Origin of the sequence: Pseudomonas sp. MF6755 (assembly GCF_016405635.1) — a bacterium.
GTDB lineage: Bacteria > Pseudomonadota > Gammaproteobacteria > Pseudomonadales > Pseudomonadaceae > Aquipseudomonas > Aquipseudomonas haemolytica.
The window spans coordinates 1-40780 of the sequence record NZ_JAEKDA010000031.1 but is presented as its reverse complement, the minus strand read 5'-3'; the positions used below and the strand labels follow the sequence as shown (position 1 = coordinate 40780).

Genomic DNA, 40780 nt, shown 5'->3' with positions numbered 1-40780 from the left:
ACTACAACCAAGACCGCATAAGCCTCAGACTGAATGGCTTGAGTCCGATACAATTTCGGACCCAGGCACTAAATCAATAGCGTCTCCTGTCCAACTTTTGGGGGGCAGTTCATGTAAGAGCGGAACCAATAGTAGCCGTTACCTAAGCAACGGATATTTACGCGGTACACCACCCACCCACCCAATTTATTTCCCTCCCCATAGACTTTTTCCCCCTCTCCAAAGGTCAACATCCTTCAAGCACCTTTGACCCAGGAGATCCCCCCAATGACCACCCCCAAGGCACTGTTAATCCTCCACGGCAAGCAAGCCCTCAACGAGGACGTGCGCGCCGCCGTGCTGGCCAGGCGCAAGGTAGGTTGGGAACTGGCCGTGCGGGTGACCTGGGAGGGCGGCGATGCCCAGCGCCTGGTCAACGAGGCACTGGAGGGTGGGTATACCCATATCATCGCCGGCGGCGGCGACGGCACCCTGCGCGATGTGGCCGAGGCTATGGCGTTGGCCAAGACCGATGCCAGCCTGGTGCTGATGCCCTTGGGCACCGCCAATGACTTCGCCAAGGCCGCTGGCGTGCCGTTGGAGCCGGCCGGTGCCCTGGCCTTGCTGGACGTTCAGCCCAGGGCGATCGACCTCGGCCAGGTCGGCGGGCAAATTTTCCTGAACATGGCCACCGGTGGTTTCGGCAGCCAGGTCACGGCCAACACCTCCGAAGACTTGAAGAAAGTTCTCGGCGGTGCCGCTTACCTGTTCACCGGTTTATCGCGCTTCAGTGAATTGAAGGCTGCCTATGGGGAGCTGGAAGGCCCGGATTTCCATTGGAAAGGCGAGTTGCTCGCGCTGGGTATCGGCAACGGTCGCCAGGCCGGCGGTGGGCATGTCTTGTGTCCCGGCGCCTTGGCCGATGACGGGCTGCTGGATGTGAGCATCCTGCCCGCGCCCCAGGAAGTGGTCGGCACCCTGCGTGAATTGATGAATAACGGTTGGGGCCTGGACACCATGTTCGTGCGTGCACGCCTGCCGTGGGTCAATATCAAGGTGGCCCAAGGGTTGTACATCAACCTCGATGGTGAGCCACTGGAAGGCGATGACCTGCATTTCGAAGCGTTGCCCAAGGCCCTGCGCGTGCACTTGCCGCTGGGCTCGCCGTTAGTCGTCCAGGCTGATGATCTGCTCACGCACGGCGAATAACACCAGGCCCGCCACGTCGAAGATCTGCAAGCGCTTCATGATCTGCGAGCGATGGGCTTCCACGGTCTTGATGCTCAGGCCCAGGCCGTGGGCGATTTCACGGGTGGACTTGCCGCGTACGATCAGGCGCAGGATTTCCAATTGCCGCGCCGTGAGGTTGTGACTGTGGGCGGCAGGTGCGCTGGAGCCCTGGTGGTGGATCAGCGCCTGATTGATCACGGTGTGGGCGATGGCGGGGCTCAGGTAGCGCTCGTTGTTACGCAGGGCCAGCAGTGCGTGCTCCAGCTCGTTGGCGGTGGTGTCCTTGAGCAGGTAGCCGTGGGCGCCAGCCTCCAGCGCACGCATGATCAGCTCGGGGTCGGTGTGCATCGACAGGATCAGCACCTTGCACTTGGGGTAGGCGCGCTTGAGTTGCTGCAAGGCGTCCAGGCCGCCGGTGTGCTTCATCGACAGGTCGAGCAGCACGATGTCCGGCAGCAGGGCGCTGAATTGCTCCAGCAGTTGCGCGCCATCGCTGGCTTCGCCGATCACGCTGTAACCGGGGATATCCAGGATCAGCGCGCGTACGCCGGCGCGAATCAGTGCGTGGTCATCGACCAGGAGTAAACTGCAGGTCACTCGAGAACCTTAGGGGCGCTGGCCCGTTCGAGGGCGCGGGGCGCCCAGGGGAAAAGTGCGTCGATACGTGTGCCTTTGCCTGGTCGGCTGCTGACGGACAGCGTGCCCCCCAACTGATCAATCCGTTCGGTCATGCCGGCCATGCCCCGTTGACCTTCCCTGCCGGGGTCGCTGGCAGGCGAAAAGCCCAGGCCGTCATCGCAGATCATCAGCGACAGGCCTTCCGGCAGGCGTTGCAGACGCACCCGCAAATTGTGCGCCTGGGCATGGCGCAGCATATTGGTCACCGCTTCCTGGGTGATGCGAAAGGCCGCCACGGCCATTTCTTCGGGGATGCCGGTGAGCCGTTGCTGGCACTCCAGGCTCCAGCACACCTGGGTGTTTTCCAGGGTTTTGAGCAAGTGCGCGCGCAGGCTGGCTTCCAGGCCCAGGCTCGCCAGTTGACGAGGGTTGAGGATCGCCGAAACGTCACGCACTTTCGCCAGGGTTTCAGTGAGTGTATTGCACAGCACCGAGCAATGGTTTTGCAGCTCTTGAGGCAGGCGGCGCTGCAACCATTCGCTCTGCAATTTGGCGGCGGTCAGCAGTTGGCCGATATCGTCGTGCAGCTCGCGGCTGAGGCGATGGCGTTCGTTTTCCTGGACTTGCAGCAGGCGGTCGGCCAGTTCCTGGGGCTGGAACTTGATGGATTTACGCGAATTCCACTGTCGCAGGCCCACCACCAACAACGTTGCCAGGTTGAGCAGCAGGATCAATAACGTCAGCGGCGCGCCCTGCAGATAAGCCCACAGGCTGGCCAGCAGTGAGCACAGGCACAGGGCAGGGATGAGGTGACGCGCATGACTCCGGGACACGGACCTGGCGATAAGTGACTTGAGGTTGGCGTACATAGCGGATGGAGCCAATGAGGGTTCACTGCGGGAAGACCGGCAACGGCGATTGACTGGGCTTGGCTGGGCGTGCGGTGCCGAATCGTTGTTACCCATGAGGAAGTTGAGTCACTAGGAGCGGGGCATAGTACCACCACTATTACTGTTGGTCGCGAGCACTTTCCCCATCCATGTATTAACCACGCATATGCCCTGGCGGCAGTCCCAGAGTTCAAAGATAGTCAGTTGTATTAGTTGGAGTACTTTGTACAGTTATTGAGTAGCTGGCTAATTGATATTTCTTCCGCCGGTAATCGAGTTGCATCGTTTGAGCAAGGGCGGTCGTTTTTAGATAACCCACGTATTAAATACGACCTTTGCACGTTTCACGGCCCATGGCGCAAACGATGCTGCGGGTTACGTTCGTAGTCTTTCTGAGGGATCTGCGACGTGACGGTCGCAATCAGCGACGTTTGTTCACTCTCATCCAGGCCCAGCTTGCCGGTACGGATGTCGATCAATTCCAGTTGCCAGGCCAGCAACGTCAGGCAGTCGTGCAGGGCATCCAGGGCCTGGTCATGCAGTTGCACGGGGCTCACGGCATTGGCGATCAGGTATTGGATATGCCGGGAGAACTCGCTGATGGCTTGCAGGGCCAAGCCATCAGCCTTTTCAGCCAGCTTGGCCAGGCTGGCTTTCATGCAGTCGATGGCATCGCTGTCGTTGCGAATCAAATGCAGGTGGCTCAGGCATTCTTCAGACTTGGCCAGCAGCATTTCCGCTTCCAGCAGAAACTCGGGGAGTGCTGTTTGCCATTCGTTTGCGCTATTCATCATGCAATTCTCCACAACTTAAGGTCGGGTGATTGGATGTCGCACTGGGTGAATGGCTTAAAACTAGCGCTGAAATATGACTGGAATCTGTAGGTTGCTTCCGAGATTTCAGTAGGAATTTTATTTGAATACACACGCAAGCTCTGGATAGCTCTGGTTATCCACGGCGATTGCACAACTTCAGTTGCCGACATGTAAGTGCCTGAAAGACCCGTGGGTCGTGGGCTTGGGATGGCAAACAAAAGCCTGACTCCATTCATGCAATGAGAATGGCGTCACATTAATGGCTATTAGATATCGCGAATATCAGGTTGGGCCTGATTGTGCGTAGGGGAATCCCTTACACGGCGGAACCTCGCGTCGATTTGAATGTCGCGCAAGGCTCGGTATTGCCATATGAAGAGGCGCTTGCAGTAAAGCATGATGTCAGTGTGACATCAATGCATTTACGTGGCATTTTAAGCGGGTCAAGGTCTGGCGCTCGCCGCCGATAACCCACTGGTAGGAGCGACGCTCAAGTCCGTTGCACACCCTCTCAGCACACCAGGAGCTTTCAATGGCCGGCATTCTCGACACGGTAGATCAACGCACGCAATTGGTGGGGGAGAATCGCCTGGAGATTCTCATGTTCCGCCTGGCCGGGCGGCAGTTGTTCGCGATCAACGTGTTCAAAGTGCAGGAAGTGCTGCAACTGCCCAAGCTGACCCTGATGCCCCAGCGCCACCCCTTCGTTTGCGGGGTGGTCAACCTGCGTGGCCAAACCCTGCCGGTGATCGACCTGTCCCAGGCCATCGGTATGCGCCCTTTGGTGCCGGGGCCCAACAGCACCATTATCGTCACCGAGTACAACCGTTCGGTGCAGGCGTTCCTGGTGGGCGGCGTCGACCGCATCGTCAACATGAACTGGGAAGCGATCCTGCCACCGCCGGCCAGCGCCGGTCGCCAGCATTACCTCACCGCCATCAGCAAGGTCGATGACCAGTTGGTGGAAATCATCGACGTGGAGAAGGTCCTCGCCGAGATCGTGCCCTACAACGCCAAGGTCTCCCGGGAGAAACTCGAAGACCCGGTGCTCGAGCGTGCCCGTGGTCGCGAAGTGCTGCTGGTGGACGACTCCAATGTGGCGCTCTCGCAATTGCGTGACACCCTGGGCCAGTTGGGCGTGAAGATGCACATCGCCAGCGACGGTCTCAAGGCGCTGAACATGCTCAAGGCCTGGGCCGACAGCGGCCAGGTGATGACCGACAAACTGCTGATGATCTTCACCGACGCTGAAATGCCTGAAATGGACGGCTACCGTCTCACCACTGAAATCCGCAACGATCCGCGCCTGCGCGGGCTCTACGTGGTGCTGCACACCTCGCTGTCGGGCAGCTTCAACGAATCGATGGTGAAGAAGGTCGGCTGCGACAATTTCCTCTCCAAATTCCAGCCGGACAAGCTGGTGGATGTGGTGCGCCAGCGACTGATGTTGGACGAAGTGTCCGCCTGACTTTAGGATGACACTTTGTTTCCCAGGAATGCAGGCCCATGCTTCGTCTCAGCGCGTTGTACCGTTACCCCTTGAAGTCCGGCAAGGGCGAACCCTTGCAGCAGATTGGCCTGGATAAACTCGGGTTGGACGGTGATCGACGCTGGATGCTGGTGGACGAAGCCAGCGGGCGGTTCCTCACGCAGCGTGCCGTGGCGAAGATGAGCCAACTGTCGGCGCTGTGGAACAGCACCGGCGGCTTGACCCTCAGCTCACCCGGCCATACTTCGCTTGACGTGGCCTTGCCCGGCGACGATGGATTGCGCGGCGTGACCATCTGGCGCGACACCCTGCGCGTGCCGGATGCCGGCGATGCGGCGGCCGCCTGGGTCAGTGCGTTCATTGGCAAACCCACACGCCTGGTGCATATGCCCTTGGACCGCGCACGTTCCACCGAGTCGGGTTATGGCCAGGATGACGATCAGGTGGGGTTTGCCGACGGTTACCCCTTGTTGCTGATCGGTCAGGCCTCCCTTGACGACTTATGCGCGCGTATCGGCCGGCCGATGCAGATGTTGCGTTTTCGTCCCAACCTGGTGATTGAAGGCGCCGAAGCTTTTGCCGAGGACGGCTGGAAACGCTTGCGCATCGGCGATGTGGAGTTCCGGGTGGTCAAGCCGTGCTCGCGTTGCATACTCACCACCATTGACCCACAGACCGGCGAGCGCAGCCCCGACCGCGAGCCCTTCGCGACGCTTGAGGCCTACCGCAAGACCGAGAAGGGCGCGATGTTCGGCCAGAACCTGGTCAACGACGGCATCGGGCGCCTGGAAATCGGCATGCCGGTGACGGTGCTGGAATAAAAAATGCCCGTCTCGCTGGAGACGGGCATTTTTATGTGCCGGTGACGCTTAACCGCGGTATTCACACAGGTAAGCGGTGTCCACGGCGACCTTCAACTGGAACTTGCTGTTGGCCGGTACGTGGAACTGGCTGCCGGCGGCGAAGGTTTCCCACTCGTTGGCATCAGGCAGTTTGACGGTCAGGGCGCCGGACACCACGTGCATGATTTCACGCTGGGCGGTGCCGAATTCGTATTCACCCGGAGCCATCACGCCGATGGTCGCCGGACCCTCTGCGGTGCCGAAAGCGATCGACTTGACCGTGCCGTCGAAGTACTCGTTGACTTTGAACATGGGTGAATCCTCGGAAAAGGGTCTGGAAAGGCCGGCCAGTATGCCCAAGCCCACGGGAGCTGCCTAGACCGGCAAAATCAACGGTAACAGGCGTGCGGTGTTGCGTGCATCTTCCAACGCGCGATGCTGCTGACCATGGAACTGCATCCCGGCCAACTGCAGGGCGCCATTGAGCCCCAGCGGCTTGTCCAGGCGCCGGGCCTTGGCAAAGCGCTGCTTGAGGTTCACATGGGGCGTTTGCCCAAGCGCACTGGCCAGGCCATGGCGTTGCCATTCCAGTTCAAGCTGCACCCGATCGTAATCACCCCAACTGGCCCAGCCTTCCAGGCGTGCCTGATGCTGGCCCAGCCAGCGCTCGAACAGTGGCCATACCTCGGTGATTGGCGCAGCTGCGTCGATGTTGGCCTGGGTGATATGCGTCAGTTTGCGGCAAAAGGGCGTCAGCAATGGCCGCCGCAGTGGCCGCACAAAGCGCTGGAAGTGATCCAGTTCGCGGCCCTGGCGGTTGACCAGGCTGGCGCCGATCTCGATGACTTCCATCTCCGTCACGGGCCAGCCGCCGTCATCCGTTGTGGCTTCAAGGTCAATAATCAGCCAATGAGGCATGGTGCAGGTTCCCGTACTCGTCCTTCCTGATGGGGATAGAGCGTAGCCGGGCCCTGTAGTTCCGCCTAGGCCGTTATTCGATCTCCAGCAAAACCTGACGATTGCGCACCTGATCGCCCGTTACCACCTGCACGCCCTTGATGATGCCGTCGATGCCGGCCTTCAACGGGTGCTCCATTTTCATCGCTTCGAGCACCAGCAAGAGTTGGCCTTTGCTGACGCGTTCACCGACGCTGACCCGTATGTCGACGATGGCGCCGTCCATTGGCGCCTTGACCGTGCCGCTGCTGGCGTCGGCCTGGCGACTGGCGACTTGTTGGGAGCGGTTGATGACCTTCAAGCCGGGCAACCACAGTTGAGTGTCGTCGAGGTGGTAGGCGATGCGCCGGCGAATCCCATTGAGCTCCAGGGTGGCCCAGCGCCCGTCGGTGGTGAGTTGCAGAGCGTCGCTCGTCACGGCGTGGATTTGGCCATTGACCTCCAGGCGATAGGTGCACGGGACATTGGTGTTGTTGCGCCATCCTGCCAGACCTTGGGGATGCTGGTCGGCGCTGTGTGTATAAAACAGTGTTGCTGCCAGGGTGAGCTGTTCTTGCGACGGCACTTGGGGCGGTATGTCGCCGAAGTGTTCTGCGATAAATGCGGTGCTGAAATCGCCGGCGATAAAACCCGGATGCTTGAGCAAATCAGCCAATAGCCGCTGATTGGTGGTGACGCCGAGTAACACCGTGTCTTCCACCGCCCGCAGCAACTTACGTCGGGCCTCTTCACGGTTGGCGCCATGGACGATGATCTTGCCCAGCATCGGGTCATAGAACGGGCTGATTTTTTCGCCTTCGCGTAAACCATGGTCGATACGCACGCCGGGGGCGGGATCCCAGCGCAGCACGTCACCGGTTTGCGGCAGGAAGCCCTGGGCCGGGTCTTCGGCGTACAGGCGTACTTCCATGGCGTGACCGCTGAGGACCACATCGGCTTGCTCAAACGGCAAGGGTTGGCCCGCGGCGATGTGCAGTTGCCAGGCCACCAGGTCGAGCCCGGTGATCAGTTCGGTCACCGGGTGTTCGACTTGCAGGCGCGTGTTCATTTCCAGGAAATAGAACCGGCCGTTGCGGTCGAGCAGAAATTCCACGGTGCCGGCGCCGACGTAATTCACCGCACGCCCGGCCTTCAGCGCAGCTTCGCCCATGGCCTGGCGCAGTTCGGGCGTCATCACGGGGCAGGGGGCTTCTTCGATGACTTTCTGATGGCGGCGCTGGATCGAACAGTCGCGCTCGCCGAGGTAGATCAGGTTGCCTTGGCTATCTCCGAACAGTTGGACCTCAACGTGGCGCGGGTCGATCAGGGCCTGTTCGAGGATCAACTCGTCGCTGCCGAAGGCGTGCATGGCTTCCGAACGTGCGGTGCGCAGTTGCTCCAGCAGTTGCTCGCGTTGATGCACCAGGCGCATGCCACGCCCACCGCCACCGGCGCTGGCCTTGATCATCAGCGGGAAGCCGATACGCTCGGCCTCTAGTTGCAGGGTGGCATCGTCCTGGGCGCTGCCTTGGTAACCGGCGATGCAGGGGACGCCGGCATCTAGCATGGCGAGTTTGGACAGGCGCTTGCTGCCCATCAGTTCGATAGCTTCGACGCTGGGGCCGATGAAGGTGATATTGGCGTTCTGGCAGGCACGGGCGAAGTCGGGGTTTTCGGAGAGGAAGCCGTAGCCAGGGTGGATCGCGTCGGCGCCGGTGCGGTGGGCGGCGTCGAGAATCGCGCCTATGTTCAGGTATGACTGGTGTACGGGAGCGGGGCCGATGTTCACGGCTTCGTCGGCCATCTGCACGTGCAGGGCGTGGGTGTCGGCGTCGCTGTACACGGCGACGGTGCGGTAGCCCAATGCCTGGGCGGTGCGTTGGAGGCGGCAGGCGATTTCGCCGCGGTTGGCGATCAGAATCTTGGTGAGTGCGGGCATAGGGTTATCCCTTTGATGATGGAGGGTCTGTTCTGGCCTCATCGGGAGCAAGCCCCCTCCCACATTGGAATGCATTTCAAATGTGGGAGGGGGCTTGCCCCCGATAGCGTCATTCGCACCACCGAGGCATGCGCTTCTGCACAAAAGCCTGCGTCCCCTCAATCCCTTCCTCGCTCATCACCGCCTCGGCAAACCACTGTGCCCCGCGGTCCAACACCCCGGCAATCGGCTCATCCACGCTTGCCAGCAACAGCAATTTAGTCCGCGCATTTGCCCCTGGTGCACATTGCAACACCTGCCCCAACACCTCATCCAGGCGTTGCGCCAATGCCTGCGGATCATGCTCCACAAAATGCACCACCCCCAGCCGCTCTGCTTCAACCCCATCAAACCGCGCCGCCGTCAGCGCCAGTCGCCGTGCCTGGGTCAGCCCAATACGCTTGACCACAAACGGCGCAATCTGCGCCGGCAACAACCCCAGGCGGGTCTCCGGCAAGCCGAACTGCGCTTTGTGATCAGCGATTGCAATATCACTCACGCACGCCAACCCAAACCCGCCGCCTAGCACCGCGCCTTGCAGCAGCACAATCACTACCTGCGGCAACGCCTCGACCTCTTGCAGCAGCGTGCCAAACGCGCGATTCAACGCTTGCATCTGATCCCCCGCGCCGATCAGGTCCTTCACATCGGCCCCCGCGCAGAAATGCCCGCCAGCGCCGCTGATCACCACGGCGCGCACCTGGCTGTCCAACTGTGCCAGCACCTCACGCAGTTCCTTGACCATCTCCAAGCTCATCGCATTGCGGCATTCAGGCCGGTTGAGGGTGATGTGCAGCACACCGTTATGGGCTTCGAGCAGCAAGGTGTTCATGGCTTTTTACCGGGCAGGGTGCCCATCAGTTTGCAGATGATGCCCAGCATGATTTCGTCGGCACCGCCGCCAATCGATACCAGGCGTACGTCGCGATAGGCGCGGGCCACCGGGTTGTCCCACATGAAGCCCATGCCGCCCCAATATTGCAGGCAACTGTCGCTGACTTCACGGCCCAGGCGTCCGGCCTTGAGTTTGGCCATGGAGGCCAGGCGAGTCACGTCCTGGCCCTTGATGTATTGCTCGGTGGCCTGGTAGACCAAGGCGCGCAGGCACTCGATTTCGGTCGCCAGTTCGGCCAGGCGGAAGTGGATCACCTGGTTGTCGATCAACGCTTTGCCGAAGGTCTGGCGCTCCTTGCAGTACTCGATGGTGCTGTCGATGCAGTACTCCAGGCCCTTGATCATATTGGCTGCGCCGAACAGGCGCTCTTCCTGGAACTGCAGCATCTGCATCATGAAGCCTGCACCTTCGTGGCCGATGCGGTTGCGCTGCGGTACGCGCACGCTGTCGAAGAACACCTGGGCGGTCTCGGAGCTGTGCATGCCGAGTTTTTCCAGGGGCGGGCTGACGCTGATGCCCGGGGTATTCATCGGCACCATGATCAGGGATTTGTTGATGTGCGGCTTGTCGTCGGAGGTGTTGGCCAGCAGGCAGATAAAGTCGGCGCTGGGCGAGTTGGTGATCCACATTTTGCTGCCGTTGATCACGTAGTCGTCGCCGTCCTTGCGTGCATGGGTCTTGAGCCCGGCCACATCGGAGCCGGCGCCGGTTTCCGAGACGCCAATGCAGCCGACCTGCTCGCCGCTGATGGCCGGGCGCAGGAACTCGTCGCGCAGTTCATCGGAACCGAAGCGCGCCAGGGCTGGGGTGCACATGTCGGTCTGCACGCCGATGGACATGGGGATGCCGCCACAGCGGATGCTGCCGAATTCTTCGGCGGCGACGATGGAGTAGCTGTAGTCCAGGCCCATGCCGCCGAATTGTTCCGGCTTGGAAATGCCCAGCAGGCCGAGGTCGCCGGCCTTGCGGAAGATCTCGTGGATGGGAAAGCGCCCGGCTTTTTCCCATTCATCCACATGGGGGTTGATCTCGCGGTCGACGAAGGCGCGCACGGTGCGGCGCAGTTCCTGGTGTTCCTGGGTAAAGATCATTGTTCTTGTTCTCCTGTTAGAAACGCGCCACGCCAAAGCTGTTCGGTTGCAGTTGCCGCAGTTCGGCTTCGTGACAGATATCCAGCACAAACCCAAGCAAGGTGCGGGTATCCCGTGGATCGATCAGCCCGTCGTCCCACAGGTTGGCGCTGCCGTAGAGCGCAGTGGACTGGCTGTCGAGCTTTTGCGCAGTCACCTGTTCGAGCATGTCCAGCACCTTGGGGTCGGGCACCAGACCGTCCTTCAACTGTTTGGCCTCGGTGACGATACGCAGCACTTTGCCGGCTTGCGCGCCGCCCATCACCGCCGTGCGGCTGTTGGGCCAGGCGAAGATAAAGCGTGGGTCCAGGCCGCGTCCGCACATCGCATAATTGCCGGCGCCGTAGGAGCCGCCGACGACGATGGTGAGTTTAGGCACGCGGGCGTTGGCCACCGCCTGAATCATCTTTGCGCCGTGCTTGATCACCCCTTGTTGTTCGGACTCGGTGCCGACCATGAAACCGGTGGTGTTGTGCAGGAACAGCAGCGGCGTGCGGCTCTGGTCACACAGCTGGATAAACTGCGCGGCCTTGCTTGCGCCCTTCGGCGTGATCGGGCCGTTGTTGCCGATCACGCCGACGGCGCGCCCTTGGATATGCAGGTGGCCGCAGACGGTGTGGGCGTCGAACTCGCCCTTGAATTCCAGGAAGTGCGAGCCGTCTGCCAGGCGCGCCAGGATCTCGCGGACGTCGTAGGGTTTTTTCGGGTCATCGGGGATCAGTCCCAGCAACTGCTCGATGGGGTACAACGGCTCTTTATAGGTGCTTTTCGCGGGCTTCGGCAGCCGGTCATTCCACGGCAGCAGGCTGACAACTTCACGCACGATACGCACGCCATCGGCATCGTTTTCCGCCAGGTATTCGGCTGTACCGGCGGTTTGCGCGTGCATCTGGGCGCCACCCAGTTCTTCATCGCTGGCGACTTCGCCCGTCGCGGCCTTGAGCAGCGGGGGGCCGGCGAGGAACAGCTTGGCCTTGCCGCGCACCACCACCACGTAATCCGACAGCCCCGGCTGATAGGCACCGCCGGCCGTGGCCGAGCCGTGCACCACGGTGATCTGTGGCAGGCCCATGGCTGACATACGCGCCTGGTTGGCGAAGCTGCGTGCGCCTTCGACGAAAATCTCGGCGGCATAGTTGAGGTTGGCGCCGCCGCTTTCGGCGAGGGTCACCACCGGCAGTTTGTTCTCCATGGCGATCTGTTGCAGGCGCAGGGACTTTTTCAGGCCGGAGGGCGAAATGGTACCGCCCTTGATCGCGCTGTTGTTGGCCACCACCAGCATGCGCACGCCACTGACATAGCCGATGCCGGCGATCAGCCCGCCACCGGCGGCGCTGCCGTCCTTGTCGTCGTGAAGCTTATAGCCGGCCAGGCTGGCCAGCTCCAGGAATGGCGCGCCGGGGTCGAGCAGCAAATTGAGGCGCTCGCGAGGCAACAGTTGGCCGCGCTTGTCGAACTTGGGCTTGGCTTCCTGGGCCTTGGCAAGCAGGGTGTGTTCCAGTTGGCGCAACTGGGCGATGGCGGCCAGCATGGCGTCGCGGTTTTGCGCGAACTGCGGGCTGTGGGCATCGATCAGGCTTTCAATCATCGGCATGGGGTTATTGCTCCGCCTTTAGCACATCCGGCAGGTAGGCACGGTGGAAACCGTTGAAGGGTTCACTCGGCGCCAGTGCCGTGTGCAGCGGCCACGCGCGGCTGCCCAGGCTGGCGGCGCCGTCAATGCGCAGGGTGCTGCCGCTGACAAAGGCTGCGGCCGGGCTGAGCAGAAACACGATGGCGGCGCTGACTTCCGACTCGGTGCCGATACGCTTGAGCGGTACATGCTCGCGCAGGGTAGGGATCACCGCCTTGAACGCGCCGTCATAAGTGTCCATGCCGCTGGAGGCAATCCAGCCGGGCGCCACGGCGTTGACGCGCACCCCGGCATAGCCCCATTCAAACGCGGCGGTCTTGGTGAAGTTGTCCATGCCCGAACGCGCCGCGCCGGAGTGGCCCATGCCGGGCATGCCGCCCCACATGTCGGCGAGCATATTGACGATGGCGCCGCCGTGTTTGCTCATCGACTGGTTGAACACTTCCCTCGCCATCAGGAAGCCGCCCACCAGGTTGGTGCGCAGTACGGTTTCAAAGCCCTTTTGATTGATCGCGGCCAGTGGCGACGGATATTGGCCGCCCGCATTATTCACCAGGCCGTGGATCGGGCCGTGGTCCTGCAGGATCTGGGTGACCAGCGCTTTCACCGCCTCTTCATCGCGGATATCACAGGCGTGCCAATGGGCGTCGCCGCCGTCTTCGGCAATTTCTGCCGCGACCTTCTGCAGCTTTTCCGGCTTGCGCCCCACCAGGATGACGCGGGCGCCCAGGGCCGCCAGTTCATGGGCGGTGCAGCGGCCAATGCCACTGCCGCCACCGGTGACAATCACGGTTTGCCCCTGGAACAGGTCGGCTTTGAAGATTGAGTCGAAGGCCACGGCGACGGTCCTTTTTAGATGAGAGAGTCTGCGATGTGTTGCGGCACGGCGATGGGGATTTCCAGCAGTTGCTGGGCGAAGGCTTTGCCTTGGGGGTCGATGCGCAGGCTGGCGATGCCGCCGCCGCCCAAGGCATTTTCCAGCAGGAAATTCAGGCTGTGGCTGCCGGGCAAGTACCAGCGTTCGACACGACCATGGATCGGGTCGAGCAGGTGGCCCATCCAGTCGACGATCACCTCCGGGGTCAACGCTTCGGCAATCCACGGCAGGAAGTCGGGGTGGCGGGCGATCACGCCGATATTGCTGTGGTTGCCCTTGTCACCAGAGCGCGCCACGGCGAGTTTCACCAGCGCCACGCTGGCGTCGGCGCGGCCCTGGGGTTTGGCCGGTTCCGTGGGGGCGGCGGGTGTGAGCATGGGCGTCGAGGCAGGCAGCTCGACGGCATAGCGTTGGCCTAGGTAGTCGATGACCACTTCGCAGGACGATTTGTCGATCAGGAACGAAAACAGCCGGATCAGCGGGTACACCGTGGGCCGCCCACCGACGATGCCGGTCAACCCCGGAGCCATGCCCGTGGCCGCCTGGGCGATCTCGCGGGCAAACAGCACCAGCGCCTGCTTGCTCGGGTGCCTTACGGCCAGCTTGACCACCACCTCACGGCAGTCCTCGCGCCGGGCATGGGCGCCGTAGGTGGCTTCACTGCCGAGCAGCTCGATGTTGACTTCGCTGTAGGGTGCCCAGCCACGCTGGCTGAACAGTTCTGCGGTCTTGTTGATGATCGCCTGGCTGACTCGCTCGGCCTTGGCCACCGCGTCGATCCCGGCGAGCAGGCAACTGGCGGTACAACGAAAGCCATCGGGGTAGGTGGCGCTGACCTTGTACTGATCGGTGGGTGGCAGGCCTTTGGCGCCATGCAGGCGCACCGAGTGTTTGCCCTGTTGCTGCACTTTGACCTGGCTGAAATCGCAGATCACATCGGGCAATAGATAGGCGCGCGGATCACCGATTTCATACAGCAGCTGTTCGGCCACGCTCAGTTCGCTGATCAGCCCGCCGCTGCCCTCGACCTTGTTGACGGTGAACTGGCCGTCGGCGCTGACTTCGACAATCGGGAAGCCGATGTGCTCATAGTCCGGCACGTCGCGCCAATCGGTGAAATTGCCGCCGGTGCACTGGGCGCCGCATTCGATGATATGCCCGGCCAACGCGGCCTGGGCCAGGTGATCGTAATCCTGCCAAGACCAGTTGAATTCATGCACCAGTGCTGCGCTCACCACGGCGCTGTCGACTACCCGGCCGGTGATGACGATATCAGCGCCCAGTCCCAGGGCCTGGGCAATGCCCGGCGCGCCAAAGTAGGCGTTGGCGGACACACACATGGGGGGCAGCGGGGCAGCGGTGAACATCTCGCTGACAGTGGGCAGGTGTTTGAGTTGGGGGTGCAGGTCATCGCCAAGCAATACCGCGATTTTCAGCGGCACCTGGGCTTTGTCGCAGGCTGCTTGCAGGGCGGCGGCGCACGCCTGGGGATTGATGCCACCGGCATTGCTGATCACGCGGATGCCTTGGCGCTGGATATCCGCCAGCAACGGTGTGAGGACGTCGACAAAATCCATGGCGTAACCGGCCTGGGGATCTTTCATGCGCGCACCGGCAAGGATCGACATCGTGACTTCGGCCAGGTAGTCGAACACCAGGTAATCCAAGGCGCCACCGTGCACCAACTGGGCGGCGGCGGTGCAGGTGTCGCCCCAGAAGGCGCTGGCGCAGCCGATACGAACCGTCTTGCTCATGAGAAATCCTTGCTCCAATGGCTGGCGTCGAGACTACCAAGCAAGCGCTTGGTTTGTAAACTCTCTGAGCAAGTTTCACCCAAGCGCTTGCTTGGGTGGCGGCCACGGCCTAAATTGCCGCCCAAGACGTCAGTAGAAGTGAAGGAGAGCAGCATGGATGAGCACAAAGCCCTGGGGGTGATGCGCGCCATGGTCGACGGTGGCCAGTTGACCGATCCCGAGAGTGCGCGGGGCAAATTGCTGCAAACCGCGGCTCACCTGTTTCGCAATAAGGGCTTTGAGCGCACTACCGTACGTGATCTGGCCAGCGCGGTGGGCATCCAGTCCGGCAGCATCTTTCACCACTTCAAGAGCAAGGATGAGATCTTGCGGGCGGTGATGGAGGAAACCATTCACTACAACACCGCGATGATGCGTGCCTCGCTGGAGGAGGCAAGCAACGTGCGCGAGCGTGTGCTGGCGCTGATTCGCTGCGAGTTGCAGTCGATCATGGGCGGCAGTGGCGAGGCGATGGCGGTGCTGGTCTACGAGTGGCGTTCGCTGTCGGCCGAAGGTCAGGCCCAGGTGCTGGCATTGCGCGATGTGTATGAGCAGATCTGGCTGCAGGTGCTGGGCGAGGCCAAGGCCGCTGGCTACATCAGGGGCGATGTGTTTATCACCCGGCGCTTCCTGACAGGCGCGTTGTCCTGGACCACCACCTGGTTCCGCGCGCAGGGCAGCCTGACCCTTGAAGAACTGGCCGAAGAAGCCTTGTTGATGGTGCTGAAGTCGGACTGAAGCGCAGGCCATTAATTTGATGGCAAACGTTGTCTCTCCAGGCAAAAACGCCTAGCTTATCGCCCTCAGAGTATTCAACGGTGTGTGTCTCGATGTTTTCGCCATGGCGGCTGGCTGCAGGACTTACTTTATGGGCACTGGGCACCGCAGCGTGGACGCAGGCCGGTGCTGCGCAGTTGGTGAGAGTCGGCGCGGCGCACTTTCCGCCCTACACCATACGCCCTGAGCAAGGGGCTGACACCGGCTTGCTGCCGCAATTGGTCGAGGCCCTGAACGCTGCGCAAACCGACTATCAGTTTGTATTGGTGCCTACCTCCATCCCACGGCGTTTTCGCGATTTCGAGCAAGGCCGGGTCGACATGGCGATCTTCGAAAACCCGTCCTGGGGTTGGAAGAACATTGCCCATACCAGTGTCGACATGGGCCTGGAAGATGCAGAAATCTTCGTCGCCCAACGTCAGTCCGGCCGCGACCAGAGCTATTTCTCCGACCTCACCGGTAAACGCCTGGCGGTATTCAGCGGCTATCACTACGCCTTCGCCAACTTCAACTCCGACCCCAAGCACATGGCCGAGCACTTCAACGCCACGTTGACCTATTCCCATGACAGCAACTTGCTGATGGTCGCCCGTGGGCGCGCCGATATCGCCCTGGTCACCCGTTCGTACTTGAGTGACTTCATGGTGCGCAACGCGGACATGGCCGGGCAGTTTCTGGTGTCGGAGCGCATTGACCAGGTTTATCACCATTACGCGTTGCTGCGGCCGAAGGCACCGATCACGGGGGAGGCGTTTTCTGTATTGCTCAAGGGCCTTAGGGATAATGGTGAGATGCTGAAGATCTTCGAGCCGTATCGCATTGATGTAACACCACTGCCCTGAGTTCTCTGGGGGGGCAAAATGTGGGAGTCCCCACCCTACTTCAAACCCTGCGCGCAAACGTATCGCTATGGCTACCCGACACCTTGCGGCAATGCACCAGTGCATCACGAATCATGAAGTTCACCAGGGTCGGCGAAACCCCCAGTTCCTTGGCGATATCCTTTTGCGGCACCCCATGCAGGCGGTACATCTCGAAGGCATAGCGGGTGCGCTGGGGCAGCTCCGTCAGGGCGTCGGCGATGTTTTCCAGAGTGTTGAAATTGATGTGGGAGGTTTCCGGTGACGCGCCGTGAATAACCACATTCAAGCCTTCCTCTTCGGGCCCGGAGTATTTGAGCTCCAGGGCCTGCTTGCGGTAGTGATCGATCGCCAGGTTGCGCACGATCTGGAACAGATAACTCAGTTGGGCCTTGAACGAAGAGGTGATCGTCGGTGCCGACTGCAACCGGAAGTACGCATCCTGCACCACATCTTCGGCGCGGGAGCGGCACCCGGTAATACGTGCCGCGATCTTCACCAAAATCAGTCGATTGTCGACGAACGCCTGGAGAAGGGGTGAGTCGCACCTGCCTGTGGATACTTGTTCCGTCATGGAAATCACCTTACTGCTAATGGTTTAGGGGAGGGCGTCCCTGCTGAGGCCTCCTACACATCGGGCAACAAATTATGCTGAATGATAATGATTGTCAAATGAGAAGACGAACTAATCTTATGCCTTTATTGAAGGTGTGAACCACGTCTCGCTCGTCCCCGGCGACTAATTATTTGCCGCTGCCGTCCGTTCTTCTGGGTGACAGGCCTGTTAGTACAACGGCCAAGGATCAGCACCCGCAGGAGGACCAGATGGGTTTTTATCGTGCATTCGGCATGTTGCAGTTTGGAGTCCTCACCTCATGAGTGCGCCAACCCGGCTGCGCCTGTTTTGCCTGCCCCACTCAGGCGCCAGTGCCTCGGTCTACGCTCGCTGGCGTCGCGCCCTGCCGGATTGGCTGCACGTATGCCCGTTGGAGTTGCCGGGGCGTGGCATGCGCATGGACGAGCCGTTGCAACGCGATATCAAGGCCCTGGCCGCGCAGCTCGCAGAAGAAATCAGCCCTGACCTCGACGGCCCCTATGCCTTGTTTGGCCACAGCCTTGGCGGGTTGCTGGCGTTTGAATTGGCCCACGCTTTAAGCGCACGCAATGTGCCTGCGCCTCTGGCCCTGTTCGCCTCCGGCACTGCTGGCCCGGCGCGCCGTGATGTCAGTGAATACGCCATCGAAAAGACCGATGCCCAGCTGATCGCCCGCTTGCGGGAGTTGAAGGGCACCGCCGAAGAAGCCTTGGCCAGCCCCGAGTTGATGCAGTTGATGTTGCCGATCCTGCGCGCCGACTTCCTGCTGTGCGGCAGCTTCAGCTATGGCGAGCGCGAGCCTCTGGGCCTGCCGATCCATGTGTTCGGCGGCAAGCAGGACAGCGTGCGCGCCGACCAGTTGCTCGACTGGCAACTTGACACCGCCAGCGGCTTTTCCCTGGACATGTTTGACGGCCACCACTTCTTCCTCGTGCAACACGAAAGCGCCGTGCTGCGTTGCGTGCGCCGCTATGCCGACGAACACCTGGCCCGCTGGCGCAGCGACGCAGCGCGGCAACGGGTTGCCGTCTGATCGCTCCCCGCTGTTGATTTTCAAGTACGCCGAATTTCCCGTAAGCCGATTTCAGGCAGGAACCCCATGATGGACGCCTTCGAACTCCCCCGCACTTTAGTCCAGTCCCTTCAACGCCGTGCCGCGCAGACACCGGACCAGGTAGCTCTGCGCTTCCTGGCCGAGTCGGCCGAGCAGAGCGTGGTGCTCAGCTACCGTGACCTGGACCAACGCGCCCGCACGATCGCCGCCGCCTTGCAAGCCAGCGCCGGCCCGGGCGAGCGTGCGGTGCTGCTGTTTCCCAGCGGCCCGGACTACGTCGCGGCGTTCTTTGGTTGCCTGTACGCCGGGGTGATCGCCGTGCCGGCTTATCCACCGGAGTCCACGCGCCGCCATCACCAGGAGCGCTTGCTGTCGATCATTGCCGACGCCGAGCCGCGCCTGCTGTTGACGATTGCCAGCCTCAGCGAAGGCCTGGCGCAGATCGAAAATGCGCCGCCGGTATTGAGCGTGGACACGCTGGATGCGCAGCAGGCCGACTACTGGTTCGAACCCGCGCTGCAAGCCGACGACATCGCCTTCCTGCAATACACCTCAGGCTCCACCGCCTTGCCCAAGGGCGTGCAAGTCAGTCACGGCAACCTGGTGGCCAACGAAGTGCTGATCCGCCGTGGCTTCGGTATCGACCTCAACCCCGATGACGTGATCGTCAGCTGGCTGCCGCTGTACCACGACATGGGCCTGATCGGTGGCCTGCTGCAACCGATTTTCAGTGGCGTGCCCTGCGTGTTGATGTCGCCGGCCTACTTCCTCGGTCGCCCACTGCGTTGGCTGGAAGCGATCAGTGAATACGGCGGCACCATCAGCGGCGGCCCGGATTTCGCCTACCGGTTGTGCAGCGAGCGGGTCAGTGAGTCGGCATTGGGGCGCCTGGATTTGAGCCGTTGGCGCGTGGCCTATTCAGGCTCCGAGCCGATTCGCCTCGACACCCTGGAACGCTTCGCGGAAAAATTCGCCCCCTGCGGCTTCACCCCGAATAATTTCTTCGCCTCCTATGGTTTGGCCGAAGCAACCCTGTTTGTCGCCGGCGGCACCCGTGGCCAGGGCATTCCCGCGATGCGCATGGACGAGCAGGCGTTGGCCGCCAACCGTGCCGAGCCGGGGCAGGGCAGTGCGATCATGAGCTGCGGCACCAGCCAGCCGGACCATGCCGTGCTGATCGCCGATCCTTATACGCTCACGGAGCTTGCCGACAACTGCGTCGGTGAGCTCTGGGCCACGGGCCCGAGCATCGCCCACGGCTACTGGCGCAACCCCGAAGCCAGCGCCAAGACCTTCGTCCAGCACGCCGGCCGTACCTGGTTGCGTACCGGTGACCTGGGTTTCATCCGCGACGGTGAGGTGTATATCACCGGGCGCCTGAAGGACCTGCTGATCGTGCGCGGCCACAACCTCTACCCCCAGGACATCGAACAGACCATCGAGCGCGAAGTGGAAGTGGTACGCAAAGGCCGTGTCGCTGCCTTTGCGGTGAATGACCAAGGCCTGGAAGGCATCGGCATCGCCGCGGAAATCAGCCGCAGCGTGCAGAAAATTCTGCCGCCCGGAGCGCTGATCAAGGCGATTCGCCAAGCCGTGGCCGAGGCCTGCCAGCAAGCCCCGAGCGTGGTGGTGCTGCTCAACCCCGGTGCCTTGCCGAAGACCTCCAGCGGCAAGGTGCAACGTGCGGCCTGCGCGATTCGCCATGCCGATGGCAGCCTCGACAGCTACGCGCAATTCCCCGGTGTGCAAACGCCGGCGAGCGAGGTGGCGCTGGCGTCCGACCTGCACAACCAGATCGCGGCGATCTGGTGTGAACAACTGCAACTGACCAGCGTGGCCGCCGACGATCACTTCTTTCTGCTCGGCGGCAACTCCATCACCGCCACCCAAGTGGTCGCCCGCCTGCGCGAAACCCTAGGCCTGGAACTCAACCTGCGCCTGCTGTTCGAAGCGCCGACGCTGTCGGCATTCGCCGCGAGCGTGGCGCAATTGCAACAGGACGGCGGCGTTGCCCAGGGCGCGATCCATGCACTTTCGCGCCACGAAGACCTGCCTCAATCCCTGGCACAGAACCGCCTGTGGATCACCTGGCAGCTGGACCCTCACAGCAGCGCCTACACTATTCCGGGCGCGCTGCACCTGCGCGGCGAGCTGGATGAAGACGCGCTGCGCGCAAGCTTCCAGCAACTGATCCAGCGCCACGAAGCCTTGCGCACGCGTTTCTACGAACGCGATGGGCAGGCCTTCCAGCGTGTCGAGCCACGGGTGGATTTCACGCTGCAAGTCATCGACCTCAGCGACCTGCCGCACGCTGAGCGCGAGGCCCGTGCGCAACAGATCCGCGAAGACGAAGCACGCACCCAATTCGACCTTGAAACAGGCCCGCTGCTGTGGGTCACCCTGGTGCGCCTGGACGATGAAGAGCACCAACTGCTGGTGACGCTGCATCACATCATCGCTGACGGCTGGTCGCTGAATATCCTGATTGACGAGTTCTCGCGCCTGTACGCCGCTGCCGTGCAAGGCCAGAGCCTGGAACTGCCACCGCTGGCCTTGCACTATGCCGACTACGGCAGCTGGCAGCGCCAATGGCTGGCCGAAGGCGAAGGCCAGCACCAACTGGCGTACTGGAAGGCCCAGTTGGGTGAAGAACATCCGGCCCTGAACCTGGCCACCGATCACCCGCGTTCTGCTCTGCATCGGCACAGCGCCTCGCGCCACAGCCTGCGCCTGGATGCGCGCCTCAGCGCCGCCGTTCGCCAGACCGCCCAGGCCCATGAGTCGACCCCGTTCATGCTGCTGTTGGCAGCGTTCCAGGCCTTGCTCTATCGCTACAGTGGCCAGCGCGATATCCGCATCGGTGTGCCCAATGCCAACCGCCCGCGCCAGGAAACCCAGGGCCTGATCGGTTTCTTTATCAACACCCTGGTGCTGCGTGCCGAGCTGGATGGGCGCCTGCCGTTCAACCAACTGTTGGCGACTACCCGTGAGACGGCAATGGCCGCCCAGGCCCATCAGGACCTGCCCTTCGAACAACTGCTGGAGGCCTTCCCCCAGGCCCGCGAACAGGGCCTGTTCCAGGTGATGTTCAACCACCAGCAACGTGACCTCAGCGCCTTGCGCCGCCTGCCGGGCCTGCTCGCCGATGAGCTGCCATGGCACAGCCGCGAAGCCAAGTTCGACCTGCAACTGCACAGCGAAGAAGACCGTAACGGGCGCTTGAGCCTGTCGTTCGACTACGCCGACGAGTTGTTCGAACCCGTGACCATTCAGCGCCTGGCCGAACATTTCATCCACCTGCTGCAAGCGGTGTGCGCGCAACCCCGGCAAGCCCTTGGCGACTTGCCGTTGATGCCGGCTGACGAACAGCAACCCTGGAGCGAAGCGCCCTGTGCGCCGGCCAGGCAATGGTTGCCCGACCTGCTCAACCAGCAGACGTCGGACGCCACCGCACTGGTCTGGCAGGACGCCAGCCTGACCTTCGCCCAACTGCATACCCAGGCCAACCGCCTGGCCCATTACTTGCGCGACAAAGGCGTCGGCCCGGACGTGTGCGTGGCCATCGCCGCCGAGCGTTCGCCGCAACTGCTGATCGGCCTGCTGGCGATCATCAAGGCCGGTGGCGCCTACGTGCCGCTGGACCCGGATTACCCCACCGAGCGCCTGGCCTACATGCTCAACGACAGCGGCGTACACCTGCTGCTGACCCAGACGGCGTTGCTGGAGCAGTTGCCCACCGCCGAAGGCGTGTGCGTGATTGCCATGGACAGCCTGCACCTCGACAGCTGGCCAACCCAGGCACCGGGCCTGCACCTGCACGGCGAAAACCTTGCCTACGTGATCTACACCTCCGGCTCCACTGGCCAGCCCAAGGGCGTGGGCAACACCCATGGGGCGCTGGCCGAGCGTTTGCAGTGGATGCAGGCCACGTACCAGCTGAATGAAACCGATGTGCTGATGCAAAAGGCACCGATCAGTTTCGACGTGTCGGTGTGGGAATGCTTCTGGCCGCTGATCACCGGTTGCCGCCTGGTGCTAGCGGGGCCTGGTGAGCATCGCGACCCGCACCGCATCGCGCAGTTGGTGCAGGAACACGGCGTGACCACGCTGCACTTCGTGCCGCCGTTGTTGCAGTTGTTTATCGACGAGCCGTTGGTGGCTGAATGCACCAGCCTGCGTCGCCTGTTCTCCGGTGGCGAAGCCTTGCCCGCCGAGTTGCGTAACCGCGTACTTGCGCAACTGCCGGCGGTGCAGTTGCACAACCGTTATGGCCCGACCGAGACCGCGATCAACGTCACACATTGGCATTGCACCGCCGCGGATGGCGAGCGCTCGCCGATTGGCCGGCCGTTGGGCAATGTGATCTGCCGCGTGCTCGACGAGCAGCTCAACCCGCTGCCGGCCGGTGTGCCGGGTGAGTTGTGCATCGGCGGTATCGGCCTGGCCCGAGGTTACCTTGGCCGTGCCGGGCTGACCGCTGAACGCTTTGTCGCGGACCCCATGGGCGCGGCCGGCGCACGTCTGTACCGCACCGGGGACCGTGCGCGCTGGAATGACGATGGTGTGCTCGAATACCTCGGGCGTCTGGACCAGCAGGTCAAACTGCGCGGTTTCCGTGTGGAGCCGGAAGAAATCGAAGCGCGCCTGCTGGCCCTCGACGGCATCGCCCAAGCCGTGGTGCTGGTGCGCGATGAGCAGTTGATCGGTTACTACACCGGCCCCACCGAACTGGACGAACAGCAACTCAAGACCGCCCTGGCCGCCGAGTTGCCGGAATACATGGTGCCTGCGCTGCTGATGCGCCTGGACGCCATGCCCCTGAGCCCCAGCGGCAAGCTCGACCGCCGTGCCTTGCCGGAGCCGGTGTGGCAAACCCGCGAGCACGTCGAACCGCACACGCCTTTGCAACTGCAAATCGCCGCGATCTGGCGCGAAGTACTCGGCCTGCCACGCATCGGGCTGCGCGACGACTTCTTCGCGTTGGGCGGGCACTCGTTGCTGGCCACGCAAATCATCTCGCGCACACGCCAGGCGTGTGACGTCGAGCTGCCATTGCGCACCCTGTTCGACGCCAGCGAGTTGGGCGCCTTTGTCGAGCAGGTCGGGTTGATCCAGGCCGCGGGCCAACGTAACCAACAGACTGCAATCACCAGGGTCGACCGCAGCGCGCCGGTGCCGTTGTCCTATTCCCAGCAGCGCATGTGGTTCCTCTGGCAGATGGAACCCGACAGCCCGGCCTACAACGTTGGCGGCATGGCGCGCCTGCGCGGGGTGCTGGATGTGGGGCGTTTCGAGGCGGCGTTGCAGGCGTTGATCATGCGCCATGAAACCCTGCGCACCACCTTCCCGAGCGTCGACGGTGTGGCGTGCCAGAAGGTCGCGCCGCAGACCGGTGTGCGCATGAACTGGCAGGACTTTTCAGCGCTCAACGAAACCGAGCGCCAGCAGCGTTTGCAGCAACTGGCGGATCAAGAAGCACACACGCCATTCAACCTGGAAACCGGGCCGCTGTTGCGGGCCTGCCTGGTCAAGGCCGGCGAGCAGGAACACTACCTGGTGCTGACCCTGCACCATATCGTCACCGAAGGCTGGGCCATGGACATCTTTGCCCGTGAACTCAGCGCCTTGTACGAAGCCTTTATCGACGACCGCGACTCGCCGCTGGCGCCGTTGCCGGTGCAGTACCTCGACTACAGCGTGTGGCAGCGCCAGTGGCTGGAGTCCGGCGAGCGCCAACGCCAGCTGGATTACTGGACCGCGCAATTGGGCACTGAACACCCGCTGCTGGAACTGCCCGGCGACCGCCCGCGGCCACCGGTACAAAGCCACCAGGGCGAGCTGTACCGCTTCGACCTGAGTGATGAGTTGGCCGCGCGCGTACGCGCCTTCAATGCCGAGCGCGGCCTGACCCTGTTCATGACCATGACCGCGACCCTGGCCGTGTTGCTCTACCGCTACAGCGGCCAGACCGACCTGCGCATCGGCGCCCCCGTGGCCAACCGGATTCGCCCGGAAAGCGAAGGGCTGATCGGCGCATTCCTCAATACCCAGGTGCTGCGTTGCCAGCTCAATGGGCAAATGAATGTCGTCGAACTGTTCGAGCAGGTGCGTCACACCGTGATCGAGGGCCAGTCGCACCAGGACCTGCCGTTCGACCATCTGGTCGAAGCCCTGCAACCACCCCGCAGCGCCGCGTACAACCCGCTGTTCCAGGTGATGTGCAACGTGCAGCGCTGGGAATTCCAGCAGAGCCGTGAACTGGCAGGCATGACCGTCGAGTACCTGGCCAACGATGCGCGGGCCACCAAGTTCGACCTCAACCTGGAAGTCACCGACCTCGACCATCGCCTGGGTTGCTGCCTGACCTACAGCACCGACCTATTCGATGAGCCGCGCATTGCGCGCATGGCCGAGCATTGGCGCAACCTGCTGGAAGCCTTGATCACCAACCCGCAGCAGCGCCTCAGTGAGCTGCCGCTACTGACCGCAGATGAACAGCGTGCACTACACGACAGCCTGGGGGTTGAGAAGGGCGAGCACCGCCTCGACCAGTGCATCCATCAACTGTTCAGCCAGCAGGCCAGCCGGCGTGCCGATGCTCCGGCGCTGACCTTTGCCGGTGTGACCCTGAGTTACGCTGAACTGGATGCCCGCGCCAACCGCCTGGCCTGGATGCTGCGCGAGCGCGGCGTCGGCCCGCAGGTACGTGTCGGCCTGGCGCTGCCGCGCTCGCTGGAAATGGTCATTGGCCTGCTGGCGATCCTCAAGGCTGGTGGCGCCTACGTGCCGCTGGACCCGGAATACCCACTGGACCGCCTGCACTACATGATCGAGGACAGCGACATCGGCCTGCTGCTCAGTGATGCGGCGATGTTCGAAGCCCTCGGCGAACTGCCGGCGACGGTGGCGTGCTGGTGCCTGGAAGATGACCTGCCGGTGTTGACGAATTACCCCGCCGACGCGCTGCCGTTTGTCAGCCTGCCACAACACCAGGCGTACCTGATCTACACCTCGGGCTCCACCGGCAAACCCAAAGGCGTGGTGGTGTCCCACGGTGAAATCGCCATGCATTGCCAGGCGGTGATCGAGCGGTTTGGCATGCGTGCGGATGACTGCGAACTGCACTTTTATTCGATCAACTTCGACGCCGCCACCGAGCGTTTGCTGGTGCCGCTGCTCAGTGGTGCGCAGGTGGTATTGCGCGCCCAGGGCCAGTGGGATGCTGAAGAAATCTGTGGGCTGATTCGTACCCACCGCATCAATATTCTCGGCTTCACTCCCAGCTACGGCAGCCAGTTGGCGCAGTGGCTGGCGACCCAGCAGCAGACGTTGCCGGTGCGCATGTGCATCACCGGTGGCGAAGCGCTGACCGGCGAACACCTGCAGCGCATTCGTGCGGCGTTCACGCCCGAGGTGTTTTTCAACGCCTACGGCCCTACTGAAACGGTGGTCATGCCGTTGGCCAGTCTCGCTCCGCAGCAGTTGGAGGAGGGCGCTGGCAGCGTGCCGATTGGCAGCATCATTGGTGAGCGCGTGGCTTACATTCTCGACGCCGACCTGGCGCTGGTGCCCCAAGGCGCCAGCGGCGAGTTGTATATCGGTGGCGCCGGGCTGGCCCAGGGTTATCACCGCCGTCCGGGGATGACGGCGGAGCGCTTTGTTGCCGACCCGTTTGCCGCCAATGGCGGGCGCCTCTACCGCACTGGCGACCTGGTGCGCCAACGCGCCGATGGCCTGGTGGAATACCTGGGGCGCATCGACCATCAGGTGAAGATTCGTGGTTTCCGCATCGAACTGGGCGAGATCGAAACGCGCCTGCTGGAACATGCCGCCGTGCGCGAAGCGGTGGTGCTGGCGCTGGATGCGCCGAGTGGCAAACAGCTGGTGGCGTACCTGGTCAGCGATGCCGAACACGCTGGATTGCGCGAAGCGCTGAAGGCGCACCTCAAGGCGCAACTGCCAGACTACATGCTGCCCGCGCATTTGATCGTGCTCGACAGCATGCCGCTGACCGCCAACGGCAAGCTCGACCGCCGGGCTCTGCCGCAACCCGACCCGGAGGCCAACCGCCAACACTACGTGGCGCCACGCACCGAGCTTGAAAGTACGCTGGCGGCGATCTGGTGCGCGGTGTTGAACGTGCAGCAAGTCGGCCTCGACGATAACTTCTTTGAACTGGGCGGCGACTCGATCCTGTCGATCCAGGTGGTCAGCCGCGCACGCCAGGCCGGGATTCATTTCAGCCCCCGCGACCTGTTCCAGCACCAGACCGTGCAAACCCTGGCCGCCGTCGCCACCCGCTCGGAGCAGGTCACGGCCGAGCAAGGGCTGCTGACCGGCCGCTCGGGCCTCACGCCGATCCAGCACTGGTTCTTCGACACCGATATTCCGACGCGTCAGCACTGGAACCAGGCGTTGGTGCTCAAGCCACTGCAACTGCTCGAACCCCATCGCCTGGAGCAAGCGCTGCTGGCGGTGTTGGAACACCACGATGCGTTGCGCCTGAGCTTTACCCAGCGCGACGCGCAATGGCACGCCGAACACTTGGCCGTACCGGAAGGCGGCGTGCTGATGCAGGCCCAGGTGCGTGATATGCAGCAGTGCACCGCGCTGTTCACCGACACCCAGCGCAGCCTCGATCTGGAACACGGGCCGCTGTTGCGTGCTTTGCTGGTGGACGGCCCGCAAGGCCAGCAGCGCTTGTTGATCGCGATCCATCACTTGGTGGTGGACGGCGTGTCATGGCGCGTGTTGCTGGAAGACCTGCAAAACGTCTATCGCCAACTCAGTGAAGGCCAGTCCGTCAGCCTGCCGGCCAAGACCAGCGCGCTACGGGATTGGGCTGCGCGTTTGCAGGCGTATGCCCATAGCGAATCCCTGCGCGAAGAATTGAGCGTGTGGCAAGCACAGTTGGCCGGCCCGACCGTGGCATTGCCGGTGCAGCGCCCACAAGGCGCACTGCGCAATCGCGATGCCGACACAGTCAGCGTGCGCCTGGATGCCGAGCATACCCGTCAGTTGCTGCAACAGGCGCCGAGCACCTATCGCACCCAGGTCAACGACCTGCTGCTGACCGCCCTGGCCCGCGTACTATGCCGCTGGAGCGGGCATGCCTCGGCGCTGATCCAGCTGGAAGGCCATGGCCGCGAAACCTTGTTCGATGATATCGACCTGACCCGCAGCGTTGGCTGGTTCACCAGTGCCTATCCGTTGCGCCTGACACCGCAGGCTGGGCAGGGCGACTCGATCAAGGCGATCAAGGAGCAACTGCGTGCCTTGCCGCACAAAGGCTTGGGCTATGGCGTGCTGCGTTATCTGGCCGATGACCTGTGCAAACAGAGCATGGCCGCACTGCCGAGCGCGCAGCTCACCTTCAACTACCTTGGGCAGTTCGACCAGAGTTTTGGCACCGACGCACTGTTCCATCCGCTGGAGGAGTCCGCCGGCCTCGCCCATGATCCGGACGCACCGTTGCCCAATGAGCTGAGCGTCGACTGCCAGGTGTACGGCGGTGAGCTGGTGCTGCGCTGGACCTTCAGCCGTGAGCGGCATGATCAACGGACCATTCGCGATCTGGCCGAGGCTTACCTGGCCGAGTTGCACAGCCTGATCGCCCATTGTCTACAGGACGATGCCGGCGGCCTCACACCGTCAGATTTCCCCCTGGCGCACCTGACCCAGGCGCAACTGGATGCCTTGCCGGTACCGCCCAGCGCCATCGAGGACGTCTACCCGCTGACCCCGATGCAGGAGGGCCTGCTGCTGCACACCCTGCTGGAACCGGGCACCGGCCTGTATTACATGCAGGACCGCTACCGCATCAACAGCGCCCTGGACCCCGAACGTTTCGCCCAGGCCTGGCAAGCGGTGATCGCCCGGCATGAAGCCTTGCGCGCCTCGTTCTGCTGGAACGTTGGCGAAGACATGCTGCAAGTGATCCACAAACCCGGCAGCGCGCCGATTGAGTACCTGGACTGGAGCGCCGTTCCCGAGGCCGAGCAGGAGCCGCGTCTGCAAGCGTTGCTCAAGGCCGAACGCGAAGCCGGCTTCGACCTGCTCAACCAGGCGCCATTCCACCTGCGCCTGATCCGTGTGGGCGAGGCACGCTACTGGTTCATGATGAGCAACCACCACATCCTCATCGATGCCTGGTGTCGTTCGCTGCTGATGAATGATTTCTTCGATATCTACATGGCCCTGGGCGAGGGCCGCGAGGCGCAACTGGCCCCGCCGCCGCGCTACCGCGACTACATTGCCTGGTTGCAACGCCAGAACCTCAATGAGGCGCGCCAGTGGTGGCAGCACAACCTGCAAGGTTTCGAGCGCACCACACCGATCCCGAGCGACCGCCCATTCTTGCGCGAACACGCCGGTGGCAGCGGCGGTATGGTGGTGGGCGACTGTTACACTCGCCTCGATGCCCGTGACGGTGCGCAACTGCGCGAACTGGCCCAGGCGCACCAGCTCACCGTCAATACCTTTGCCCAGGCGGCCTGGGCCTTGGTGCTGCGCCGTTTGAGCGGCGAGCGAGACGTACTGTTCGGCGTCACCGTGGCCGGGCGCCCGGTGGAAATGCCCGAGATGCAGCGCACCGTCGGCCTGTTTATCAACAGCATCGCGCTGCGGGTGAAGCTGCCCGAGGATGGCCAGCGTTGCAGCGTGCGCCAGTGGTTGAGCGGCTTGCTCGACAGCAATATGCAACTGCGCGAGTACGAATACCTGCCGCTGGTGACCATCCAGGAGCACAGCGAATTGCCCAAGGGCCAGCCGCTGTTCGACAGCCTGTTTGTGTTTGAGAACGCGCCGGTAGAAGTCTCGGTGCTGGACCGTGCGCAAAGCCTGAACGCCACCTCGGATTCCGGCCGCACCCACACCAACTTCCCGCTCACCGCCGTGTGCTATCCAGGCGATGACCTTGGCTTGCACCTGTCCTACGACCAGCGCTACTTCGATGAAAGCACCGTGCAAGGCATGCTTGGCGAGTTCAAGCGCTTGCTGTTGGCGCTGGTGCAGGGCTTCCATGGCGACATGGCCGAGCTGCCGCTGATTGGTGAGCAGGAGCATGAATTCTTGGTGGAAGGCTGCAACCAGAGCGAGCACCGCTATCCGCTGGAACGCAGCTACGTTCAGTTGTTCGAAGAACAGGTGGCGCAGCATCCGCAGCGTATTGCCGCCAGTTGCCTCGACCAGCAATGGAGCTACGACGAGCTGAACCGCCGCAGTAACGGCCTGGGCCATGCGCTGATTGCGGCGGGTGTCGGCCTGGATCAACCGGTGGCGCTGCTGGCTGAACGTAACCTCGACCTGCTGGGCATGATCATCGGCAGCTTCAAGGCCGGTGCCGGCTACCTGCCGCTGGACCCGGGGCTGCCGAGCCAGCGCCTGAGCCGCATCATCGACCTGAGCCGCACGCCGTTGCTGGTGTGTACCGAGGCGTGCCGCGAGCAGGCCATCGAATTGCTCGAAGGGGTTGAGTGCCAGTTGCTGGTGTGGGAGGAAGTGCCCGCTCGTGGTGAGAACCCAGGTGTCTACAGCGGCCCGGACAACCTCGCCTACGTGATCTACACCTCAGGTTCTACCGGCCTGCCCAAGGGCGTGATGGTCGAACAGCGTGGGATGCTCAATAACCAGTTGAGCAAGGTGCCGTACCTGCAACTGAGCGAGACGGATGTGATCGCCCAGACCGCTTCGCAAAGTTTCGATATTTCCGTCTGGCAGTTCCTCGCCGCGCCGTTGTTTGGGGCGCGTGTGGATATTGTGCCGAACACTATTGCCCATGATCCGCAAGGCTTGCTGGAGCACGTTCAGGCACAGGGCATCAGCGTGCTGGAGAGTGTGCCGTCGCTGATCCAGGGCATGTTGGCCCAGGACCGCATCAGCCTCGACGGCCTGCGCTGGATGTTGCCTACCGGTGAAGCGATGCCACCGGAGTTGGCACACCAATGGCTGCTGCGCTATCCGCAGATTGGCCTGGTCAATGCCTACGGCCCGGCGGAATGTTCGGATGATGTGGCGTTCTTCCGCGTCGACCTGGCCTCGACCCGTGGCACTTATCTGCCGATTGGTACGCCAACCGACAACAACCGTTTGTACCTGCTTGATGGTGCCTTGGAGTTGGTACCCCAGGGCGCGGTCGGTGAGCTGTGCGTCGCTGGCATTGGGGTCGGTCGTGGCTACGTCAGCGATCCGCTGCGCACCGCCCCGGTGTTTGTGCCGAACCCATTCGGCGCACCAGGCGAGCGTCTCTACCGCACCGGCGACCTGGCGCGGCGACGCAGTGACGGCGTGTTGGAGTACGTCGGGCGTATCGACCATCAGGTGAAAATTCGCGGCTATCGCATCGAACTGGGTGAAATCGAAGCGCGCCTGCACGAACAACCGGAGGTACGCGACGCGGCGGTTGGCGTGCAGGAAGGCGTCAACGGCAAGCATCTAGTGGGTTACCTGGTAGCCGCCGACGCAACGCTCAACCCGAGCGAGCGCCTGGACCGCATCAAGCAACGCCTGCGTGCCGAACTGCCGGAATACATGGTGCCGCTGCACTGGCTATGGCTCGAGCGCCTGCCGCTCAACGCCAACGGCAAACTCGACCGCAAGGCCCTGCCAGCCTTGGAGATCGGCCAACTGCACAGCCAGGACTACCTGGCGCCGCGCAATGAACTGGAAACCACCTTGGCCGGAATTTGGGCCGAGGTACTGAAAGCCGACAGGGTAGGTGTGCAGGACAACTTCTTCGAACTGGGCGGGCACTCGTTGCTGGCTACGCAGATCGCCTCGCGGGTGCAAAAGACGTTGCAGCGCGACGTGCCGCTGCGGGCGATGTTCGAGTGCAGCACGGTGGCGGAGTTGGCCGAGTATATCGATGGGTTGGCGGCCAATGAGATCAGTGCGGAGAAGGTGGATCGGTTGAGTGATTTGATGGCGGAGTTGGAGGGGCTTTAAGGCGCAATGGCGCTGCCCGTTGGTCGGGTAGCGCCGTTTTTCTAGCGAGAACTGTCAATTTTGACAGTAGGAAAAGCTGCTTTTTTACGCTGTGATGGGTGATGTCGGTTAGGCGAACGCCTGGGGTTCGACATTCCCTGTTTGTTGAAAAGGAGCTTTTACCATGCCCAAGTCATTGCCGGATGCCCTTGATCTACCCATACCCAAGCTGGTTGAGGCCGACGAAGATGGAGAGGTCAAAGACCCCAGGGTACTGCTGAACGGAGGCACCGTCAGGGTCTGCTACGACGACATGCAGCCAACAGACCGTATCACCCTGAACTGGCCCCTGGCGGGCAGCTCTTATCCACCGATCGAGCCTCAGGATGGCGGTGGCGACGGTTGCATCAACTTTTATATCCCAGCCCAATACATAGCACTGCGGCTGGACAACTTTGCCAGGTTTACCTACACCGTCACTCGAGACGGTGAGGAGGATCAAACCTCATTGGAAGGTGAGGTAAGAATCAGCCTGCCCTACCTGCCTCAGGTGCAAGTACTCAAAACTATCAACGACGAGCTGGATCTTTCTTTGTTTTGCTGTAAAGACCCGGTTATTTGCATTCCGGCTTGGGATTTTGCCAGCACGATCCAAACGATCAACTGCTATATAAGCGGGATTCGTCCTAATGGTACCAAATTCGGTTTCTACCAATACCAGCATGAGCCGGTTACCGAGGAGGACGTACGCGATGGATGGAAACGAGTCTTGCCTCAGTCCGTGCTCCGGCAGTTCAAGCATGACAGTGAGCTGTATATTTTTTGCACTGTTCGCTTCAGTGCGGTTACACCCTACAGGGGCTTCCCAGGGAGGACCTATACGTTGCTCACCGAGCCTCATCTGGACCTGTCGCCGCCCAAGCTGGAGGAAGCGGTGCAGACCGAGTTCGGCTGGGTCCTCAACCCCGTAAACGCGGTTAACGGTGCGCATCTCGTTGTGGCGAAAGGGAGCCTGTGCAGCGACGATACGGTGTGCCCGACGCTCTCCGGCACGCCGGGGCCAGGTTCGCCGCCACTGGAGTGCCGCTCAGTAGGCGAAGGTGGAACCCGTCTTGTGTTTTCAGTACCGCCCTCGGCGATCCGCGCCAACTTTGAGCAAGATATCAAGTTGGCCTACAGCGTCACGCGCTGCGATGGCAGCCGATGGCCATCCCCCGAGCGGACGGTCAAAGTACTTGGCATCAGTGGTTTGCTTAGGCCAAAAATCGCGCAGGTCACTGGCACAGTGCTGGACCTCAATACCTTTAACGATGACGCAACAGGTGAGGTGCCCATTTGGAGTTACGCCCAGAAGGACGATTGCTGCTGGATGTGGATCATTGGCGTATCGGAAGACGGTCGCGCCTGCCGAATCGATGTGCTGGAGGGTGAGCCGCTGACGCCCGCCTGGTTGCAGGGTTGCGTCGAGGCGCCGATCTCCCGTGCAGCTCTGCAAAAACTGGCGGATTGCAGCGAGTTTGAATTGCATTTCGCGGCAAACTTTAATGGCGCATGCGAGCTGGAGACCGCCGTCGAATTCCCTGTACGGTACTACACCATCGAGCAGGAGGCGTTGGTACTTCCATGCCCGACAGTATGTGAAGCGTTAGGTGATCAACTGACGATCTGGAACGGCCGCAACGGCGTGAAGGTTCGGGTGAAGTATGAGGGGATCAGCCGTCACCATATGATCCAGGCGAAGTGGATCAAGGCGGACGGCACGAGCCTGCCGTTGGAATCAAAACCGGGCAACAGTGATCCGGGCTATGTTGATTTTGCGATCCCGCGTGAAGCGGTGATTCAGGGCGCAGGTAAAACCATCCTGATCAATTACATAGTGACCAGTACTTGTAAGTTGGCGCCGTCGAAGACGCTTGAGCTAAAGATCAGTGTGCCGACCCGGTTGCCGACCCCCGTAGTGCGTCAGGCGACGCCACCCGCCACTCAAGACGGCATTCTGGATTTACGCACTTTTACCGGGGACGCCGACATTGACGTCGAGAAATGGTGGTTTATTCTCCTGAAGCAAATAGGCTGGATGCGTGGGGGCGGGGTCCTGCAAAACGGCAATCCTTACTCGTTTGATGTGTATCTGACGAAACCCGTAACGGACGTCGATGAGGGGATGATGGATATCGTGCTGCGATCCCACCTGGCCGTCTTGAAGAGTGGCTCTCACTTGACCTTCATCTTCAACGCCACACCAGACGGCAGTACGAATGAAAGTAACGCGATTACCTTCCCATCGTTGCGGCTTATCTTTCTCGCCGGCTACTACGATTTCACGACGTTTGACGGTGGCAATCGCAACGGCTGGTTGGATGGTGCGGCGTCCCAAGGCGAAAACAGATACACCACGGTATTTAGTAAATCGTGCATCGTAAACGGCACCGCCAGCTCAGGCACGGCGGGCATCATTTTATATAAAGACGTTACTGGGCTTGAGGTGGGGCGTAGCTATCGTTTCAGCATGCTCGGCTGTACCTATAATGGGGCTGCCCCGTTACCACAGTTGTCGCTGCGGACTAATGCCGGTGCCGTTACCGCAGTAACAACATTCACGGCCATGGCATGGAGAAAAATAGAGGGGACTTTCGTAGCGTCCAGTTCATCCATGCAACTGCAAGTTGTGTCTCATCTCGCTTCGGGGGCAAGCGGTAACGACTTTGCGATGACGGACCTCTTGGTGGAGGATTTATAAGTCGTGATAAAAACCTGATTGCAAACGCTCCCGTCATTGGCGGGAGCGTTTTGCGTCTACTTACTGCCCAAAATCTTCACCAACTTCTCCGGCGAAGGCGCCCCTTGCTGCTGCTGCAACCCACCCTTGTCATCCAGATAGAAAATCGCCGGCGTCGCCGACAACTCCAGCTCATCCATCAACTTCATATTGGCATCGAGCTTGGCCTCGACATCGGCCGGGATCTTTTCCAGGGCCTTGAGCTTGCTGCCCTTGCCGGCGGCTTCGTGTTCCTGCAGGGCTTTTTGCGGGTCTTTGGCGGCGAGCAGGGCGGCGGATTTACCTGGGCTGTCTTCGCGGATGATGCCGACCATGATGTGGCGCAACTGCACCTTGCCGGCCTTGACCCATGGGCGCGCCTGTTCCCAGAACATGTTGCAGTACGGGCAGTTGGGGTCGCTGAACAGGTAAACGGTGCGCGGGGCGTTTTTATCGCCGTCCTGGATCCAGCTGCTTTTTTCCATCTTGGCCCAGACTTCCTTGGCCATTGGCGCGTACACCAGCTTTTCCAGGGGCGCGGTGCTCAGGTCATTGCCCTGGGCGTCGTACAGGTTGCCGGCGATCACGTGCTTGCCGTCGGCGGTCAGGTACAGCGCCATGCCTCGGTTCTGGTACTGCGCGGCGTAGCCGGTGAGGCCGCTGGGGGCGTCGAATGTGCCGATGATCTTGGCGCCCTTGGCTTCGATCTGCTTGATCGGCGCCGGCCAGTCTTCGGCGTGTGCCAGGGTGGCAGCGAGCGTCAAAGGCAGCAGGGTCAGCAAGTGGCGGAGGCGAGGCATGTCGGTTTCCTTGTTGTGGCGTTGTCGAAGGGTTCCATGGCGCGGGCCAGGCTGGCGTCGGATAGTTCGCCCAGGTGGCTGTTGATCAGGCGCCCATCGGCTTGGTAGAACAGCGTGGTCGGCAGCGCCATGGAACCCACGGCCTGGCCGAGGCGGCCGCTGGCGTCGAACAGCACGTTATCGAGATTCAGGCCCTGGGTGGCCAGGTAGGTGCTGACGCTTTGCATGCTTTCGGCCTGGTTGACGAACAGGAAGGTCACGTCGGGGCGCAGGCGCTGGGCGCTTTCCAGCACCGGCATTTCGCGACGGCACGGCGGGCACCATGTAGCCCACAGGTTGATCACCAGCGGCCCGCCCTGGTAGTCCGCCAGTTGCACCACCTCGCCATTGGCATTGCGCAAGGTGATGTCCGGCAGGCGGGTGCCTTTTTCGTAAACGCTGAGGGACAGGCTGGCCATGCCCCAGAACACCAGGCCGGTGATCACCCCGGCGCAGAGCGGCTTGCGCAAGGCCGGGCGACGCCAGCCATACGCCAGCGCACCGAGCACCAGCGCGATAATCCCGGGCCACGCAAGAAAGCCACCGTCGCGCAAGTCGACCATCTCGACCCAGTCGTTGCTGTAATAACTCCAGTACATCAACACAAAGCTGACACGGGCGGCGAGCATGCCCAGCAGGAACAGGCTGAACAGCACCGACTCAGGGTTCTCACCGCCGCGCTTGGCTACGCGCCAGCCCACCAGGGTGGCGAGAATCAGCGCGCTGATCAGCAGCAGATGATTCAGGGCAATGGCGAAGGTGCCGATGGTGAAGGTCAGCATCAGAGCGCGTTCCGTGTCTGGGTCCAGCGTTGCAGGAAGGCAGCCGCATCCACTTCGCCGGTGATGCGTTGGGCGCGGCGTTCGTCACCGTCCGGGCCGATCCACACGAAACTCGGCGGCCCCGGCACTTTGTAACGGCCCAGCAGCTCGCGGCTGGCGGCGTTGTCGGCGGTGACGTCGAGGCGCACCAGGCGTACGTCTTTGAGTGCGTCCATCACTTCGGGTTTGCCGAAGACCTGTTTCTCCATGATCTTGCACGACACGCACCAGTCGGCGTAGTAGTCCACCAGTACCCATTGGCCCTGCGCCTTGGCGCTGTCGAGTTGGCTTTGCAGCGCGGCCGGGTCATTGATGGTCATGAACGCATCATGGGCGCTCGGTGTACTGGCGGCCCGCGAGCCGCTGTAGACCTTCAACGGTTGCCACAGCTCATCGCTGCCACCCGCTGCACCCACCACCAGCACCGCGCCCCACAGGCCCAATACCAGGGAGCCGGCGCCGAAGACCTTGGCCGCCAGGCCGAACTCACGGGCCAGCGTCCAGCCGCAGTAGGCCATCACCAGCGCCAGGGCGCCCCACAAGCCGATCCACAGGCTGTCGTCGACCACGGGGCGAATCATCAGCACGGCGGTACCCAGGAACAGGAAGCCGAAGATGCCCTTGAGCACATTCATCCAGGTGCCCGGCTTGGGCAGGAAGCGGTTGCCCACAGTGACCAGCAACAACAGCGGAATACCGATACCGATACCCATGGCGAACAGGATCAGGCCACCGTGCAACGCATTGCCGCTCTGGGCGATATACAGCAGGGCGCCGGCCAGGGGCGCAGTCATGCACGGGCCCACCAGCAGGCCGGACAGCGCGCCGAGTACCCCAGCACCCACCAGGCTGCCGCCGCTTTGCTGACGGCTGACGTTATCGAGACGGTCACGCAGGAAGGCGGGCAGTTGCAGTTCAAAGACGCCGAACATCGGCAGGGCGAGCACCACAAACAAGGCGGCAAAACTACCCAGGATCCATGGGGTTTGCAGCAGTGCGGCGAGGTTGGCGCCGAGCAATGCGGCCACCACACCCAGGGCCGCATACACCAGCGCCATGCACACCACGTAGCTGCCGGCCAGGGCAAAGCCACGACGCGGGCTGGCGCCACTGCCGACTACCAGGCCGGCGAGAATCGGCAGCATCGGCAACGAGCAGGGTGCAAACGCTAATAGCAGGCCCAGGCCAAAGAACACCAGCAGGCTCCAGCCCAGGCTGCGCTGTTGCAGGCCGCTGGCCAGGCTTTGGTCCTGGGCCTGCGCGGTAGCGGCTACAGCCGGGTTGCCGCCCAGGTCTACGGTAATCGACTGTGGCGGATAGCACAGGCCTGCATCGGCACAGCCCTGCCAGCCCAGCTTGACCTGGCCAGTGGCGCCGGCGGGGATCTTCACCTCCAGGCCCTGGCGGTACACTTGCTGCTCGCCGAAGAACTCATCGCTATGGGCTTCACCCTGAGGCAGCACCGGCTGTTCGGCGAGACCGTCGAACTTCATGCGTTGCTGGTACAGGTAGTAACCGTCGGCAATCTGCCAATACAGTTGTGTCTCGCCACTTTCAAGACGTTCAGAGGTAAAGGTGAAGGCTTTGCCCACCGGGAGAAAGTCGGGTTTGGTTTCGAAGGGACTGCCCGGCGCTGCCTGGGCGAATCCTGCGAACAACACCAGCAGAAAGGTCAATAGATGCCGCATGGTCAAGCCTTAGTTCGATGCAAGTGAGGCACACAATGTGTGGCGTTGATTAACCGATGATTAACCGGGGCTATTCTAAAGTGTAGGGATTGTCCGAGCTTGCTTCTTTTCGCGGCATAATCGGCGCTTAATCCGCTGCACTTTTAATCCTCCCATCTTTCATGAAGGGTTCACCATGCACGTACTGGTCTGTGAAGACGACGAACTGATCGCCAGCGGCGTCGTGGCCGGCCTTACTGCCCAGGGCTTCACGGTGGAGCGCGTGGCCACAGCCTCGGCAGCGCGGGCGATGCTCAAGGCAGCGGCCTTCGACATCATGGTGCTCGACCTCGGCCTGCCCGACGAAGACGGCCTCAAGCTGCTGCAACAACAGCGCAGCCAGGGGTTGGAGATCCCGGTGCTGATCCTCACTGCGCGGGACTCGGTGACCAACCGTGTCGATGGCCTGCAAGCCGGCGCCGATGACTACCTGCTCAAGCCCTTCGACCTGCGTGAACTCGCGGCTCGCCTGCAAACCCTGTTGCGCCGGGTGGCAGGGCGTAGCGTCAACCTGATCGAACATGGTCGCCTGGCCTACGACCCCAGCAGCCGCGAGACTTTCCTGGGTGGCCAACCGGTGGACCTGTCCCGTCGCGAACAGGCGCTGTTGCAGGCGTTGCTGCATAACAAGGGCCGCGTGCTGTCCAGCGAACAGCTCAAGGACAGCGTCTACGGCTTCAATGACGAGCTCGAAAGCAATGCGCTCAACGTGCATATCCACCACCTGCGGCGCAAATTGGGCAACGGTATCGTCGAAACCGTCCGGGGCCTGGGCTATCGCCTGGGCCCGGCGGATGCTGGAGAGAACACCCAGTGATGAGCTTGCGCCTGCGCCTGACGTTCAAGCTGGGCGCCGCCTTTGTGCTTATCTGGGTGCTGGCGGCAGCCTGGATGCTCAACGATTTGCGCAACCAGATGATGTTTTCCCTCGACCAGCGCCTGGTGGCCTCGGCGCGCATGGTGGCGGGGCTGACCGAGCAGATGCCGGGTTTGGCCAGTGTCAGCGCCGGTACGCATTTGCGCGCCGAACAACTGAATGTGCCGGGTGGCATGGCTTGCCAGGTCAGCTCTCTACGCGGTGAGATCCTGGCGCGCAGCCACACCACGCCCGAGGAGGGGCTGGAGTCGCGCAAGAGTGGGTTTCGTGACCAGGTCATCGATGGTGTGGGCTGGCGCAGTTTCACGTTGTCCCGTGGTGACTTGCTGATTACCACCGCCGACCGCCAGGTGGAGCGCGAAGCTCTCAACCTGTCGATACTGCTGGCTGCCTCGGTGCCGGTCGGCGTGGCCTTGCTGGGGTGCCTGTGCCTGCTGTGGTTGGGTATCGGCCAGAGCCTGGTGCCGCTCAATCGCATGCGTGACGCCTTGATGCGCCGCAGTGCCGATTCCCTTGAGCCCCTACAGATTCACCCGTTGCCCAGCGAGCTCAAGCCGCTGCTCGACACCCAGAACCAATTGCTGCAACGCATTGCCAAGACCATCGAGCGCGAACGCCGCCTTACCGGAGACGCCGCTCATGAGCTACGCAGCCCATTGACGGCCATCAAGACTCACCTGCAAGTGGCACGCATGACCGAGGGCGCGGCCCGCGACCAGTCCCTGGCCCACGCGGAGGAAGGCGCTGACCGTCTGCATCGCACCTTGGAGCAACTGTTGCTGCTGGCGCGGGTGGAGGGCAGCCTGTCGTTTGACGATGGCGTGCAGTCCAGTGCCGAGGAAGTGGCACGGCTGGCGATCCAGGACGCCAACGCCGGTGACAATCGTCGGATCGACCTGATCTTGACGAACGATCTTTCCGACCGCCCGTTGGAAATGCCCGTGGGCCTGGCCGTCGCCGCCTTGCGCAACCTGCTGGACAATGCCTTGCGCCATACCCCGGCCGATACCCGGGTGGAACTGAGCGTGTCCAGCAACGCTCAACACGTGGTTTTCCGCGTGCGTGACCATGGCAAGCAGATCTCCAGCGAAGACCTGCAATACCTCACCCAGCGTTTCTGGCGCAATGGCAACAGCGAAGGCTGTGGCCTGGGCCTGGCCATCGTCCAGGCGATTGTGCAGCGCTGCTCCTGCTCGTTGACATTCGACAGCCAGCCGGACGGCTTGCGGGTTGACCTGGGTATGCCGCTGCGTCGCTGAACCTTCTTTTCACGTGCCAAATAATTACCGCCCGCCTGAAATTCAACCCTTCAGGATGGCGGTAATTTTTTGCGCTTGAACGGGCCGAATGAGTCGGCCTGAATTGAAAAGGACGGTTCTTATGTTGGTTATCGATACCAGTTTCCCTGCCAAGGATTTCAACGACCGCGACGGCGAATCCGTGCGGCAGATCATCCTGCACTACACGGCGGCGCCCTTTGCTTCATCCCTGGGCACCCTGACTCAAGATGGCGTCAGCGCCCACTACCTGCTGCCCGATCCCGATGAACCCAGCTACCGCGCTGCGGGTTATGAAGAGTTACGCGTGTTTCGCCTGGTGGACGAAGGCAAGCGCGCCTGGCATGCGGGGGTGAGCTATTGGGGCGGGAGGGGCAATCTTAACGGCCGATCGATTGGCATTGAGGTCGTTAACCTGGCGCGGGATGACGCGGGTGCATTTACCTTTCCTCAGTACCCTGAAGAGCAGATTGACGTGTTGGTTGCGTTGGTTCGCGACATTCTCGGGCGTTATCCGCAGATTGGGCCGACCGACATTCTCGGGCATTCAGACGTGGCCTATTGGCGCAAGAGCGATCCCGGGCCTCGGTTGCCCTGGCATTTTCTGCATGAAGCCGGAGTAGGCGCCTGGTTTGATGAGCCGACCCGGGCGATGTACCAGCGTCGCTTTTGTGTCGGCTTGCCGCCAGAGGTCGAGGTGGAGCGGGCGTTTCAGCGCTACGGATATAAGCCGGCGCAGAACCGGCAGGCATTTGAGCGGCGAACCCGGGCGTTTCAGATGCACTTTCGGCCGAGGGATTATTGTGGATTCCTGGATGCAGAGACTTGCGCGATCTTGTATGCGCTTAACGAAAAATACCGCGGAATTTGACTCGAGCGCTGTTCAAATGTGGGAGGGGGCTTGCTCCCGATGGCGGCCTCAGGACCGACCAGGATGTTGGATCAGGCCGAGTACATATCCGTTGCTGCGGTAACGGCCGCTTATGGTTTCGCTCTTACAGCGACTCACTTTTGGAAAGGCCCCAAAGTAAGCAAAAGGCCTTCGCCGGTATGACTCACCCACATGGGTTACAAATCAGTTCACGCACATAGGTAACAGTTTTTAACTGGCAGGGTCGATTTCGCGAGGATCTGACCATGCCCTGGAAAGAGCTGAAACCTATGGACCT

The 40780-nt window shown here is 62.0% G+C and carries 27 protein-coding genes; 12 read left to right on the top strand and 15 right to left on the bottom strand.

Features of this window, described 5'->3' with window-relative positions:
* Both JFT66_RS30340 and yegS read left to right on the top strand, forming a co-directional pair.
* Positions 1 to 80: IS3 family transposase (locus JFT66_RS30340; protein ID WP_198860566.1), on the top strand; the 80-nt coding region annotated here is incomplete at its 5' end.
* A 187-nt stretch (positions 81 to 267) separates the two neighbouring features.
* The gene (gene yegS / locus JFT66_RS28695; RefSeq protein WP_153838094.1) at positions 268 to 1188 is read left to right on the top strand and encodes a lipid kinase YegS; all 921 of its coding nucleotides are present in this window, start codon (positions 268 to 270) and stop codon (positions 1186 to 1188) included.
* Here yegS and JFT66_RS28690 read toward each other — a convergent pair.
* The 3 genes from JFT66_RS28690 to JFT66_RS28680 all read right to left on the bottom strand — a co-directional run bounded on the left by JFT66_RS28690 (position 1147) and on the right by JFT66_RS28680 (position 3511).
* Positions 1147 to 1806 (bottom strand): response regulator transcription factor, encoded by a 660-nt coding sequence (locus JFT66_RS28690; RefSeq protein ID WP_162524857.1) that lies wholly within the window; start codon positions 1804 to 1806, stop codon positions 1147 to 1149. The genes yegS and JFT66_RS28690 overlap by 42 nt on opposite strands.
* The gene (locus JFT66_RS28685) at positions 1803 to 2696 is read right to left on the bottom strand and encodes a sensor histidine kinase (RefSeq protein WP_198860565.1); all 894 of its coding nucleotides are present in this window, start codon (positions 2694 to 2696) and stop codon (positions 1803 to 1805) included. The genes JFT66_RS28690 and JFT66_RS28685 overlap by 4 nt, the downstream gene beginning before the upstream one ends.
* A gap of 365 nt (positions 2697 to 3061) precedes the next feature.
* On the bottom strand, positions 3062 to 3511 hold the full coding sequence (locus JFT66_RS28680) for a hypothetical protein (protein WP_198809648.1): 450 nt from the start codon (positions 3509 to 3511) through the stop codon (positions 3062 to 3064).
* A 553-nt stretch (positions 3512 to 4064) separates the two neighbouring features.
* Between JFT66_RS28680 and JFT66_RS28675 the strand changes: the two genes are divergently transcribed.
* Together JFT66_RS28675 and JFT66_RS28670 are read left to right on the top strand one after the other, a co-directional pair.
* A complete protein-coding gene (locus JFT66_RS28675) occupies positions 4065 to 5000 on the top strand; it encodes a chemotaxis protein CheV (RefSeq protein WP_034117049.1) in 936 nt (311 codons plus the stop codon).
* Between the two features lie 38 nt (positions 5001 to 5038).
* The gene (locus JFT66_RS28670; protein ID WP_034117047.1) at positions 5039 to 5842 is read left to right on the top strand and encodes an MOSC domain-containing protein; all 804 of its coding nucleotides are present in this window, start codon (positions 5039 to 5041) and stop codon (positions 5840 to 5842) included.
* 48 nt (positions 5843 to 5890) lie between these two features.
* Here the strand turns inward: JFT66_RS28670 and ppnP are convergent, their stop codons facing one another.
* From ppnP to JFT66_RS28630, 8 genes are all read right to left on the bottom strand, one after another.
* Complete coding sequence (gene ppnP, locus JFT66_RS28665; RefSeq protein ID WP_034117044.1) at positions 5891 to 6175, bottom strand: pyrimidine/purine nucleoside phosphorylase; 285 nt, start codon at positions 6173 to 6175, stop codon at positions 5891 to 5893.
* A gap of 63 nt (positions 6176 to 6238) precedes the next feature.
* Positions 6239 to 6781, bottom strand: a complete 543-nt coding sequence (locus JFT66_RS28660) for an exonuclease domain-containing protein (RefSeq protein WP_034117041.1) — start codon at positions 6779 to 6781, stop codon at positions 6239 to 6241.
* Between the two features lie 73 nt (positions 6782 to 6854).
* On the bottom strand, positions 6855 to 8738 hold the full coding sequence (locus JFT66_RS28655) for an acetyl/propionyl/methylcrotonyl-CoA carboxylase subunit alpha (protein ID WP_198860564.1): 1884 nt from the start codon (positions 8736 to 8738) through the stop codon (positions 6855 to 6857).
* Between the two features lie 109 nt (positions 8739 to 8847).
* Entirely contained in the window at positions 8848 to 9609 is a 762-nt protein-coding gene (locus JFT66_RS28650) for an enoyl-CoA hydratase/isomerase family protein (RefSeq protein ID WP_153838089.1), read from the bottom strand.
* The gene (atuD, locus tag JFT66_RS28645) at positions 9606 to 10763 is read right to left on the bottom strand and encodes a citronellyl-CoA dehydrogenase (protein ID WP_198860563.1); all 1158 of its coding nucleotides are present in this window, start codon (positions 10761 to 10763) and stop codon (positions 9606 to 9608) included. The genes JFT66_RS28650 and atuD overlap by 4 nt, the downstream gene beginning before the upstream one ends.
* A 16-nt stretch (positions 10764 to 10779) precedes the next feature.
* Positions 10780 to 12396: a geranyl-CoA carboxylase subunit beta gene (gene atuC, locus JFT66_RS28640; protein WP_198860562.1), complete on the bottom strand. Its 1617-nt coding sequence runs from the start codon at positions 12394 to 12396 to the stop codon at positions 10780 to 10782.
* A gap of 4 nt (positions 12397 to 12400) precedes the next feature.
* On the bottom strand, positions 12401 to 13273 hold the full coding sequence (locus JFT66_RS28635; RefSeq protein ID WP_198860561.1) for an SDR family oxidoreductase: 873 nt from the start codon (positions 13271 to 13273) through the stop codon (positions 12401 to 12403).
* A 14-nt stretch (positions 13274 to 13287) separates the two neighbouring features.
* Complete coding sequence (locus JFT66_RS28630; protein ID WP_198860560.1) at positions 13288 to 15066, bottom strand: acyclic terpene utilization AtuA family protein; 1779 nt, start codon at positions 15064 to 15066, stop codon at positions 13288 to 13290.
* A gap of 153 nt (positions 15067 to 15219) precedes the next feature.
* Here JFT66_RS28630 and JFT66_RS28625 point away from each other — a divergent pair, with 153 nt between their 5' ends.
* Complete coding sequence (locus JFT66_RS28625) at positions 15220 to 15843, top strand: TetR/AcrR family transcriptional regulator (RefSeq protein WP_153838086.1); 624 nt, start codon at positions 15220 to 15222, stop codon at positions 15841 to 15843.
* Positions 15844 to 15935: 92 nt separating this feature from the next.
* Entirely contained in the window at positions 15936 to 16724 is a 789-nt protein-coding gene (locus JFT66_RS28620) for a substrate-binding periplasmic protein (protein WP_034117026.1), read from the top strand.
* A 40-nt stretch (positions 16725 to 16764) separates the two neighbouring features.
* Here the strand turns inward: JFT66_RS28620 and JFT66_RS28615 are convergent, their stop codons facing one another.
* Positions 16765 to 17316, bottom strand: a complete 552-nt coding sequence (locus tag JFT66_RS28615; protein WP_034117025.1) for an RNA polymerase factor sigma-70 — start codon at positions 17314 to 17316, stop codon at positions 16765 to 16767.
* A gap of 301 nt (positions 17317 to 17617) precedes the next feature.
* Here JFT66_RS28615 and JFT66_RS28610 point away from each other — a divergent pair, with 301 nt between their 5' ends.
* The 3 genes from JFT66_RS28610 to JFT66_RS28600 all read left to right on the top strand — a co-directional run bounded on the left by JFT66_RS28610 (position 17618) and on the right by JFT66_RS28600 (position 34052).
* A complete protein-coding gene (locus tag JFT66_RS28610; RefSeq protein ID WP_034117024.1) occupies positions 17618 to 18370 on the top strand; it encodes a thioesterase II family protein in 753 nt (250 codons plus the stop codon).
* 66 nt (positions 18371 to 18436) lie between these two features.
* Complete coding sequence (locus JFT66_RS28605) at positions 18437 to 31333, top strand: non-ribosomal peptide synthetase (protein WP_198860559.1); 12897 nt, start codon at positions 18437 to 18439, stop codon at positions 31331 to 31333.
* A 163-nt stretch (positions 31334 to 31496) separates the two neighbouring features.
* Complete coding sequence (locus JFT66_RS28600) at positions 31497 to 34052, top strand: hypothetical protein (RefSeq protein WP_034117022.1); 2556 nt, start codon at positions 31497 to 31499, stop codon at positions 34050 to 34052.
* A gap of 56 nt (positions 34053 to 34108) precedes the next feature.
* Here JFT66_RS28600 and dsbG read toward each other — a convergent pair whose 3' ends face one another.
* The 3 genes from dsbG to dsbD are packed head-to-tail and all read right to left on the bottom strand — an operon-like array spanning position 34109 to position 37418.
* Positions 34109 to 34870, bottom strand: coding sequence for a thiol:disulfide interchange protein DsbG (dsbG, locus tag JFT66_RS28595; RefSeq protein WP_034117020.1), 762 nt, complete (start codon positions 34868 to 34870; stop codon positions 34109 to 34111).
* Complete coding sequence (locus tag JFT66_RS28590) at positions 34846 to 35691, bottom strand: TlpA disulfide reductase family protein (RefSeq protein ID WP_034117019.1); 846 nt, start codon at positions 35689 to 35691, stop codon at positions 34846 to 34848. Before JFT66_RS28590 ends, dsbG begins: the two co-directional genes overlap by 25 nt.
* Positions 35691 to 37418, bottom strand: a complete 1728-nt coding sequence (gene dsbD, locus JFT66_RS28585; protein WP_034117018.1) for a protein-disulfide reductase DsbD — start codon at positions 37416 to 37418, stop codon at positions 35691 to 35693. Before dsbD ends, JFT66_RS28590 begins: the two co-directional genes overlap by 1 nt.
* Positions 37419 to 37593: 175 nt before the next feature.
* Here dsbD and JFT66_RS28580 point away from each other — a divergent pair, with 175 nt between their 5' ends.
* The 3 genes from JFT66_RS28580 (at position 37594) to JFT66_RS28570 (ending at position 40482) form a co-directional block, all read left to right on the top strand.
* Complete coding sequence (locus tag JFT66_RS28580) at positions 37594 to 38274, top strand: response regulator (RefSeq protein ID WP_034117017.1); 681 nt, start codon at positions 37594 to 37596, stop codon at positions 38272 to 38274.
* Positions 38274 to 39593, top strand: a complete 1320-nt coding sequence (locus JFT66_RS28575) for a sensor histidine kinase (protein WP_034117016.1) — start codon at positions 38274 to 38276, stop codon at positions 39591 to 39593. The genes JFT66_RS28580 and JFT66_RS28575 overlap by 1 nt, the downstream gene beginning before the upstream one ends.
* Positions 39594 to 39714: 121 nt before the next feature.
* Positions 39715 to 40482, top strand: coding sequence for an N-acetylmuramoyl-L-alanine amidase (locus JFT66_RS28570; protein ID WP_034117014.1), 768 nt, complete (start codon positions 39715 to 39717; stop codon positions 40480 to 40482).
* Positions 40483 to 40780 lie beyond the last annotated feature (298 nt).

Coding starts and splice junctions, on each gene's coding strand:
- yegS (WP_153838094.1), top strand. CDS start 268: ATGACCACCCCCAAGGCACTGTTAATCCTCCACGGCAAGCAAGCCCTC.
- JFT66_RS28685 (WP_198860565.1), bottom strand. CDS start 2,696: ATGTACGCCAACCTCAAGTCACTTATCGCCAGGTCCGTGTCCCGGAGT.
- JFT66_RS28680 (WP_198809648.1), bottom strand. CDS start 3,511: ATGATGAATAGCGCAAACGAATGGCAAACAGCACTCCCCGAGTTTCTG.
- JFT66_RS28675 (WP_034117049.1), top strand. CDS start 4,065: ATGGCCGGCATTCTCGACACGGTAGATCAACGCACGCAATTGGTGGGG.
- JFT66_RS28670 (WP_034117047.1), top strand. CDS start 5,039: ATGCTTCGTCTCAGCGCGTTGTACCGTTACCCCTTGAAGTCCGGCAAG.
- ppnP (WP_034117044.1), bottom strand. CDS start 6,175: ATGTTCAAAGTCAACGAGTACTTCGACGGCACGGTCAAGTCGATCGCT.
- JFT66_RS28660 (WP_034117041.1), bottom strand. CDS start 6,781: ATGCCTCATTGGCTGATTATTGACCTTGAAGCCACAACGGATGACGGC.
- JFT66_RS28655 (WP_198860564.1), bottom strand. CDS start 8,738: ATGCCCGCACTCACCAAGATTCTGATCGCCAACCGCGGCGAAATCGCC.
- JFT66_RS28650 (WP_153838089.1), bottom strand. CDS start 9,609: ATGAACACCTTGCTGCTCGAAGCCCATAACGGTGTGCTGCACATCACC.
- atuD (WP_198860563.1), bottom strand. CDS start 10,763: ATGATCTTTACCCAGGAACACCAGGAACTGCGCCGCACCGTGCGCGCC.
- atuC (WP_198860562.1), bottom strand. CDS start 12,396: ATGCCGATGATTGAAAGCCTGATCGATGCCCACAGCCCGCAGTTCGCG.
- JFT66_RS28630 (WP_198860560.1), bottom strand. CDS start 15,066: ATGAGCAAGACGGTTCGTATCGGCTGCGCCAGCGCCTTCTGGGGCGAC.
- JFT66_RS28625 (WP_153838086.1), top strand. CDS start 15,220: ATGGATGAGCACAAAGCCCTGGGGGTGATGCGCGCCATGGTCGACGGT.
- JFT66_RS28620 (WP_034117026.1), top strand. CDS start 15,936: ATGTTTTCGCCATGGCGGCTGGCTGCAGGACTTACTTTATGGGCACTG.
- JFT66_RS28615 (WP_034117025.1), bottom strand. CDS start 17,316: ATGACGGAACAAGTATCCACAGGCAGGTGCGACTCACCCCTTCTCCAG.
- JFT66_RS28610 (WP_034117024.1), top strand. CDS start 17,618: ATGAGTGCGCCAACCCGGCTGCGCCTGTTTTGCCTGCCCCACTCAGGC.
- JFT66_RS28605 (WP_198860559.1), top strand. CDS start 18,437: ATGATGGACGCCTTCGAACTCCCCCGCACTTTAGTCCAGTCCCTTCAA.
- JFT66_RS28600 (WP_034117022.1), top strand. CDS start 31,497: ATGCCCAAGTCATTGCCGGATGCCCTTGATCTACCCATACCCAAGCTG.
- dsbG (WP_034117020.1), bottom strand. CDS start 34,870: ATGCCTCGCCTCCGCCACTTGCTGACCCTGCTGCCTTTGACGCTCGCT.
- JFT66_RS28590 (WP_034117019.1), bottom strand. CDS start 35,691: ATGCTGACCTTCACCATCGGCACCTTCGCCATTGCCCTGAATCATCTG.
- dsbD (WP_034117018.1), bottom strand. CDS start 37,418: ATGCGGCATCTATTGACCTTTCTGCTGGTGTTGTTCGCAGGATTCGCC.
- JFT66_RS28580 (WP_034117017.1), top strand. CDS start 37,594: ATGCACGTACTGGTCTGTGAAGACGACGAACTGATCGCCAGCGGCGTC.
- JFT66_RS28575 (WP_034117016.1), top strand. CDS start 38,274: ATGAGCTTGCGCCTGCGCCTGACGTTCAAGCTGGGCGCCGCCTTTGTG.
- JFT66_RS28570 (WP_034117014.1), top strand. CDS start 39,715: ATGTTGGTTATCGATACCAGTTTCCCTGCCAAGGATTTCAACGACCGC.